This window comes from Rhizobium gallicum bv. gallicum R602sp, assembly GCF_000816845.1.
In the GTDB taxonomy this organism is placed as follows: Bacteria; Pseudomonadota; Alphaproteobacteria; order Rhizobiales; family Rhizobiaceae; genus Rhizobium; species Rhizobium gallicum.
Genome location: NZ_CP006878.1, coordinates 114,248 through 171,918 on the forward strand (window position 1 = coordinate 114,248; position 57,671 = coordinate 171,918).

45 protein-coding genes and 2 pseudogenes (1 of these 47 cut by a window edge) are annotated in these 57,671 nt (G+C 57.5%); 20 read left to right on the forward strand and 27 right to left on the reverse strand.

The window, feature by feature from the left end; all coding sequences use genetic code 11:
- Together RGR602_RS20625 and RGR602_RS20630 are read left to right on the forward strand one after the other, a co-directional pair.
- On the forward strand, nucleotides 1–165 hold the end of the coding sequence (locus RGR602_RS20625) for an NAD-dependent succinate-semialdehyde dehydrogenase (protein ID WP_040114005.1). Its footprint begins 1,323 nt before the window's first position; the window shows 165 of its 1,488 coding nt (coding positions 1,324–1,488); its start codon lies off the left edge, out of view; it ends in the stop codon at nucleotides 163–165.
- Between the two features lie 66 nt (nucleotides 166–231).
- Nucleotides 232–432 carry a hypothetical protein gene (locus RGR602_RS20630; protein ID WP_040114006.1) on the forward strand — a complete coding sequence of 67 codons (201 nt, stop codon included), beginning with the start codon at nucleotides 232–234 and terminating at the stop codon, nucleotides 430–432.
- Nucleotides 433–930: 498 nt separating this feature from the next.
- On the opposite strand, the gene RGR602_RS20635 is transcribed toward RGR602_RS20630, so the two are convergent.
- A complete protein-coding gene (locus RGR602_RS20635) occupies nucleotides 931–2,037 on the reverse strand; it encodes an NAD(P)-dependent alcohol dehydrogenase (RefSeq protein ID WP_040114007.1) in 1,107 nt (368 codons plus the stop codon).
- A gap of 665 nt (nucleotides 2,038–2,702) precedes the next feature.
- Between RGR602_RS20635 and RGR602_RS20640 the strand changes: the two genes are divergently transcribed.
- The 10 genes from RGR602_RS20640 (at nucleotide 2,703) to RGR602_RS20685 (ending at nucleotide 15,537) form a co-directional block, all read left to right on the forward strand.
- A complete protein-coding gene (locus RGR602_RS20640; protein ID WP_040114008.1) occupies nucleotides 2,703–3,791 on the forward strand; it encodes a substrate-binding domain-containing protein in 1,089 nt (362 codons plus the stop codon).
- A 56-nt stretch (nucleotides 3,792–3,847) separates the two neighbouring features.
- The gene (locus tag RGR602_RS20645; RefSeq protein WP_203226209.1) at nucleotides 3,848–5,374 is read left to right on the forward strand and encodes a sugar ABC transporter ATP-binding protein; all 1,527 of its coding nucleotides are present in this window, start codon (nucleotides 3,848–3,850) and stop codon (nucleotides 5,372–5,374) included.
- Between the two features lie 9 nt (nucleotides 5,375–5,383).
- On the forward strand, nucleotides 5,384–6,325 hold the full coding sequence (locus tag RGR602_RS20650; RefSeq protein ID WP_040114010.1) for an ABC transporter permease: 942 nt from the start codon (nucleotides 5,384–5,386) through the stop codon (nucleotides 6,323–6,325).
- 5 nt (nucleotides 6,326–6,330) lie between these two features.
- Nucleotides 6,331–7,329: an ABC transporter permease gene (locus RGR602_RS20655; protein ID WP_040114011.1), complete on the forward strand. Its 999-nt coding sequence runs from the start codon at nucleotides 6,331–6,333 to the stop codon at nucleotides 7,327–7,329.
- A gap of 62 nt (nucleotides 7,330–7,391) precedes the next feature.
- Nucleotides 7,392–8,492 carry an NAD(P)-dependent alcohol dehydrogenase gene (locus RGR602_RS20660; protein WP_040114012.1) on the forward strand — a complete coding sequence of 367 codons (1,101 nt, stop codon included), beginning with the start codon at nucleotides 7,392–7,394 and terminating at the stop codon, nucleotides 8,490–8,492.
- Nucleotides 8,493–8,503: 11 nt separating this feature from the next.
- Complete coding sequence (locus tag RGR602_RS20665) at nucleotides 8,504–8,815, forward strand: putative quinol monooxygenase (RefSeq protein ID WP_013984706.1); 312 nt, start codon at nucleotides 8,504–8,506, stop codon at nucleotides 8,813–8,815.
- 77 nt (nucleotides 8,816–8,892) lie between these two features.
- A complete protein-coding gene (locus tag RGR602_RS20670; RefSeq protein ID WP_040114013.1) occupies nucleotides 8,893–10,155 on the forward strand; it encodes an NAD(P)/FAD-dependent oxidoreductase in 1,263 nt (420 codons plus the stop codon).
- 534 nt (nucleotides 10,156–10,689) lie between these two features.
- On the forward strand, nucleotides 10,690–11,451 hold the full coding sequence (locus tag RGR602_RS20675) for an SDR family oxidoreductase (RefSeq protein WP_040114014.1): 762 nt from the start codon (nucleotides 10,690–10,692) through the stop codon (nucleotides 11,449–11,451).
- Nucleotides 11,452–11,634: 183 nt separating this feature from the next.
- Nucleotides 11,635–14,148, forward strand: a complete 2,514-nt coding sequence (locus RGR602_RS20680) for a methyl-accepting chemotaxis protein (protein ID WP_040114015.1) — start codon at nucleotides 11,635–11,637, stop codon at nucleotides 14,146–14,148.
- A 270-nt stretch (nucleotides 14,149–14,418) separates the two neighbouring features.
- Nucleotides 14,419–15,537: an ABC transporter substrate-binding protein gene (locus RGR602_RS20685; protein WP_052451674.1), complete on the forward strand. Its 1,119-nt coding sequence runs from the start codon at nucleotides 14,419–14,421 to the stop codon at nucleotides 15,535–15,537.
- Nucleotides 15,538–15,983: 446 nt separating this feature from the next.
- On the opposite strand, the pseudogene RGR602_RS20690 reads toward RGR602_RS20685, so the two are convergent.
- From RGR602_RS20690 to RGR602_RS20760, 16 genes and pseudogenes are all read right to left on the reverse strand, one after another.
- A pseudogene (locus RGR602_RS20690) lies at nucleotides 15,984–16,330 on the reverse strand (DDE-type integrase/transposase/recombinase); the annotation flags it as partial.
- A gap of 33 nt (nucleotides 16,331–16,363) precedes the next feature.
- Entirely contained in the window at nucleotides 16,364–19,078 is a 2,715-nt protein-coding gene (locus RGR602_RS20695; protein ID WP_040114017.1) for a sensor domain-containing protein, read from the reverse strand.
- A 177-nt stretch (nucleotides 19,079–19,255) separates the two neighbouring features.
- On the reverse strand, nucleotides 19,256–21,523 hold the full coding sequence (locus RGR602_RS20700) for a methyl-accepting chemotaxis protein (protein WP_040114018.1): 2,268 nt from the start codon (nucleotides 21,521–21,523) through the stop codon (nucleotides 19,256–19,258).
- A 271-nt stretch (nucleotides 21,524–21,794) separates the two neighbouring features.
- Nucleotides 21,795–22,895, reverse strand: coding sequence for a helix-turn-helix transcriptional regulator (locus RGR602_RS20705; protein ID WP_223844039.1), 1,101 nt, complete (start codon nucleotides 22,893–22,895; stop codon nucleotides 21,795–21,797).
- 257 nt (nucleotides 22,896–23,152) lie between these two features.
- Nucleotides 23,153–23,315, reverse strand: a pseudogene (locus RGR602_RS38540) (IS6 family transposase); the annotation flags it as partial.
- 6 nt (nucleotides 23,316–23,321) lie between these two features.
- Complete coding sequence (gene ribB, locus RGR602_RS20710) at nucleotides 23,322–24,125, reverse strand: 3,4-dihydroxy-2-butanone-4-phosphate synthase (protein ID WP_074070628.1); 804 nt, start codon at nucleotides 24,123–24,125, stop codon at nucleotides 23,322–23,324.
- A gap of 15 nt (nucleotides 24,126–24,140) precedes the next feature.
- Nucleotides 24,141–24,650 (reverse strand): NADPH-dependent FMN reductase, encoded by a 510-nt coding sequence (locus RGR602_RS20715; RefSeq protein ID WP_040114019.1) that lies wholly within the window; start codon nucleotides 24,648–24,650, stop codon nucleotides 24,141–24,143.
- Between the two features lie 16 nt (nucleotides 24,651–24,666).
- Nucleotides 24,667–25,680: an ABC transporter permease gene (locus RGR602_RS20720; protein WP_040114020.1), complete on the reverse strand. Its 1,014-nt coding sequence runs from the start codon at nucleotides 25,678–25,680 to the stop codon at nucleotides 24,667–24,669.
- 12 nt (nucleotides 25,681–25,692) lie between these two features.
- Entirely contained in the window at nucleotides 25,693–26,658 is a 966-nt protein-coding gene (locus RGR602_RS20725) for an ABC transporter permease (RefSeq protein WP_040114021.1), read from the reverse strand.
- On the reverse strand, nucleotides 26,658–28,217 hold the full coding sequence (locus tag RGR602_RS20730) for a sugar ABC transporter ATP-binding protein (protein WP_040114022.1): 1,560 nt from the start codon (nucleotides 28,215–28,217) through the stop codon (nucleotides 26,658–26,660). The genes RGR602_RS20725 and RGR602_RS20730 overlap by 1 nt, the downstream gene beginning before the upstream one ends.
- Before the next feature lie 495 nt (nucleotides 28,218–28,712).
- Nucleotides 28,713–29,111, reverse strand: coding sequence for a GFA family protein (locus RGR602_RS20735; RefSeq protein WP_040114023.1), 399 nt, complete (start codon nucleotides 29,109–29,111; stop codon nucleotides 28,713–28,715).
- Nucleotides 29,112–29,113: 2 nt separating this feature from the next.
- Nucleotides 29,114–30,337 (reverse strand): LL-diaminopimelate aminotransferase, encoded by a 1,224-nt coding sequence (locus RGR602_RS20740; protein ID WP_052451667.1) that lies wholly within the window; start codon nucleotides 30,335–30,337, stop codon nucleotides 29,114–29,116.
- A 67-nt stretch (nucleotides 30,338–30,404) separates the two neighbouring features.
- On the reverse strand, nucleotides 30,405–31,574 hold the full coding sequence (locus RGR602_RS20745) for an ABC transporter substrate-binding protein (protein ID WP_040114024.1): 1,170 nt from the start codon (nucleotides 31,572–31,574) through the stop codon (nucleotides 30,405–30,407).
- Between the two features lie 128 nt (nucleotides 31,575–31,702).
- A complete protein-coding gene (locus RGR602_RS20750) occupies nucleotides 31,703–32,827 on the reverse strand; it encodes an LLM class flavin-dependent oxidoreductase (protein WP_040114025.1) in 1,125 nt (374 codons plus the stop codon).
- Nucleotides 32,828–32,883: 56 nt separating this feature from the next.
- Nucleotides 32,884–33,303 (reverse strand): carboxymuconolactone decarboxylase family protein, encoded by a 420-nt coding sequence (locus tag RGR602_RS20755; RefSeq protein ID WP_007636445.1) that lies wholly within the window; start codon nucleotides 33,301–33,303, stop codon nucleotides 32,884–32,886.
- Nucleotides 33,304–33,376: 73 nt separating this feature from the next.
- Nucleotides 33,377–33,886 carry a flavin reductase family protein gene (locus RGR602_RS20760; protein WP_040114026.1) on the reverse strand — a complete coding sequence of 170 codons (510 nt, stop codon included), beginning with the start codon at nucleotides 33,884–33,886 and terminating at the stop codon, nucleotides 33,377–33,379.
- A 129-nt stretch (nucleotides 33,887–34,015) separates the two neighbouring features.
- On the opposite strand from RGR602_RS20760, the gene RGR602_RS20765 reads away from it, so the two are divergent.
- Nucleotides 34,016–34,783, forward strand: a complete 768-nt coding sequence (locus tag RGR602_RS20765; RefSeq protein WP_040114027.1) for an SDR family oxidoreductase — start codon at nucleotides 34,016–34,018, stop codon at nucleotides 34,781–34,783.
- Between the two features lie 374 nt (nucleotides 34,784–35,157).
- Here RGR602_RS20765 and RGR602_RS20770 read toward each other — a convergent pair whose 3' ends face one another.
- The 6 genes from RGR602_RS20770 to RGR602_RS39130 all read right to left on the reverse strand — a co-directional run bounded on the left by RGR602_RS20770 (nucleotide 35,158) and on the right by RGR602_RS39130 (nucleotide 42,769).
- Nucleotides 35,158–36,390, reverse strand: coding sequence for an alpha/beta fold hydrolase (locus RGR602_RS20770; RefSeq protein ID WP_040114028.1), 1,233 nt, complete (start codon nucleotides 36,388–36,390; stop codon nucleotides 35,158–35,160).
- Between the two features lie 108 nt (nucleotides 36,391–36,498).
- Complete coding sequence (locus RGR602_RS20775) at nucleotides 36,499–37,188, reverse strand: GntR family transcriptional regulator (RefSeq protein ID WP_007636440.1); 690 nt, start codon at nucleotides 37,186–37,188, stop codon at nucleotides 36,499–36,501.
- Between the two features lie 151 nt (nucleotides 37,189–37,339).
- Nucleotides 37,340–38,116 carry an N-acyl homoserine lactonase family protein gene (locus tag RGR602_RS20780; protein WP_040114029.1) on the reverse strand — a complete coding sequence of 259 codons (777 nt, stop codon included), beginning with the start codon at nucleotides 38,114–38,116 and terminating at the stop codon, nucleotides 37,340–37,342.
- Nucleotides 38,117–38,137: 21 nt separating this feature from the next.
- Nucleotides 38,138–39,262, reverse strand: coding sequence for a zinc-dependent alcohol dehydrogenase family protein (locus tag RGR602_RS20785; protein ID WP_040114030.1), 1,125 nt, complete (start codon nucleotides 39,260–39,262; stop codon nucleotides 38,138–38,140).
- 12 nt (nucleotides 39,263–39,274) lie between these two features.
- On the reverse strand, nucleotides 39,275–40,168 hold the full coding sequence (locus tag RGR602_RS20790) for an MBL fold metallo-hydrolase (RefSeq protein ID WP_040114031.1): 894 nt from the start codon (nucleotides 40,166–40,168) through the stop codon (nucleotides 39,275–39,277).
- 84 nt (nucleotides 40,169–40,252) lie between these two features.
- Complete coding sequence (locus tag RGR602_RS39130) at nucleotides 40,253–42,769, reverse strand: methyl-accepting chemotaxis protein (protein ID WP_040114032.1); 2,517 nt, start codon at nucleotides 42,767–42,769, stop codon at nucleotides 40,253–40,255.
- Between the two features lie 467 nt (nucleotides 42,770–43,236).
- On the opposite strand from RGR602_RS39130, the gene RGR602_RS20800 reads away from it, so the two are divergent.
- Both RGR602_RS20800 and RGR602_RS20810 read left to right on the forward strand, forming a co-directional pair.
- Nucleotides 43,237–45,681, forward strand: coding sequence for a beta-glucosidase (locus RGR602_RS20800; RefSeq protein ID WP_040114033.1), 2,445 nt, complete (start codon nucleotides 43,237–43,239; stop codon nucleotides 45,679–45,681).
- 597 nt (nucleotides 45,682–46,278) lie between these two features.
- Complete coding sequence (locus tag RGR602_RS20810) at nucleotides 46,279–46,536, forward strand: hypothetical protein (protein WP_040114035.1); 258 nt, start codon at nucleotides 46,279–46,281, stop codon at nucleotides 46,534–46,536.
- Nucleotides 46,537–46,715: 179 nt separating this feature from the next.
- On the opposite strand, the gene RGR602_RS20815 is transcribed toward RGR602_RS20810, so the two are convergent.
- The 3 genes from RGR602_RS20815 to RGR602_RS20830 form a co-directional block, all read right to left on the reverse strand.
- Nucleotides 46,716–47,714, reverse strand: coding sequence for an MBL fold metallo-hydrolase (locus RGR602_RS20815; RefSeq protein WP_040114036.1), 999 nt, complete (start codon nucleotides 47,712–47,714; stop codon nucleotides 46,716–46,718).
- A gap of 630 nt (nucleotides 47,715–48,344) precedes the next feature.
- Nucleotides 48,345–50,210, reverse strand: a complete 1,866-nt coding sequence (locus RGR602_RS20825) for a TRAP transporter large permease (RefSeq protein ID WP_040114038.1) — start codon at nucleotides 50,208–50,210, stop codon at nucleotides 48,345–48,347.
- A 9-nt stretch (nucleotides 50,211–50,219) separates the two neighbouring features.
- Nucleotides 50,220–51,236 carry a TRAP transporter substrate-binding protein gene (locus RGR602_RS20830; RefSeq protein ID WP_082046616.1) on the reverse strand — a complete coding sequence of 339 codons (1,017 nt, stop codon included), beginning with the start codon at nucleotides 51,234–51,236 and terminating at the stop codon, nucleotides 50,220–50,222.
- 517 nt (nucleotides 51,237–51,753) lie between these two features.
- On the opposite strand from RGR602_RS20830, the gene RGR602_RS20835 reads away from it, so the two are divergent.
- On the forward strand, nucleotides 51,754–52,602 hold the full coding sequence (locus tag RGR602_RS20835) for an NAD(P)-dependent oxidoreductase (protein WP_267285099.1): 849 nt from the start codon (nucleotides 51,754–51,756) through the stop codon (nucleotides 52,600–52,602).
- Entirely contained in the window at nucleotides 52,599–53,447 is an 849-nt protein-coding gene (locus tag RGR602_RS20840; protein ID WP_040114040.1) for an alpha/beta fold hydrolase, read from the forward strand. The genes RGR602_RS20835 and RGR602_RS20840 overlap by 4 nt, the downstream gene beginning before the upstream one ends.
- Nucleotides 53,448–53,494: 47 nt before the next feature.
- Here the strand turns inward: RGR602_RS20840 and RGR602_RS20845 are convergent, their stop codons facing one another.
- Nucleotides 53,495–54,448, reverse strand: a complete 954-nt coding sequence (locus tag RGR602_RS20845) for a LysR substrate-binding domain-containing protein (protein ID WP_040114041.1) — start codon at nucleotides 54,446–54,448, stop codon at nucleotides 53,495–53,497.
- A 229-nt stretch (nucleotides 54,449–54,677) separates the two neighbouring features.
- On the opposite strand from RGR602_RS20845, the gene RGR602_RS20850 reads away from it, so the two are divergent.
- The 3 genes from RGR602_RS20850 to dhaL are packed head-to-tail and all read left to right on the forward strand — an operon-like array spanning nucleotide 54,678 to nucleotide 57,195.
- Nucleotides 54,678–55,529, forward strand: a complete 852-nt coding sequence (locus RGR602_RS20850; protein ID WP_040114042.1) for a sugar phosphate isomerase/epimerase family protein — start codon at nucleotides 54,678–54,680, stop codon at nucleotides 55,527–55,529.
- Nucleotides 55,530–55,550: 21 nt separating this feature from the next.
- Nucleotides 55,551–56,543: a dihydroxyacetone kinase subunit DhaK gene (locus RGR602_RS20855; RefSeq protein ID WP_040114043.1), complete on the forward strand. Its 993-nt coding sequence runs from the start codon at nucleotides 55,551–55,553 to the stop codon at nucleotides 56,541–56,543.
- A 10-nt stretch (nucleotides 56,544–56,553) separates the two neighbouring features.
- Nucleotides 56,554–57,195: a dihydroxyacetone kinase subunit DhaL gene (dhaL, locus tag RGR602_RS20860; protein ID WP_040114044.1), complete on the forward strand. Its 642-nt coding sequence runs from the start codon at nucleotides 56,554–56,556 to the stop codon at nucleotides 57,193–57,195.
- The last annotated feature ends 476 nt before the right edge of the window (nucleotides 57,196–57,671 follow it).

Sequence of the window (57,671 nt, forward strand, 5' to 3'; positions counted from 1 at the left end):
GCCCTGGAGTACGGGATGGTCGGCGTCAACACGGGCCTGATCTCCACGGAGGTCGCACCGTTCGGCGGCGTCAAGCAGTCGGGGTTCGGCCGCGAGGGCTCGAAATACGGCATGGATGACTTCCTTTCCATGAAATACGTCTGCATGGGCGGCATACAGTCATAGTCCAACGGCTGGTGGCGGGTCTTAAGGCTCGCCACCAGCAAGGTTTGAGCTCGTCACGGAGGCCCGATGACACATTCTGCAGAAGGCGGGGAAACTCTCGGTCAAGACCGCGCCGACAGCCTCCAAAACGAGGCGGCCGACCGCGAGCAGGACCCGGCCGATCACGCTGCTCAGGCGAACGTCGAGGGCAGAACGGCAATGGAACGCCGGAACGTGCGGAGAGAGGCAGGGGCTAGACTCGCCTTTGTCGTGGGTCTGTCTGCTTAAGGCTTCCGTTGGCCCAACGCCTGATGACCCATCTCGACAGTTTCGTTGGTATTTTTCGACGGGACGGAGAAAGCGCGCCACCGGCCACTCGCTGGCAAGATCATCGCCGATTGTCTGGCATTTTGCTGGTGGCACGTCGACGCAAGGCGCACGTGTCGGGACGCTCGGCCTGCCGGCCCGAGTGCTCTTATGGCCCAAGGGCAGCATCAGTTGAACCTCACTTCACATTTGCAGATTCTGCAATGACGTGCGGTCGTCAACTGCCGCAAGGCCTTGATGAGGGGGTCACGGATCGCCGAGAAATTGCGCCGTCGCAGACTAATATTTTGACCTGGAAGAGCCCACTATCGTTACCGCGACCTGGTCGCGTTGCAATGATGAAACGGGGTTGCGCCTCACACCTGCGTTCCAGAGTGTCCGGGCGAGACCGTGACGACCACGGCCCCGCCGGACGTTGCCTTGGGAGGCTGACTTCTGGACAATGTTCGTGACGAGAGCTTAGTGCTTCATGCGCAGGATTGGCTTGATGACCTTGCCGCTCTCGGAATCGGCCATTGCCTCGTTGATCTGGTTGAGATCGTAGAACTGGACGAGCTTGTCGAACGGGAACCGTCCCTGCTGCCAGTATTCGATGAGCTCGGGTATGAATTTGGAGGGAATGCTCTGGCCTTCGACCACACCGACGAGCGTACGGCCGAACAGAAAGTTGCCGATATCGACGATCCCTTCCGTTCCGAGCGCGGACGATCCGACCAGTCCACAGGTTCCTGGGGTGCCGAGGCAATCGACCGCCTGGCGAAACACCTTCGGCGAGCTCGTGCATTCGAGACTGAAGTCTGCGCCTTCGGGAATGATTTCCCTGATCGCCTTGACGCTATCCCTATTGCGGGCGTTTATGATGTGGGTTGCACCCAGTTCAATCGCCAGTTCGAGACGTTCATCGTTAAGGTCGATCACGATAATGGTCGAGCATCCGGCGATCTTCGCCGCCATGACGGCTGCCATGCCGACCGCACCCGCGCCGAACACTGCAATGGAAGATCCCGGTTGGGGCTTGAGGCAGTTGAGAACCGCTCCGGCGCCAGTTTGCAGCCCGCAGCCCAGCGGTCCCATGAGTTCGAGGGGAACATCTTTGGAAACCTTGACCGCATTGCGCTCGCTGGCGATGGCATAGGTGGCGAAAGAAGACTGCTCGAAGAAGCACCCGCTGATCTGGGTACCGTGTGAATCATGTAGCGGGCAACTGCCATCCGGCCGGGTGCCACGGAAATTTCTGCCGAAAAAGTCTTCACAATAATAAGGCATGCCTCCCCGGCACTTCTCGCATTTCCCGCAATATGCGTAGCTTAGAGCCACGTGGTCGCCGGGCGAAAGCCCTTTTACATCGGCCCCGACCACTTCCACGACGCCGGAGCCTTCATGGCCGAGAACCACGGGCTGCGGTACGTCATATCCTTGGTCGCGAACAACCATGTCGGTGTGGCAGACACCGCTCGCCACGATCCGGACGAGGATTTCGTCGGGGCGAGGTTGATCGATACCGATGCACTCCAGAACAAGAGGCTTTGCCTTTTCGCGCGAAATTGCAGCGTATGCTTCTTTCATAAAATGACTCCTTCAGTGCGCGCTCGGCCGGTAGGTGACACTTGTAGGCGTTCGCAGACAATCAGTCAATTATCTTCAGTGAACCAAAATGCTCGCTGAGGCCATGCCAGAGCGCTACACGGACATGTAAAGAACCAAATCAATGTAATATCAATTGCTTCCTCAGGGCATGCGGCCGATCTAGATCTTGGTCCGAATTGTTGGCTGTCTTAAAACTGGAATTCGCTTGACAGATTGACTGAGTCTGACGTGGCGTTCATCGAACGCTCCGGCTGACGGTGGTGCCCGCATTTCCTGCCTCGCGGCCTCGTTTTCCGGGCGATGGTAGCGATTATGGCTCCAAACTTCCTTTTATGAACCTCGCCGGCGAGGCGCGGTCTCCTCTGTTTCCTGTTGGCGCGCTCGTGGGGTGAGGTAACGGGCGGCTGCTTTGTCTTATTGCTATATCGAACCAAGCAGCAATAAAAGAACAAATAAATCAGTATGATAACACAGAAGACACGTCGAAAAGCTGAAATTCAATATAGTTTATTGACAGATTGTCTGCTTATTCATAATGATGCGATCTGCCGTTTGGGGGAGAATTCGGCGATGTCTGGAGGATAGCGGCGCTCCAGGTCGCAGACAAAATGGCCACGTTGGGTGGCAAGAGGAGGAGAATTTCGATGAAAAGACGTACATTCCTACAGACGGGCAGTGCCTTGATTGCAGCTGGCGCGTTCGGAATACCGGGCATCCTGCGGGCAGAGGATACGATCACCCTGCTACCCGACACTTGGCCGTCCGAAGGGGAAAACCCCGTCGTCGACGCTGGTAAGTTTGCCAAGTCAGGTCCCTGGAAGATTGGTCACAGCCACTATGGCCTGGCCGGTTCGACGCACACCTATCAAACCGCATTCGAGGCCGAATACGAGATCAGCAGGAACAAGGCCCGTGTCGGCGACTATCAATTCCGAAGCGCCGACCTCAACGCCTCAAAACAGGTCGCCGACATCGAGGATCTGATCGCACAAAAGGTAGATGCAATCATCATTGCGCCGCTTACGACAGGCTCGGCCGTGGAAGGCATCAGGAAGGCGAAGGCTGCCGGCATTCCGACGGTCGTCTATCTCGGTCGCGTCGACACCGACGAATTCACGGTGCAGGTCCAAGGCGACGACTTCTACTTCGGCCGGGTGATGGCGCAGTTCCTGGTCGATAAGCTCGGCAACAAGGGAAAAGTGTGGGTGCTGCGCGGCGTCGCCGGACATCCGATCGATGCTGATCGTTACGCCGGGGCGATGGAAGTCTTCAGCAAGTCCGGTCTCCAAATCACCTCAACCCAGCACGGCAGCTGGTCCTACGAGGACTCAAAGAAGATAGCCGAAAGCCTCTATCTGTCTGATCCGGATGTCGCCGGGGTCTGGACTGACGGCGCGAACATGTCGCTCGGGGTCTTGGACGCGCTGCAGGAAGCCGGGGCTTCCACCATTCCACCGATCACGGGAGAAGCGCTCAACGGTTGGATGCGTCGTTGGAATGACGAAAAGCTCTCTTCGATTGGGCCCATTTGCCCTCCGGCTCTTTCGACGGCAGCCCTGCGTGCGGCCTTCGCGCTTCTCGAAGGCAAGCCGATCCAGCGCAACTGGACCAACCGGCCCAAGCCGATCGTCGACGACAATCTTGCACAGTTTTACCGCTCCGATCTCACGGACGCTTACTGGGCTCCGACAGAAATGCCGAATGAGAAGCTCCTCGAGTACTTCAAGGCCTGACGCATGGAGGGCGCGGACAAAGCGCGCCCTCTTCACCCTCGCAGATGGAAGTGTTCATGAGTATGCTTGTCGAGATGGTCGGCATCAACAAGTCCTTTGGTGCGGCCAAAGTCCTGTCGAATGTTCAATTTTCGCTTGAACGCGGCTCCGTCCACGCATTGATGGGCGAGAACGGGGCGGGAAAATCCACGCTGATGCGAATTCTGGCCGGCGTCTATCAACAGACCGCTGGACGCATCCGTCTGCGAGGAGAAGAGGTGACCTTCCGTTCCCCCAAGGAAGCGCGTCTCGCCGGGGTGTCGACAGTGTTTCAGGAGTTCACCCTGATCCCCAATCTCACGGTCGCCGAAAACATGTTTCTCGGACACGAACCGCGGCGTGCCGATGGGTCGATAGACACCGCCGAGGTCGTCGAGCGATCCCGCAAGCTGCTTGCCGACGTTTTCCCTCAACTGGACGCCGCGGCGATTGTGGAAACGCTGACGGTTGCCCAGCAGCAGGCAGTGGAAATCGCCAAAGGTCTGACATCCAATGCCGATGTCTTCATTTTCGATGAACCGACCGCGGCACTAAACTCGACGGACGTCGCTCATCTCTTCAAGGTCATCCGCGATCTGAAGGCGCAAGGGAAGGCTGTCGTCTACATCTCGCATCGGATGAACGAGGTGTTCGAACTGTGCGACACCATCACCGTCATGAAGGACGGGGCTTGGGTAAAGACAGCCAGGGCAGAAGACTTCAATCTCCAAACGCTTGTGGCAACCATGGTTGGACGCGAGCTTCAGAATTTCTTTCCGCCGAGGGCGCAGACCATTGGGTCGCCGATGCTCGACGTCGCAGGGCTTCGTCTCAATGACCATGGCCCGCCAGTCGGTTTTTCCGTACGCACGGGCGAGATCATCGGACTGGCCGGGCTGGAAGGCCAGGGGCAGCGCGAAATCATGCGTGCGGTCGTCGGGGTCGAAACCGCCGCAGCTGTGACCGTCCGGCGTCGCCGCGACGATCGCATGATCGGTGTGAACGTATCCAACGGCTTTTCGAGTGCGATCTCAGCCGGCATTGGTTTCATTCCTGAAGACCGCAAGCAGGAAGGCCTATTTCTTCGGCTTCCGATCTACGACAACATCGCACTTGGCAAGCAGTTGAACCGGAACATGGCGAGCGTTGCATGGCGTTCGGTCTTAAGGGTTCACAATGTCATAAAGTCGCTCCGTGTTGCGGCCGCCGACCCAGCCTCGCCCGTCGGCAAACTTTCGGGCGGAAACCAGCAAAAGGTCCTTCTTGGCCGCTGGCTGCTTTCGGGGGTCGATATCCTTGTCATCGAGGAGCCGACACGTGGCGTCGATGTCGGCGCGAAAGCGGAAATCTACAAGCTGCTTCGCGATTTTGCCGATCGTGGCGGTGCAGTGATCGTCTCGTCACGCGAGCACGCCGAACTAATCGGGCTCTGTGACAACATCCTGGTCGTTCACGACAAAAAGATCGTCGGACAGATGCCCGCGCTTGATGCCACAGAGGAAACCATTTTGGGAACCGCACTCGGTTCGAACTCCGCGCACGATCCGCGCGCCGCTGTTCATTGAGGAGGATACATGAATACCGTCGCAAACTTCCTGAAGACACCTTACAGGGCGGGCGCGATCGGGCTGTCCATCGGCACGCTACTCGTCCTGGTGGTCGCTTCGGTCATACTGCTTCCAGAATTTCTGGCGCCGGAGAATCTGTCGAACTTACTGGCCCAATCTACTGTTCTCGTCATTTCTGCGCTGGGCCAGACCTTTGTGATCCTGACGGGCGGCCTGGACGTTTCCGTTGGTTCGATCATCAGCGTGACGACCACGATCATGACACTCGACATGCCCGAGGTTGTCCGTGTCATGCTTTGCATTGCGGTTGCGATCGCATTCGGATTGTCGAATGGCTACGGCGTAGCCAGGCTCAACGTCCACCCGATCATCATGACCCTGGCAACCATGGGTATCGGCCAGGGATTGGCGCTTATCATTCTTCCTATCCCCGGCGGGAAGGTGCCCGAATGGCTTTCGGCGTCAGTCGCGGGTTCCGTTGGGCCCGTGCCAAACTCGCTGCTCTGGCTGATCGCCGCCACGTTTGTTGCAGCCTGGTTGCTTTATCGCAGGCCGTTTGGCCTTTACCTGTTCGCTTCGGGTGGTAACGACTTCAATGCCCGCATGAATGGCGTCCCGGTCGAGCGCACAGTCATCAAGGCCTACATCCTGTCGGCGCTATTTGCTTGCGCTGCCGGGATGTTCCTCGCAGGTCGCCTTGCCTCGGGCGATCCCAAGGGGGGCGCCACATTCGGAATTGAATCCGTTACCGCAGCAGCGCTCGGGGGTGTTCACCTGGCTGGCGGTATCGGCAGCATCCTCGGCACTGTGGCCGGCGCGGCTATCCTCGGCATCGTCAACAACGTGATGAACCTCGCCAACGTCTCGGCATTCCTCCAGTCGGTCGTGAAGGGCCTTCTGCTGCTAGCACTCGTCGTCTCACAGCGTCGCAAAACGATCGGACTTTGAAAGAGATGGACCTCTCGATGACCACAACGGATGCGAAAATTGAGACGCCATCGCGCACTCTCACCGCCAGGCGCATACTTTCCTGGGTGCTCGGTTTGCCCCCGGCATATTACGTGCTCGCAATCCTGATCGCTGTGGCCCCCGCTGTAAGCGCGACGCTGATCAATCCGAACTATTGGTTCGTGATCCTGAAACAGTCAGCGCCGCTTGGGATCGCGGTGCTGGCGCAATCTCTTGTCATGCGGGTACGTTCTATTGATCTCTCGGTCAGTGGCGTGTTTGCTTTTTCGATCTATCTCGCCAGCTCCGGGCTCCTCAACAGTTACCCGCCCTTCGTCACGGTCCTGATGCCGATCGTCATCGGCCTTGCCGTCGGTCTGATCAACGGCGCCCTCGTGGCCTATGTCCGCGCCTCCGCGGTCATCGCGACGCTGAGCGTATCGGCGATCCTCATTGGGATCGTCCAATTCATGAGTTCGGGCCGTGCACCGGGTTCGACACCAAGCTGGCTTCGCGTCCTGACGAGCGGGAACATCTACGGCCTGTCGTACTCCGTGATCGTCTGGATCGGGATTTCCGTTCTCGTCGCATTAGCGTTCCGCTTCTTGATCCTCGGGCGCTACTTCCGCGCTGTCGGCGACAATCCGAGGGCGGCGGAGATAACAGGCATACCTCTGGCCCGCACGATTTTTGTCTCCCATACGCTTGCGGGCACGCTGACAGGCATCGCCGCCCTGGTTCAGGTGTCGGCTCTGGCCGTTGGCACGATCAAGCCCGGCTTCGACACCTTCATGAACGCTCTCGCCGCGACGATTCTCGGTGGGGTGACGTTCGGCGTCGACCGCGGTGGCGTCGCGGGGCCTTTCGTGGCGGTCGTCGCCTTCAGTTTCCTCTTCGCGATGTTGACGGTGTTCGGCATCCAGGAGCCCGGCAAGCTGATCGTCCAGGGCGGGATCATCGCGCTTGCTGCGATCATTTACGGAGCACGCGTCGGTCGCGTCTAGCCGCAAGGATCTGCCAAACATGTCATTCCCGGTGTCAACGCGGGAGAATGCAGGAGATAAGCATGGTGAAGATAACGGCGGCAGTGGCCGTAAAACCGAAAGCTCCGCTTGAGTTTCGTGAACTTGAGCTGGCGGATCCAGAAGGCAATGAAATTCTCGTGCGGACGGTCGCCACGGGCATCTGCCATACCGACCTGTTGCTCCGTGATGGGATATTTGGGCCTCCCGCCCCGGTCATACCGGGACATGAAGGTGTTGGTATCGTCGAGGCCATCGGGGCGGACGTCCAAGGTTTAAGGGTGGGCGACCACGTTGCGCTCAGCCAGAGTTCATGTGGCTTCTGCGGCGATTGCCGGCGCTCTCACCCGATGAACTGCCAGAACTACACCCAGTACAATCTGACGGGGCTTCGTCCGAACGGCAAGAAGGCCTTGCTGTGTGATGAAGTCGGCATCGGCAGCAACTTTGTCGGCCAGTCATCCTTCGCGACCCACATCCTGGCGACTGAAAACAACGCCGCGCAGCTTCCCAAGGATTTCGACCTGACGAATGCGGCCCCGCTCGGTTGCGGCATGGCAACGGGAGCAGGTACCGTCATCAACGCCATGAAGCCGGAGATCGGTCAAACCATTGCCGTGTTCGGCGCGGGAGCGGTCGGCATGGCTGCGGTGATGGCCGCCAAGGTCCGGCGGTGCAGCAAGATCATCATCATCGACCTGAACGAGCAGCGTTTGGCCATGGCTAAGACGTTGGGCGCGACCCACGCTATCAACGGCAGGGACCCAGACGTCGTGGAGCAGATCCACGCCTTGACGGGCGGCGGTGCCGATTTTGGGATCGACGCCGTGGGTATCATTCCCGTCATCCTGAACACGATCAAATGCACGCGGGCAGGGGGTCATGTCGTCCTCCTCGGGCTCGACGCGCTCGGCAAGGATATTCCAATCCCGCTGGACCTCATGGTCTTCAACCGGAAAATTCAGGGTGCCATCCTCGGGGATCAGATCCCGCAGCTCTTCATCCCCCAACTGGTCGAACTAAACCAGGCCGGCCTGTTCCCGTTCCAGAAGCTGATCACAAAGTATCCGTTCGAGAAAATCAACGAGGCCATCGCCGATGCCGAAGCTGGCCGCGTGATCAAGCCCGTCATCGTCTTCAATTAGGAGCCTCCCACATGCCATCGAGCAAGTCCGACGAACAGCATCTCATCGTTGAGTTTAAAACATCGACGCGTAACCGGGACCGTGTCAACACACTGCTCCAGGAGTTTGTCGGCCCTGCCCGCGAGGAAGAGGGCTGCCTTTACTACAATCTCTACCAGCGCTCCGACGAGCCGAATACGTTCTTCATTCTCGATGGTTGGGCAAACGAGGAGGCAGCCGCGCGTCACGGAGAATCTGCGAACGTCAAGCGTGTTCTCGAACCGTTGCTTCCGTTGCTGGTAAGCCCCCCTTCCATCATTGTGAGCAGTCGCATCAGCGACTGAGCTTGCGATCGTGCAACACCGAAGGACGCGCTTCGATCCGAGGCGGGTTTTTTTCCAAAGGCTCGCGGGAGGACGAAATGGAGCATCGAGTTGTCATCGTGGGAGGCGGTTTCGCCGGCATCCAATTGGCCAAGGATCTCAAATGTCCAAACCTTTCGATCACGATCGTCGACAGACGCAATCATCACCTGTTCCAGCCGCTGCTCTATCAGGTCGCAACGACCGTCCTGGCGACCTCCGAGATTGCCTGGCCCATTCGCGCAGTCTTCCGTGGAAGGAAAGATGTCACAACGCTTCTTGGCGAGGTCGTGGGCGTCGATGTCGAGAAGCGGCTCGTCTCGCTCAAGGGCGGTCATGCCATTCCCTACGACACCCTTGTTCTCGCAACAGGGGCCCGTCACGCGTATTTCGGCCGGGATGAATGGGAGCCTTTCGCGCCCGGACTGAAGGCGTTGGAAGACGCCACCACCATCCGCCGTCGCCTTCTCCTGGCGTTCGAAAAGGCGGAGCTGGAAACCGATCCCCATGCACGGGCGGCAATGCTGACCTTCTCGATAATCGGTGCGGGGCCGACAGGCGTCGAAATGGCCGGGATCATCGCCGAACTGGCTCAAAGGACGCTTGTCGAGGAATTCAGAAACATCGATACGACTTCGGCGCGCATTCTTCTTGTAGAGGCAGGGCCGCGTGTTCTGCCTGTTTTCCACGAGGCGTTATCGCAATACGCCGAGCGATCCCTTGCGTCGATGGGCGTCGAGGTTCGCATGGGACGGCCGGTAACCGACTGCACCGAGGAAGGTATATCGATCGGGGACGAGTTCGTCCCGAGCCGTACGGTCATATGGGCGGCGGGCGTGCAGGCATCCAAGGCCGCCGTGTGGGTCGGGGCGGAGACAGATCGAGCAGGGCGGGCTATCGTGCAGCCCGACCTCACGGTCTCAGAACACCCGGAGATCTTCGTTGTCGGCGATACCGCGAGCGTTAAGACCGGCGAGGGAATGCCGGTTCCTGGTATCGCTCCTGCCGCAAAGCAGCAGGGAAAATACGTCGCCCAGGTGATCAAGGCCCGCCTTAAGCAGCGCTCAGCGCCGCCTCCCTTCAAGTACAGGCATCTTGGTAATCTTGCCACCATAGGGCCAAGCTCCGCGGTGATCGATTTCGGCAGGCTTCGGCTCAAGGGCTCCATCGCCTGGTGGATCTGGGGCCTTGCCCACATCTACTTTTTGATCGGAACACGGAGCCGCATGGCGGTCGCGCTGAGCTGGCTTTGGGCATTTACCTCCGGACACCACTCTGCCCGCCTTATTACCCAGAAGGAGACGCTGAAGGACGAGGTCTAGCAGGGATTTATCAGTGACGTGGCGGAAGCACGCCACGCATTCGTGGGCATTGCGCGGAAAGACCTTGTCACCTGCAGCTATTGAAGGAACGAAACATGAGCGAGTTTTTGAAAGACAGTATTATCGTTCCACGGACCTCGACCGTGGAACGCGAGAATGGCGAGTGCGCTCGACGATGCTGCGCGTGCAAGCGTTGAGGGCCAAACGAATGCCATACGCGTCAGAGAGCCGCGTGTGAAAGCGTAGGACTTTCCGGAAAGATGCCGTTCCCCAGAGACATCCATGGGTTGTTCCATGGAAGGTCCAACTGTGGCACAGCCAGACTAAACCGACGCGCGCGCCAAAGACCTCGTGAAGCCCGACGTCGAAAAAGCCGATGGATTGTCCGTCGATCATCTTTCCATGTCCTCGTGGCTGCTTGGGGTCGGAGAGGCGGGAGACAACGTGATTTGGAGATAAGTGTGTGGTGGTTTCCCTGTTGAGATACGAACGAGTTGCTGGATCTCACGGTTTCACACATGGACCGTTTTCCGCGTGAAACGAGGATCTAAGACTCACAACGCTTGCCGGACGCCGCCGACGGAAGGGTTTATCGAAGGAGGACAGACCGATGCCGGCTCTCATGCAGGCAAAGTATGCGTGTTGGTGGGCGCGTCAAACCCGGTCGGTTTCTGTCTTGCGCAGTCTTTCCTCGAAACTGGCTACCGTGTCGCCGTAGGTGACCTCGACCCTTCAGACTTCAGTTCATTAACCGCAGTCTCGGGTACGAATTTGTTTCCGGTTAAGGTCAATTTGAATAGGGACGTGTATGTCAATTCAATGGTCGATCAGGTCTACCTACGCTGGAGCCGGGTCGATATTCTGGTGAACATAGCCTTCCGTCGCCGTGAATGCGCCGAACCGCTTTCCGCTACGGATCTTGGGCTTGATGCCGTCTCCAACCTGATAAGGGTGACAAGTGCTTTCGGCTCCCGCCTCCAGGGAGAGGAACTCGCTGTTGTGAATATCGCCTGGTTTGACGAGAAGTCGCTGCTAGAGGCCGACCGCGAAGCTGTGCTCCACGCGGCCTTACGAACTACGACGAGTGCGATGGCGAAGAAGTATTTCGACTCGGGGCTTCGGATAAACGCTGTTCATACCAGAAATGCGCGTTCTACATCTTACGTTCAAAGTGAGACGCTTAGGACACTTGTTCAAGCTGTCCAATTCCTCGCAAATCCAGAACTGTCTGGAAAGCTCACGGGGAACGTCCTGCACATCGACCTGAAACCTCACGATAGTCTTTTCCGAGGATAATTCGCGAAGACATTAACTTGTCGTTAAGGTTGAAAGTTTGAGCGTCAATTCGACGTGGAAATCCTAACAAGATGTAAAGCACTTTGCATCTCCGCCTTCGAACATTCTTCCTCTTCGTTTAGGTCGAATAACTAAAACTCCAGAAATGGGTGGCAGTGCCCGGTTTAGTCATTTGGAGGTCCTATGTTCGTCGATCGCTTGCTATCCGCTTTCAGCATCCGAGCGAAAGTCTTATTAGTACTGGTGCCGCTGGTCATGATACTGGCGGCCGTCGGTGTCGTGAGCCTGCAGGCGACCGGATTGCTGCAATCTCGCCTTCGGCTATCGAGCGAAGTTCTTGAGACTTTGAGCGGATTTCGGGACGTCTCTGAGAGCATGAACCGGTTTTTGGCGCAGAGTTCTACGGAGAACCGTGATGAGGCCCTGGCAAGTCTAAGGGGGCAGGGCGCCACGATGCTGTCGCTTCAGGAAGTCGCCACTGACGTTGGTAGTGACACTCGTGCTCTTGAAAGCAGTGAGTCCGCGATGTCCGCGATTTCTGACAGCATGGACCGCATGTGGTCCCTGCACAACGATGAGCTGTCCATTCGTCGTGACGTTGCCGCAAGCTTGACCGAGATCAAGCAGGTCGCGGCCGACCTGAAGCTGGCCGCGGTTAAAGTCCGTGCGCAGGTCCGCAACCAGGAAAACTCTGGCAAAACGATGCTCAGAGAGGCTACCCGCTCAATCGACACGGCGGCAATTATGCAGCGGTTGTCGGAAAATTTGGTGAATCTGCCGGCCAGCGCGATGCAAACCCCCGAGGCACAGCAACAGGCGCTCATGATCAAAAAGGCGATGAAAACCGTCAAGCGCGTCGTTGCGGGCGATGATGGACAAGCAGTCGCAAACTTGGAACAGGCAATCTCCCGGGTCGTCGCTAATACCGGGCTGGATAGCGCGTTCCTTCACAGCCTTGGGATCGACCTTAGTGCGTTTGCCCCGCGACTGCGAGATGACGCCATACAGCATATGATCGAGGGAACCCACGCAGTTCGAGCCTTGGATAAGCCATTGGCGGAATCGGAGACGCTCGTTGCGGCAGTGGCATCGGTAGGCCAGGATGCCGATTCGATAGAGATTGAGATAAACAACCTGTTGCGGGCGGCCAGCACTGAAAACCAGGAGCGACTCGTTGAGCAACTTACGAAACTGACTCGTGACACCGTAGCGGTTGGAGGCGTAGCCGGTTCATTGCCAGACTTCCCCAAAATGGAGGAGGTCCTCTACTTACAGGGGGATGCCATCGAACAGAATACCGAGAAGTTGGTCAAGATCGCGGAAGGGCGGCAGGCGCAATACGCAGAGGCGGATAAAACCGTCCAGTCGATATGGAAAAATCTCGTGTCGTTCGCGTCGACTCAGGAACATGACGCTCACCGGGAAAGTGATTTCGCCCGACTATTGTCCGCAGCTGCTACCGTCTCCGGTGTTTTGGTCGCCCTCTTGGCCGGAGCCGGCCTGATGGTGACATTGCGCGCTCCAATCGAACGGATCGCAAGGCGCATGCAGGGGCTAGCAACCGGTGATCTTCAATCAGACATCGTTGGCTGCCAGCGGAAAGACGAAATTGGCGATATGGCTCGCGCGCTTGAAGTTTTTCGCGGAAATGCGGTCTCGAAGCTCGAGGTTGAAGCGCGCGCGCAAGACGACCGTAAAACGGCTGATCAGGAGCGGACGGATCGTGAGTTTGAACGTGCTCAGCTTGAGAAAGAAGTGTCCAACGCTGTACAAACACTCGGGGAGGCACTCTCTAGATTGGCGCGAGGAGACATCTCGCAGACCATCGACCGCCACTTCCATCCCAATCTCGAGCAACTGCGGCGTGACTTCAACCACTCACTGTGCGTCCTCAGGGATACCGTGTCCCATATCGACGAAAACACCCAACAAATCAAATGGGGAACCGACGAACTTTTCAAAGCCTCTGATGATTTGTCGCGCCGGACTGAACGACAAGCTGCTTCTCTCGAAGAAACCGCAGCAGCCGTTGAGCAGGTGACTGCGACGGTGAGGAACTCCTCGGAGAATGCCTGCGAGACACAAGCGTTTGTTTCTGCAGTCAAGGAACATGCAGAGGGCGCGGCCATCATTGTAACTGATGCTATAAGCGCCATGGCACGAATTCAGGATGCATCTTACAAGATCGGTCAGATCATAGGATTGATCGACACGATTGCATTCCAGACGAACTTGCTTGCGCTGAATGCCGGCGTTGAAGCAGCTCGTGCCGGCGATGCTGGAAAAGGCTTCGCGGTCGTTGCACAAGAAGTACGCGAGCTTGCCCAAAGATCGTCAGCCGCAGCGCTCGAGATCCGGCAGTTGATTTCAGAATCTTCGTCAGAGGTGGCCGTCGGTTCGGATTACGTCGGCAGGACCGGGGAGGCTCTGCACAGTATAGCGGCATCAATCGTGCAGATTTCTGATCGCATCGACCAGATTGTGAGTTCCAGCCGCGAACAAGCGACTTCGCTTGCTGAGATCAATAACAACGTCAATGTTCTTGATCAGGGGACGCAACAGAATGCAACCATGGCTGAGCAGACAAACGCTGCAACGAAGACGCTTTCTGATCAGACTATCGAACTCAGCGAACGGCTTGCTGGGTTCAAGTTGACAGATGATAGGCCGGCTCATCGGGTAAGTCTCGCTGCATAAGGCAGCCGTAGTTAGATTCGAAGCATTCCGATGGCGCGCCATGCGGCCATCCAATCGAATGAAGGTCACATAACCGAGCGCACGATTTTGCTTCGATGCGCCGGTCTCTCTCCTGGTAGCTCTTTGTCGCTCTCCGTCGCGCAGGATTCAGCACGGCCGGGTCAACCTAAAGACAAAGAAACTATCTTTCAGTGCTCAGACTTTGAAAGGTGTCTATCCGTGTGCGTACGTGAGTTGATTATTGGATTTTTTCTCGCCGCAACGCTGGCCATGCCGCTGACGGTGAAGGCTGGTGGGCTTAGTGAACTGCCACGGGAAGAGCGGAAGACCTACGAGTTATTGGACCCGCGGTTGCCCACGGGAGAATCTGTATTTCGGAATTTCAGAGCAAAGCGAGCGCCACCGTGGAAAATTGGTTACGCCTCGAGCTACGCTGATAACACATGGCGTGCGAACGTCCTTGATGAGTTTACAAATGAGCTTCTGCCGACTTTTAAGAAAGCTGGGCTGGTATCCGAGCTCGTCGTTACACAGTCCAATCTCGATGATAACGCCCAGATCAGCCAAATGCGGCAGATGGTAGATGATGGTGTCGACGCCATAATCATATGCTGCTCCAACCTTACAGCGCTCAACCCGACAATAGAGTACGCCTATTCGAAAGGCGTGCCTGTTATCTCATACTCCGGTTATGTGACGTCGCCGTTCGCAATCAATGCGACAGAGAATAACATGCAAGGCGGTTTTGAGGCGTCAAAGTGGTTGGCTGAAGAGATCGAAGGCAGCGGCAATGTGTTGCTTGTGTCCGGAATCACTGGCTTCGCCTCCTCAGACAGCTTCCAGGTCGGCGCCACAAAAGCCTTGGAGTACTATCCCGAGATCAACGTCGTCGGACAGGTTGACGGGAAATGGACAGACAGCGTCGCACAATCAGAATTGCAGAAATTTCTCGCCGCTAACCCTGGCCGAATTGACGGTATTATTGTTCAGTCGGGAGCTGAGTCTGGTGTGATCAACGCCGTCCGCCAGTCCGGGCGCGAGATAGTGCCGATCGTGCTTGGCGGAGAGGCTTCGGCATCATGCTTCTGGCGTAAGAATCCTGAATTTGTAAGCAGGAGCTTTCACTTCTGGCCGCCGCGCTCCGAGGCTCGTTTCGTATGGGACGTGATGATGCGCACTCTGGAGGGCCAAGGTCCGAAGATACAGTCCATTCTGCGACCGGCAATTCCTTACACGATCGATGATGTAAAAGCGGATTTGCCAGCCGATTGCGATCCCAATAGTGAAGACTGGCTCGAACCGAAGGATGCAGCTTGGTGGACTGCTGACGCTGCCGCTAAATATTTCGACAATCCAGCAGATCCGCTTTCTTGGAGGCCAACAAACTGATCTTGCACGCTGTATAGGCTGCGAAACGCTACCCCGCCCGGCCTGGGGCGGGGTTGACGACATGGGGGATGCCGCTGGTCGCGTCAGCAGGAATTCTAGAAACGATCCGGTTCCGAAGGAACGACGATGTGCCCGGCCTGGGCACTCTCGCCCCGGATGCTGGGCATATTCTACTGGGCTATTACTGATCCTGTTCCATAATGTTGATTACCTGATTTTCGCTAAGCCTCTAGAATCATTGTATAAAGGTCACTTTCTTGCGCCCCCAATGGCGTGAAAATGACGGTCCGCCCTCGTCCCTCACATCGGAACATCAAATTCCGTGACGTTTATGCTTCGGCCTCGAGCGCATGCTTCACGCGCACAATCAGCAGCGCCACGGCAACAATCACGATTGGAATGGAAACAAGCATCAGCAGCAGGCTGATGTGCGGCCCGCATGGCCGCCTGGTATAGCGGTGGCTTTGTATGAGCACATCCAGAACAAATCCGTCCTGATCTAGGGTTCGCCAGAGCCAGTGCTTCTTGTCACGGATCGAAACAACGGCCTCATCCAGATGCCACTTGTGGCCGAGCCGACCGGAACTGCGGCGGCGAATGTCGTTGGCGAAGGTACGACCAAATTTACCTGCCCGCAGGCGGATCGTCTGGTGCGAGACAATGATTCCACGAGCGGCCGGCATGTCCTCGACCATCCCTAGGCTCAAAAGGGAAACGGAGATAAAGCCACACCGCGTGGGCAATAATTCAGCAGGAAAGCGGTGGCGGCGATAAAATAGTCACGGTCTGTCATGCTCAATCATCGCACAGCGAATCCCAAGGTCCGTTAACGTTTAGATGCCTCGGGGCGTGCGTTTGCGACGAGAAGTTCGGACTTCGGGACGGGCTTACTATAGTAGAATCCTTGTGCCACAGCGCAGCCGCTTTCAACCAAGAATTTTTCTTGATCGACCGTCTCCACGCCCTCAGCGACCACATTTTGCCCTAGGCAGCGCGCGATCGAGAGAATTGCCTTCACCAGTTCTCTACTTCGCTTGTCTGATCGATTGATGAATGACCGATCAATCTTGAGGGTATCAATGGGAAAGTTAGCCAAATAGCTCAGAGATGAGTAGCCGGTGCCGAAATCATCGATCGCTATGGAAATTCCGCTCGCATGCAACTGAGAGAGTGTCGTCGAAACGCCCTCGCAGTTGTGGAGCAGGAGACTCTCAGTTATTTCGACCTCGATCCACTCCGCACGACAACCGGTTTCCTGCAATACGTCCGCCACCGTTTGCGACAAATGCGGGCATTGAAACTGCTTAGGAGACAAATTTATCGCGATCTTGTGCGGGGGCAGTCCATCTGCATTCATGATGGCAGCCGTGCGACACGCCTCATGCAGCACCCATCGTCCAAGATCGATGATCAGTCCGGTTTCCTCGGCGACACCTATAAATTCTCCCGGAGGGATCATTCCCATCTTCGGATGATGCCATCGAAGCAGTGCTTCTGAACCGATCACCTTTCCGCTGTTTAATAGGACCTTTGGCTGATAATGGAGTTCAAGTTGCCCATGTTTCATAGCTAGGCGTAGGTCTGATTCTAGCGCCAGGCGCTTTTCAGCCCCAATCGTGAGATCCCTTGAGTAGAATCGGAAGTTGCTACGCCCCGAGCGCTTCGCCAAATACATCGCAGAATCTGCATATTTCACCAAATCGTCGGGAGCATCGCCGTCATTTGGAAATACCGATATCCCGATGCTGCAGGATACAAAGATCTCCCTGTCGGTAAGCATGAAGCGTTCGCCAAATGCGGCGAGCATTCTGCTGGCAATTTGAGCCAAATCGTCATTGTCCTGAACATTCGGCAGCAAGACTGCAAATTCATCGCCACCGAGTCTCGCCACTGTGTCGCTGGCACGGACGCCTTCTTTCATGCGTGTCGCCACCTGCCTCAGCAAATCGTCACCGACGGGATGTCCCATAGTGTCATTGATCGCTTTGAAATGGTCCATGTCGATCAACATCACCCCGGCTCGCTGGCCCGCCGAAGCCGCGTCCCTGATCATCTCGCGTAACTGTTCATTGAAAAGTGTCCGGTTAGGGAGGCCGGTCAAAGAATCATAGAATGCCATCTGACGGATTTTCTTACGAGACGTGTCCAGTTCGGTGATATCGCGGGCGACGCCGAGAATCCCCATCAGCTTTCCCCCCGTGAATACCGGAACCTTACGAGTTTCCAAAAGCGTTGATCGACGGTCCTCGTGAGCGGTGAACCGTTCCTCATTGATGAGAATGCGGCCGGCTTGCATGGCCTCCTCATCCTTGTCACAAAAAAACTGGGCGAGTTCGGGCGTAAACAGATCATAGTCCGTTTTCCCAACGATTTCCGCTTCTGCCTTGCCGACCAATCCTTCGAAGGCATGATTGCACAACAGATATTTGCCTGTTACGTCTTTCAGCCATACCATATCCGGAATGGTCTGCAGGACACTTAGGAGGCGAGCCCGAGCTTCAATAGTTGTGCCTTCGGCGTGCTTTCGTTCGGTAATATCGCGAGATAACACCAGAAAAGTATTGGTTGAGTGATCGCTGCTTGGTCGCTTTGCCACCGATAGTTCAAACCAACGAGATTCGCCGTTTGGTAGGGCGATACGGACACAACGACCGTAGGAGGCGCCGGCTTCATCGGCTTCTTCAAGTGCCAGCATAGCGATGTCGCCCTGATCTGGAGGGAGCACATCGCGGACAAGCTTGCCGAGCAGCACTTCTTTTGGCTGCGCCAGGAGCTCCTGATTCCTTGCCCAGACCTGCAGGTAGCGACCGTCGGCATCTACCTCGAACAGAACGTCAGGAATGGCTGCGATAACTCCCTCTGCGAATTCAAGAGCCTCTTTGAGATCATGCTCCGCACGTTTTCGTTCTGTGATGTCCAACATCGCGCCAACCAAGCCGATCCTGTTACCGGCGATATCAGTGATCGCTGTTTTGCTGAGTAAAAGATCAACTACGCCACCATTTTCCGCAGTGGCCTTTGCTTCATATTGCTGAACACCGCCATTTGCAAAAAGCGCCTCGTCCAACGCGGCATACGTCTCGGCTATGGGTGCGGGTACCAAATCGAAAACGGTTTTTCCGATAATCTCTGCTCTTGAGCGACCGGAGAAGCTTTCAAACGCCCTGTTGCAACCAAGATGTACGCCATCCCTGTTCTTGAAGAAGACGGGTAACGGGATCGCGTCGAGTACGACGGCACTGGACATCTCTTCGGCGTTGAGTGGCATGTCGAAGTTTGTCGCAGGATGCCGGGGATTCGCCCGAAAAGACTTGTCAAACGGTTGCTTCAGTCTCGCGACATCTGCGTCGTGACCGTGCGATGGCCGGACATTGGAGGCCTCCGAAAATGGCGGTGCCGTGCCCGTGGCAAGTGGAGGGCTGGCATTGACCGCGTTGCGGAAGGCGCCACGCCCCTGATTGATTTGAGCATCAGTCGCCATCTGCGCTTCCACAGGCTGTTCGGGGCGGGATGTGCGTTCCGATTGACGTATGTGTTTCATGTGCCTGTCCTGCTCTGTCACGTGGCTGAGCAATCATGCGTCAAGCCAGCTTTTTGTAAGGACCGCACAAGTCATTTGGCGGAGGGTACTATGCCGCTACCCCACCGGGATATAGCTCTCATTCAGAATCATCAAAGATGTGTATTTGACTGTGGTCGGCGACGCCGCCCAAATGATTTAGATCGCGTGCCAATCATCGTTCGAAGGTGCGAGCGCCAGGTTACCGCGGCGCATCGGATAGTTTCCGCGGTCAACCATTGTCTGACCGGCCGGGAAACTCTTACCAAGTTCGCCTGTGACCTTCTGTGGCTTGAAATCCCCGCTCTCGTCTTTGAAGTGGAAATGTCTCAAAAGCGCAGCTAGGCTTTGGCTCTCTTGGGCGAGGTGTGATCCTGCAGAATTCATCTCCGCGACCATGCTCGCATTTTCTTGAGTGGCATGGTCCATATGATTAACCGCGCCGTTGATCTCGCGCAGGCCCGACGATTGTTCTTGGGAGGCCGTTGCGATTGCGTCCATATGAAGATTTACATCCTGCACAAGCTCTTCAATCGTTCTCAGGCCCGATCCGGTTTCGCTCACGAGCCTTACGCCCTCGTCGACGGCCAGAGCTGCATTGTCGATCAGTTCCTTGATTTCTTTCGCCGCTGTCGCTGAGCGCTGCGCAAGCTCCCTGACCTCCTGGGCAACAACCGCAAAGCCTTTTCCCGCGTCGCCAGCACGCGCTGCTTCGACACCGGCGTTCAGCGCCAGGAGGTTCGTTTGAAAGGCGATCGCGTCGATGACGCTGATGATCTGCGAAATCTGTTTGGAGGAGTTTTCGATGCGATGCATGGCTCCGATAGCATTGCGTACAACCCGACCGGACATTTCCGCATGATCTCGCATCTGTTGGACGGCTCCGCGCGCCTCGGCCGTCCTCTTTGTGGTCGATGCGACGTTGACGGTTATTTCCTCCAACGCGGCTGCAGTTTCCTCGAGCGAAGCCGCCTGCTGCTCGGTGCGTCTTGAAAGATTTTCAGATGCGGCCGAGACGCCCGAGCTGCCATTCGTGACCGTTTCGACTGAATGGCCGACGGTAACAAGCGCGTGCCGGAGCTGACGAATGGAAGCGTTGAAATCCCCGCGCAACCTTTCAAACTGTGGCGCTAAGGGCTCCTCAATCTCATAAATCAAGTCTCCATCCGCCATCCGCTTCAACCCGGTTGCCAATGCCGTCGTCGCTCGAACGAGGCGCTCTTCTGCTTCTTTTTCAGCCCTTATCTGAATATCCAGCTTCTCTTTCTCAGAACGAATGCGCTCAGCTTCCGCGGATGTCTCCATTTGATTTTTTTGTATGGCCGCGCCGCGGAAAAACTCAAGGCAACGCGCCATGTCCCCGATCTCGTCGCGTCGAATCGTCAAGGGCACCGGCGCCGACATATCGCCTTCTGCTAGTGCCTTCATTCGGCTGGTCAGAGTCCGAATGGAGCTTGAAATTCTCCGAAAGACCGAAATGCACAGAATGAGTACCGTAGACATGATCAGAAGCGTAGCGCCGGAGTAAGCGATAAAGGCATTGCGAAGATCGGCGTACCGCTGAAATGCCATCTCGTCCAGTTTGTCGCCGGTGCGCATTATGAGCTCGGTCAAAAAAGCAGCCCGCTGTTGGGTGATTTCATTCCATCGATCCAACGTCTCAGAGGGGAAGGAAACGCCCGGCTGGTTCGCATACATCTGATCGCGAACGCCCGCGATGAACTTGCCTGCGGCGCTGGCCTCGAAGTCGTCATAAGATTTGACGAGATCGGCAGGGAGAAATTCGTGCATCGCAGGCACGTAAAGCTGCTTTAGATTTTTTGACTGTAAGAGGGACGAAAATAAATCGACGGACATCGCTGAATTTTTGATGTAGGCTCGGCCGGGCCTGATCTCCAGCAAACTAGCTTCCGTGATCTGCATCAGCGCGTGAAAACCCGTAATTTGGCGTGACAAATCCAAATCGTTGACAGTCGCCCCAGTGCGACGGACGAGCTCCAAACCAGCAACGGCAGCTGGGCGCAAGGCAACGGCCCCCTCCGCCTCGCCAGCCGTTCCGTCATCGACGCGCCGGCGGAAGCTATCGATATTCTCCCGCTTTTCACGAATGATCTGCACTGCCCGTTCTATGGCCGGATCGTCAAATGCCTTTTTCCAAGAGTCGTACGCGGAAAAGACCGCTGTAAAAGCCCTGTCCGATGCGGCTCGCTTTGCCCGACGGACGTCGGCGCCTGCAAACGCTTCCGCCGCTATAGCCTGGGCGAGGAATCCGCCTTCCCGCCCAAGTTGATGCGTTGTCTGTGCGCTTCGGAACATAGAGTAATCGTGGTAATATCCCAGTGATGTTGATACTCCGATGAGTACGAACGCCGCCAACGGGATAATTGCCAAAATAATTAAAAGTATAGATAGCGGCAGTCTCGACATATGTTCCTCGTGGACTATAAATTACACCGGATTCCGTTAGCGACGCGGTCAAGAACATCGTGAAATCGACCGCTACGTGTGAGTTGAGCGCGGCAGACTTACCATATGATTAACCCCTGTACTGGTTTGAAACTGCGTTGCGCAGATCGGAACATCGTTGCGTTCAGGGGATCATCCGCAAGACAGATCTTGGGCCGAGCCAGTCGGTTTGCTGGAGAGTTCTGTTGTTATCAAGCCTCGAAGACGGTCGAGCGCGCTGGCTGATCGTAGATCAGTCGGCGCAATCCGCCTCGGATATACGCAATGTTTCAGAGGGATATACTCCATAGCGCTTGCGATAGTCAGCAGAAAATCTGCCTCTATGAATGAAGCCCCATTTCAGAGCGACCTGCTTGACCGAGAGGCCAGGCTCGCCTGTCATCAGTTCCTGATGCACTGATTCCAACCGTAGGTGCTGCAGAAATGCCAGAGGGGTCGTATTTCGAAAGTTGCGAAAACCGCTCTGAAGAGTGCGTCGGCTTACGCCACAAGCCGTTGCGATTTCCTCAAGAGATAGCGGCCGAGCAATATTGGCACGCATATAGTCGACCGCCCGCTTAACGGCCTTGGGTAAGGGTGGTTCAACAACGCGGCATAACTCAGGTGAGTAGCGATGCTGCGCAGCTTCGATCAACAGCTCCATCGTCGTTTCGGTGAGGTGATTAAGTGCTATCGGCGATTGAAGGAGGGTTCCGTCTCGCAATCCAGCATACAGCACTGGTACCAGTTGCACCAAAAGGGAGCCGAACCCGACCGACAGGTCGATTTCTGGCGAAAAATCGAGGCTGCCTCTTATTGGCGTATTGAGCCGACGTGCTAAACGGCGCGTCAGTTCATCATGGGAGATCCTAAGACCCAAATGTTTCCTGGGCCCAATGAATTGGGTTGTACTCGCCGACATACTGTTCACGAAAACGCCGCGCTTTCCCTCTGACGGGATTTGTCTGCCGTCCACGGTAACGACGGATCGCCCATGTAGTGGAAGCATGATTATGTTTGCCTCCGCCGGTCCCTGGTGCTGGACCGTTAGGTCGCCCTCGTAGTGCGCGGCAATAACTGCAATCGGGCCATTGGTAATCGCATGGATATCGTAGGCGATCGTCTTGTCGCCCTGTACATGTGTTGGAGATTGCGGGGAAAGCCTTGAAAGGGCTTCCGCGAGTTCCTCGCTGCAAGTGCCTTTGAGCGAGAAATGATCAATCTTAGAGGGGACACTCTCAACTCTCCACATCATCACTTCCTTCCCGAAACGGTATCCAAGCATGAGGTCGGCCTTTCGCCATCGACGAGCGAACAGGGCAATTGAGGGGTCGCAGCCGGTGCTCGCCGTCACTTCGACGGGAATCTTAGACTTAAGGGCAAAGAGGCGAGCCCATGACGCCGGTCTATTTTGTCAGTGATGCGCGAGCAATTTGGGCCCATAGGTTCATCGCTGCTACTCCCAGTTCGCGACGATGGCTCGTGGTGAGGTCATGGGGTGGGGTGTGGAACAGGGTGGAGCCGAAGCACTACATCCGGCATGAACTCTCGTTTTACAGCGTGGTAGGATCGAAGCTTGTCGTTGGCGAAGGTACGACCAAATTACTCTGCCCACAGGCGGATCGTCTGGTGCGAGACAATGATCCCAGGACCGGCCAGCATGTCCTCGATCACCCGCAGGCGCAAAAGCAAAACGGAAAGAAAGCCACACCGCGTGCGCAATAATTTCAGCAGGAAAGCGGCGGGGGCGATAAAGCGGGTCACGGTTTGTCATGCCCAATCATCGCACAGCGAACCCAAGGTCCGTTCCCCCCGTTGGCACCTGCGAAACGCGCTTTTCTTGTGCTGTATCGGAGACTGCGAACGTAGTAGTTCCGCTCTCCCGCTGGGGGCATGTAGAACGTCTGCTTGCCAGATACGAAACATTCGACAACGCCGCCGCCGCGGCTGCATCCTCTACACGAGGGCCGCGTTCATCGATCTCGCGGCAATAATCGATCAGGGCTTCGATGGTCACCATGAGAAGGTTGTGGCGCGCGGCGAATTCGCTGAGTTCGGGAAGACGCGCCATAGTGCCGTCGTCGTTGGCGATTTCGCAGATGACACCCGCTGGCTCGAGCCCGGCCAGCCGCGCGAAATCCACCGCGGCTTCCGTATGGCCGGGGCGTCCGAGAACACCCGACGGGTTTGCCCGCAGGGGGAATATGTGGCCTGGCCGGGACAGGTCCTCCGGCGTCGTTGATGCGTCGGCGAGCGCCCTGATGGTCTTGGCGCGGTCTTCTGCGGAAATCCCGGTCGATACGCCGTCTATCAGGTCGACTGACACCGTGAACGCTGTCTGCATAGAATCCGAGTTGCGCTCCACCATGAGCGGGATATCCAGTTCGTCCAACCGGTCCCCGGTCATCGGAACGCAGATCAGGCCGCGCGCATAACGCATCATGAAGGCAACATGATCGTTTCTCACCTTGTCCGCGGCAACGAGGATGTCGCCTTCGTTTTCCCGGTCTTCGTCGTCCACGACGATGATCATCTCTCCGGCGGCGATTGCTTTAACCGCGCTCTCGATGGAAGCAAACTTCATGTTCTTCTCCTTGAACTAAACATGGCCCAGAGTGCGTGCGAGTTGGCGGTCGACCCGCTCCCGAAGTTCCGCAGACGGTGCCGAATCGGGGAAGTCGCCGTCCATCGCGTAGATGAAGTCACCGCGAACCTCGGCTTTGAAGAAGCCCATCAATGAGCGCAGGTGAGCCTCGACATGCTCGCCATGGGCCTCGGCCTTACCCGTTGCGAATATCAAAACGGGTTTCCCCTGCAGGGCTGTCATTTCGAAGAGGTCGAAAAGATGCTTGAGAAGGCCGGTCATCGAGGACTTGAAGACCGGCGTACCCACGATGAGGACGTCTGAAGACTGGATTGCGTCAAGAACGTTCGCGAGTCCAACAGGAGCCTCCGAACGCCACAGGGTGGTTCCCAACACCGGGAGAACATCGACCAGGTCAAACAGATACCGTGTGTGACCGGGCGGGACGCTCGAGAGTGCGTATTCCCCGAGCGCCCGCGTCTTCGAGGGGCGCGAGACATTGCCGGTTATCGCGACAATCTTCATTTTGGCGACCCTCCGATCAGATCTGGTTGCGGATATGCGGGGTGCGAGCGTAGACCGCCACCATCGGCACGATCAGCAGACCCACGATCGCCTGTTGCGCGGCAAAACTCAGGCCCAGCCCGACCAGCAGGGACGTCATTACAGTCAATACGAGTACCCCGAGAACGGTTGCCCCGTATCCGCCTGCGCCTCCAAGCAACGAGGTGCCGCCGATCACAACGGCCGCAACGGTGGTGAAGAGATAGGGGTCTCCGACGCCAACGAAGCCGCCGCCGGAAAACCCGAGCAGCAATACCCCCGTTAGCGCCGACATGGCCCCACTGATACCGTGAATGCTGGTCCAGACCTTGGTTTCGGAAATTCCAAGCCGTGCCGCTGCAGTCCTGCTGCCCCCAACCGCGTAGATGGAGCGGCCAAACCAGGTGTTGTACAGAGCCCAGATGGTCGCAAGCGTTATGAGCAGCCAAACCAGCACCACCGGCGGCAGGGATAGCCCGAAGGTCTTCCCGTTGAACGCGGCGAAATTCCGGAGCCAGTTCGGTACGGGGGCGAAAACCGTGCCGCCGTAGTCGGAACCGATGGAGGTGTAGAGCTGTACCGCACCGACAAATGCGAAGCCGACCCCCAGGGACATGATGAGAGCCTGGCCCTGCAGCCTGAAGCTCAAAAAGCCGTTCGCGACCCCGATTGCTGCTCCCAGGAGAACGACCACTATCACGGCCAGCCAGGCAGGCATGCCGGTGACCAACAGGCTTGGGAAGAGAATGTTCGCTCCCCCGATGACATAGGGAATGGAGAGATCAAGCGCGCCGACCATGGCACATAGCGTCTGTCCCAACGATGCAAGCCCCAGGAAAGCGGCAAGCAGCAATATCGAACGCGCGTTACGGGGCGAAATGAACCCCGGAACAAGGATCGTACCCAGCACGAGAAGTGCGGCAAGCAGACCAAAGCCAATCACGATGCTGCGCTGCAGCTTTACCGATCGTCCTGTTTGGCTCATCGTCTGTTCCGTTGCGAGTGAAGTCATTACAAGTCCTCCCTAGAAAGCCGGGCGCCGGGCCGTCATGAATACGTTGACGAGGAGCGATGCCACGAGGATCAGGCCGAAAGCCATTTGCGTCACGAACCCTGTCACGCTTCCGAAACTGAAGGCGGAAAGCAGGTACGAGATGAGGAACATGTTCAGCGCACCAAGCGTCGACCCCAAAGCCCCCCCTCTCCCGCCAGCCAAATTTGCGCCACCGAGCACCAAGGCGGTAACCGCCTGGAGCGTGTAGCTGCTTCCCTGGGTAGGATCGCCCGAAGAGATCAATGCCGTATAGCTGAGCGCGGCAAGGCCGACGAAGACGCCGCCGAGGAGATGGGCGCAGATGCGTACGGTGTCGACTTTCACTCCGCTCGTGTAGGCCATCCGTTCGTCGGCGCCTGTCATGCGGAGGTGGGAGTAAAAGGTGGTCCGGCGCATAACGGCCCAAAGAGCGAACGCCGCCAGGACGATGATCAGCACCGGAGATAAGATCGTGGTTCCTGCTCCCCACGTCATCATCCAGTCCGGCGCAACGCCGCCCGGCCTTGACATGACCATGAGGTTCAAACCTGAAAGGACGAGGAAGCTGGAAAGGGTGACGATGATGGGGGCGACCCGGACGTAGATGATGATGAGCGCCTGCAGCAACTGGTACAGTGCGCCGACTGCCACCACCCAGCAAATCACCGCGAGCGGAGACGTGTAACCACTTGCCGAGAGCCAGCCTATCAGGGTGACGTTCACGAAACCCATCAGTGGGCCAACGGAAAGGTCGACCGAACCGCGGCCTGCCATCACGATCGGTGTCAGGGCCAGCGTCGTGAGGATCAAAGGTGCTGCGACGATGATTGCTCCGCCCACTCCGGTTGCGGTGAACAGCCGCGGCGAGAGCACGGCTGCGGCGACGAGCAACACTCCGAAAAGAACGAGCGGTACGGTCAGCGACCTGTCGAGCGGAGGAACAAAACGTTGCGACATCAGTGTGCCTTTCTCTCTTTGGAGAATTCCGTAGTTTCGGCAACCGAGCGGCCGAACATTGCAGCGAGAATGGTTTCTTCGTTGATGTCGGTGCCGTCGAGGGAGCGATGGATGCTCCCTTTGTGAAAGACATCGACGCGATCGGCGAAACCGAGAAACTCCTCGATCTCGCTCGAAAGGTAGATTACCGAGCCTCCACCTTCGGCAAACAGCCGAAGCTCGCGATACAGGTCGCGCTTGGTGTTGAGGTCCACGCCCCGAGCAGGGTCGTTAAGAACGATCACTCTGGGATCATTGGCGAAGGCACGACCGATCAGGACCTTCTGCTGGTTACCACCGGAAAGGGATGTAATCCGGTTGTCCGGGTGCCCGATCTTGACGCGGAGCCGCTCGACCTCCCGGGCAAACGTCTGCTTCAGCTTTTTCCGCCTGATGACACCGAGCGGCCCCAGGTTCTTTTGGTAGATACCGATGGCGAGGTTCTCGAAAATGCTTTGCTGTGGGAAAATTCCTTCCCGCTTCCGGTCGCCGGATACATACACAATGCCCTTGTTCGCGGCGTCGTCGAGCGTGTTGACTTCGACGAGACCGGTGCTTTCCCTGTTTAGGATCCGGACCGCTCCTCCGAACGGTGACATGATCCTTGCGACCAGTCGCACGAAGGCGTCCTGGCCCTGGCCGTCCAGTCCCGCAACGCCCACAATGGATCCCTGCGGAAGGACGAAGTCGAAGGGTTGCGATGCCTCCTGGGGGCGCGCACCATGCACGGATAGAACCTCCTTGCGATCACCTGACAGGCCCAGTGCAGACTTTGAAGCAGCGGCGGAAATCTGGCGGTCTTGAGGGGTCATCATGCGCAGGAGGTTGGCCTCGGTGATCTCGGATTTCTCAAGGACACCGACAGTGAAACCGTCTCTCAGTATTGTCGCCCGATCGGCGATACGAACGAGCTCGGCGATGCGGTGCGTGACGATGATAACCGCGCATCCCTCGGACCGCAGCCGATCGATCTCTTCGTGGAGGCGGACGGTCGCGTCGAGATCGAGTGCAGCCGAGGACTCGTCCAGGATCAGGACCTTGGGTTTCCTCAAAACGGCTCGGGCAATCACGATCCATTGCTTGATGCTGAGCGGAAGATCGCCGACGTTCTGCCTGAGATCGACATGCTTTCCGACCAGACGGTGCAGAAGGCTTTGCGCAACGCTTTCACGTTCCTTGGAGGACTTCCGAAACGAGAACATGTCCTCGCTTCCCACGAAAAGGTTGTCCAGGACACTCGCCTCATCGGCGACAAGGACTTCCTGGAAGATTGTAGCGAGACCAACCCCTTTGGCATCGACTGGCGAGGTGATGGGCTTACCAAGGATCAGGACAGATCCTGCATCGGCAGCGATAACTCCGGACATGATCTTCGCCATGGTGCTCTTGCCGCTGCCATTCTCGCCAACGATCGCGTGCACCTCTCCTGCCCTGGCGACAAAATCGCATGTCTTCAAAGCCTTCGTTTCGCCAAACGATTTGGCCACGGCCGTCATGCTTACGGCGACGTCATTCGTCATGCCCATCCTCCCTTTAGGCAGCAGCAAACCGCGCCAGGGCATCCGATGCCCGGGCCTCTTGCTGGATTGTGACTGCCGTTTTGAACGCTCCGAGAACTCACTCTGTGAACTATAGAATGACAGATTGTCTGCTAATCTGTCAATAGAGCCGCCATGCCCTTATCGGGATGTCGAGTTGGTTTCGATGAAATGGGTTGGTTGCTCGACGCCCTGAAGTTGTAAACGCACGTCACATGCCTGAGGTCGGTCAGAGGTTCTACGATCTGGCGGCCTTCGCCATCAAGCCAGGACCAAAGCGCTATTGAGTGTCCGGTCATGGAATGATCATCGCACCCACTCCGATGAAGGCGACCGTTTCGATTGGGGCATACGGAACACTCCAACCTCCACGCGTCGAACGCGGAAAGTGCCACTCGATCATCCAGCCCTTCCACGCTGGGGGGCAGATCGAACTCATTCTCGATCAGCCCCTAGGCGCGCGCAACCGTGAACGGATCACGGGAACTCTTCGAAGTTTTCCTTCGCGGGGTCGTGAGCAAGCCACGGTCTGGCGTGGGACAGCCAGACGTTGGACATAGGAACCGAACCAGGATCAGTGTCAAAGGTGCCTGCCCGCAGCACCTTCATCTCCGGGTTGGCAGGCCGTTCGGCATAAACGTGCGAACCACAGCGTGAGCAGAACCACCTCAGTTTCCCCGGGCTCGACTCAAAGCTGTGAAGGACGTCCTCGCCGCAAAGCAGCTTGAAGTTCTCACTCTTCACCTTGGCGGCAGTGTTATGATCGGCCGCATGGGACTTTCTGCACGTCTGGCAAAAGCAGTTCCACATCGGGCCGTCCAGTTCCGACACTTCGTACTGGACCGCTTTACATTGGCAAGATCCGAGGATAGGCATCTTCAAAATCCTTTCATCGCTCTATCGTGTTGTGGCAGTCGTGCGCTCGGAGAAAGCCACCGCTTCAGGTTCCGTGCAGCCTGCCGGATTCTGTCTTCGTTCTCCACGAAAGCCAGCCGTACGTATTCGTCACCCATCTCGCCAAAACCGATACCGGGCGAAATCGCGACCTGTGCCTTCTCGAGCACGAGTTTCGAAAACTCCAGCGAGCCAAGGTGTCGAAAATCCGGCGGTATCTTGGCCCATGCGAACATCGTCGCCGCAGGAGCTGGAACGTCGAACCCGGCATCGGCAAATGTCTTGACCAGTGTATCTCTGCGCGTCTTGTAGATGTCTCGGGCCCGCGCGGCGTCCTCCCCGTCCGAGTTTAGGGCATAGGCGGCGGCGACCTGGATCGGCGTAAATGCTCCGTAGTCCAGGTACGATTTCACGCGCGTCAACGCTCGGATGAGCCGTTCGTTGCCCACCGCAAACCCAACGCGCCAACCGGGCATAGAGAATGTCTTCGACATCGAGGAGAATTCGACGGCCACGTCGATCGCGCCGGGGACTTCGAGAACAGACGGCGGCGGACCGTCGAAATAGATTTCAGCGTAGGCGATATCCGACAGAACGATGAGATCGTGCTTCTTCGCGAAGGCGATGACGTCCTTATAGAAGTCGAGCGTCGCGACGCGAGCAGTGGGGTTCGACGGGTAGCTTATGATGAGCGCAAGGGGCTTCGGTACCGAATGCCGCACTGCCATTTCGAGAGGCTGGAAGAAGGTCTCATCCGGCTCGACCGGTACCGACCTTATCACGCCCCCTGCCATGAGAAATCCAAACGTATGGATCGGATAGGAAGGGTTCGGACAGAGAATGACATCCCCGGGGGCGGTTATGGCCTGTGCCATGTTCGCAAACCCCTCTTTGGACCCGAGCGTCGCAACAACCTGGGTATCCGGATCAAGCTTCACATTAAACCGGCGGGCGTAATACGCAGCCTGGGCGCGGCGAAGCCCGATAATGCCCTTGGAAGCCGAATAGCGGTGCGTGCGCGGGTGCTGCACCGCTTCGCATAGCTTGTCCACAACCCATTTTGGCGTGGGAAGATCGGGATTGCCCATTCCAAGATCGATGATGTCGGCTCCGGCCGCGCGCGCGCTGGTCTTGAGGCGGTTCACCTGGTCGAAGACGTATGGGGGCAAACGCTGTATCTTGTGGAATTCCAACTTCTGGTTCCTCATCGTAGGTCCTCCGCGCCGACGGATGATGCCGGCGCGGAGGTCGCGGGACAACTTGGGAGGTCGTCGATTACTTCTTCGGCCGCCAGGCCAGCGGATCTTCCGGGCGCTCGAAGTACTGTGCTGCTACGTCCGCGGGCCACCATGCATCGCCCTTAGGCTCGATCCACGCCGTGGAGTTCGGATCGCAATCTTCCGGAATTGCTTCCTTCACATCGTCGATCGTGTAGGGAAGAGCCGGTCGCAGGATCGACTGGATCTTCGGCCCCTGGCCTTGGAGCGTCCGCATCATCACGTCCCACACCAGGCGAGCGTCGGCCCGCGGCGGCCAGAAGTGGAAGCTCTTGCTGATGAAGTCGGGATTGTTGCGCCAGTAGCACGCCGCCGACGCCTCGCCGCCGAGAACGATTGGCATCATGTCGCGGCCGGACTGCTGGACCGCGTTGACCACACCGTTTTCCGACGCCGACTGGACGAGGATACCTGCGATTTCGGTGGGGTTCGTCGCGAGGAATTTCTGGACTTCGACCTGGGCGACCTGATCGGTCCACTTGCCAGCGACATCGCCCACGACGGTGATGTCCTTGTACTCGTCGAACGCCTTCTTGGCACCGACATTGAAGCTGTCCGACGATGCGAAGCCCGGAATGCCCGAGACCGTCAGCACGTTGCCCTTGCCGCCGATTTCCTCCGCCAGCCATTTCGCGGCCGTGTAGCCGCCCTGGGTGTTGTTTTCGGTCGCGTTGATCGCGTAGGGCGATGTCACGTAACCCGAGAAGGAGAACACTGGGACGCCCTTGGAGTGCGCGTATTCGATGGTCTGGTTGATGGCAGTCACGTTCGAGCAGCAGATGATGATGGCATCGACGCCGTCGTCGACCATCTGGCGCATCTGCTGGATTTGCGTCGCGTCCTTCAGGTCGGACTGCGTGACGACAAGCTCAGATACCAGTCCAGCCTCCTTGTATTTCGGAAGCAGAACCTCGTTCATTTCAGTGAGGATCTGGGCACGCCACGTGTTGCCGGCATAAGTGGACGCGTAGCCGATTTTCCACGGCGGCGGCCGCTTGGCAACAAAATCCTTGAGCGGCGTACCGCCGAGGGGAATTGCCGGGTCCAAGAGCTCGTAGAGCTTCTTCTGGTCCGGTGGTAGCGAGTCTAAGCCGTCCGCGAATGCGGCGGTGGTCATCAGGCCTAGCCCGATGATCACGCTCAATGCGGTGTAAACCTTCTTCAGCATGTGTAGGGTCTCCTCCCCTTCGTACATCCGCTACAGCAGTTGACGCCGTTGGCGTCGAGCCACGGAATTGGTGAAACGTGTTTCGATCTCGGATTGGTGGCGGGCGGCTTGCGCCGCCCGCGGAACGGTCAGTTTCGGAGGCCAGCCTGTTTCAGCAGGGGCATCACGCGGTCGTTGAAGAACGGCAGCTCTTCGTTGTAGTCGACCATCGTGAGAAGCGCGCCGTCGACGCCGGTATTGCTCAATGCGACGAGCTTGTCGGCGACTTGTTCCGGCGTTCCGACGATCGGGTAGCCGCCCCAGCCAGCGATAAAGCGCTCCTTGAACTTCTGGTACATCTCCGCCGAGTGGTTCTGTGACTGAACCTGAAGAACCTCGCAGATGTTTTCGCAGGCTTCCCAGTCGCCTTTCTGGTTCACGTAGTAGTCATAGTAGTCCTGGGCTTCCTTTTCGGTCTCGCGAACGACGACCGGGCACGCGGTGAAGGTTCCGAGTTCGCGCTTGTATTCCTCGCGAGCTAGCTCCTTCACCTTCTTCACCCAGGCTGTGCCCGATTCCATGTCCTGCATGAAGCCGAAGTTGAAGTCGCAGAACTTCGCGGTGAAGTGCAGGCCCTTGCCCGAGGAGCCGGCGCAAATGAGGACCGGGCGGCCCGCCTCCTTGTTGTAGGGCTTCGGCTCGCTGAACGCGTCTTTCACCTTGAGGAACTGGCCGTCATAGGTGACACCGTTCTTCTTCCACAAGGTGTCAACGATTTCCATCCATTCGGTGGCATATTCGTAACGGGTGTCGTGCTCCATCATAGGAACGCCGAACATCTCCATTTCCGGGGTAAACCAACCCGTCACCAGGTTCAGGCCGTATCTGCCCTTCGAAATATTGTCGATCGTCGTCGCCATCTTCGTCGCGACGATCGGGTTCAGGGTCGGGATATGCGTCGTCGAGAAAAACTGCAGCTTCGTGGTCACGGCAGCCAGGGCCGCGGCCCACGTGAACGTGTCCATGTTCACGCCGTTGAAGTTCGTCGGCCCGCCGAAACCGCGCCACCGGGCGATCGGCACCATGCATTCCCACCCAGCCGCTTCGAGCTTTTTGGCAATTTCGACATTGTGTTCGAAAGTCGGTTCGAACGTCGATTCCGCGGTGGTGATGGCGCAAGCGCTCGAACAATTTGTTCCAAATACGCCAAGTTTTAGCTTGTTGCCGTTAAACATAGGGTTTCCGGCGGCGCGGAAATCATCGCTGGTCGTCATATTGAAGTCTCCTCCACAGAGTTGGTCTGTTCCCGGCCCGAAAGCCGGGGTACCATTCAGATGCCCATGTCCTCGAAGACTTCCTGCGCGACGCGGAAACTGTCGATCGCCGCCGGCACGCCGCAATAGATTGCGACCTGAAGGAAGACTTCGCGAAGCTCGTCCTTGCTGAGGCCGTTATTGATCGCGCCGCGAACGTGCAATTTCAACTCGTGGGGGCGGTTAAGGGCGGAAATCATGCCCAGATTGAGAAGGCTGCGTGACCGGCGGTCGAGGCCGGGCCTGTTCCAGATCTCGTTCCAGCAATACTCGGTGACAAGCTCCTGCATCGGCCAGTTGAACTCCGTCGCCTTGTTTACCGAAGCGTCGACATATGCACCGCCAAGAACCTCCCGACGGGTCTGCAGACCCTTCTCGAACCGTTCACTGACGGGACGCCCATTCACTTGCGATTTCACATCGGTGGCAATAGTCACGGATCAAACTCCTCATTATCGGCCGAAAGGCATTTGGTGGATGTCAAAGGCCGAAAAAGCTCGGCCAAACGTTTCAGGCGGCAGCATCGATCAGCGCTGCCGATCGAACCAATTTCCCGTCCTCGTAGAGAAGCGGGGCAATATTCTCGATAAACCGGGCCTCGATGACTTCGCCGAGAACGACGTCATGGGTGCCGACGGTAACGGCGGAGTTGAGGCTGCAAACGAATGCTGCCTGGGCGTCGGCAAGGATGGGTACTCCCCCAGCCGCGATCCACTCACCATGCGCAAACCTCTCCTCTCCCTTCAGCTTTCCACTGAACAGCGGAACCAAAGGCGCATGGCTAAGATGCAGCATGTTGACCGCGAATTTTCCCGTAAGCTTGAGTGGGCCGCTGATCGAAGCAGATTGGTTGATGCAAACCAGGAGGGTCGGCGGGTCAGCCGTCACCGACTGGACGGCGGTTGCAGCCATGCCGTAACGGGCACCTTCCCATTCCGTTGTGATCAGGCAAATTGTCGATGTGAACCGGCGCAAAGCGGTCTTGAACGCCGCTTGCGCTGCTATTTCAGCACCAGCCATGGTTACCTCCCCAAGTCATTTGATAGCCAAGATAAGCAGATTAGCAGACAATCTGTCAACACGTTTTATTCGTCATTGACAGATTGTCTGCGAAAATGTTTTCTCGATACAGCGAAAGAGGAGACGATTATGGATCTGGAATCGAAAGTATGTGTGGTGACCGGGGCTGGCAGCGGGATCGGGCGCGCAACAGCTGAACTGTTTGCGCGCCAGGGCGCTAAGGTTGGCGTCGTCGACGTCAACATCGATGCCGCACGAGACGTCGCGCGAGAAATGGGGACAGGTGCGATCGCGTTAAAGGCCGATGTGTCTTTGTCCGCCGAAGTCGAGGCGATGGTTAGGTCAGTTAAGGAAAAATGGGGGCGTATCGACGTTCTCGTCAACAACGCGGGGTTCGGAATGACCGGAAACGTCACGACCATCGCCGAATCCGACTGGGACCGGATCATGGCGGTGAACGTGAAGGGGATATTCCTATGCTCGAAATACGTGGTTCCCATTATGGCGGAACAGGGCAGCGGATCCATTATTAACACGACCTCATACACGGCCGTGTCAGCCATCGCTAACCGCACGGCCTACGTGGCGTCGAAAGGCGCGATCTCGGCACTCACGAGAGCCATGGCACTGGACCACGCAAAAGACGGGATCCGCGTCAACGCTGTCGCCCCCGGAACGATCGACTCGCCCTATTTCACCAAGATTTTCGCCGAAGCGGCAGACCCGCAAGCCCTGCGGGAAGACTTCAACGCCCGTGCAGCCCTGCACCGGATGGGCGACCCGGAAGAGATCGCCGAGGCGATGCTTTTTCTAGCTTCGGACCGCTCGCGGTTTGCGACCGGAAGCACTCTCACCGTCGACGGAGGATCGTCGATCGGGAACCACTTGGTGCGCTAAAGCACATGGGTGCTGATGGGTGCCTCCTTCTTGACCAAGGGGAGGCACCTTTACTGTGGCAACTACATGTCGGAAACACAGAGGCCCGCGGCGGGAAGATAGAGATCACGCGCAAGGCTGCGTGATCAGGACCCTGCGATGAGACGCCGCTACGGCATTTTTTAAACGCATCGCCGCGCCTGATCCTTCACTCAGATATCGCAGGAATTTTTCCAATTTCTTACCGGAATTTCTCGGGAGCGTGAGGATGCCGCCCGCGATGCCGGCTGTGTCATCGCCGGGACGCCAATTGCGAAGCCTCGGTAGGCGCCCGCCCACTTTCAAATTTGATCGCCCGGCGTGTTGCACCGAGCGACCAGAGTCACTGCGACCGCTTAGCGCGCGGCTTGCCGTACGAACTCGAGCCCTTTTACAAGATAGCTCCGAAAGAAATTCGGGTGTTCGCACATGGGGAAATGACCCAGCCCATCCATGACGAGGTGGAGGCATCCCGGAATAAGTTCGGCGAGCCTGGCCCCATCCGCCGGAGTGGCTGAGTAGTCATAGTCGCCCGAGAGCAGCGCCACCGGGGCGCGCGACGGGTCAATCCGGGGAGCTGTCACTGCTCCGTCGAACTCGTCGCTGTAGAAGGAAAGATCGCCTGGGTAAACTCCGGGTGCTCCCTGCGAATAGATCCAGCTTGACCTCCTGCGCTCCCCTGCGGGGCTGAGTGGGCTCATGATCCCTCTGACATACGCCGAGTTATGAAGTGAGCCGTGTACGTTTACGTTGTGCTGGTATGGGTTCCGGCGTCCCTTGGAGCGGAAAGGTGGCTCGATCGCCACGATCCCGAGGACATGCTCCGGCCGTTCCGCGGCGAGAACCAGCGACATTGCCGCGCCCATGGACCCACCCGCGACAATCGCCTTTTCGCGAACCACCTGTTCGAGTATGGCCGTGCACCATTTCAGGTACAGCGATGCCGTGAGCTTGTAGGGTGCGCCGTCCCATGTCAGCGGCGGCATGGACCGACCGTGGAATGGTAGGTCAACCGCGATCAGCCTGTAGTTTTTCGCAAGCTCGGTGTCCGCCAGCTGAGGCAAGAATTGGCGGCTATCCGCTCCGGCGGTGTGGAGAAACAGGACCGGCACCCCCTCGCCTGCTTCTTCGTAATATATTTCATGGGGGACGTCATCGATATCGACGACGGCATACTGCCCCCGGATTTGACGCAGGTCGCGTTGCGCATGCTCCGCTTTCATCTCGGGGGACGTTACGACGAGCTCAATCACCCGTTCCAGAGCCGGGCGTGCTTTCGCGAGGGCGAGCGGTGAGCCGGCGATCTCGAAGAGAGGGTTTGCAAGCTGTAACGCCGTGAAGGAGTGAAAGGTGGCGGGCGGCGGCGTCATCAGAAGCTGCTCCCAGGCGTCCGCAGTGGCCCTCACTGTCACCTGGGGGTCATCGCTTTCCCCCGAGATCGCCGCGCCGCCTTCAGCGAAATTGAGGGCGATCACCTGATCGCCGACGTAAAAGGCGATGTCCATTGTCAGGTCCGGAGTGAGCCGGGGCAATTCCCGATCCCCAAGAGCCTCCGCTATGCGGGACCGCAATTTATTAAAAGTGCCCAAAGCAACCTCCCTGTTCGAACGAGCGCCAGGCCGCACGCATCGGCAGCGCCATGACTTCGAATAAGCAGATTATCAGACAATCTGTCAATACCGGCTGTTGCCGCTTTTTCAATCGCCGTCGTTTTCGGAGGTTTTACGAAGGTAGTCCAGTGCGACTTTAGCCGCCATATCGATGTGGTACTTGCAGGCTGCGGCGGCTTTCGCTCCGTTTCGGTCAGTAATGGCCGCAGCGATCTCCTTTATCTCTTCCACACTGTGGTTCAAGCGCCCCGGCTGCGTCATCGACGTCATGCGCAGGAGAGTCACCCGATTGTGGAGCGATGTCAGCATTTGCTTGACGAAGACGTTTCCACTCCCTTGCATCAGGCAATCGTAAAACGCGGTTTTCGCCTTGATGAGCCTGCTCCCACCGCCGCTTGCCGCCGCTTCCGCAAACTCAGCAACCGCCTCATTGAGTGTATGGATATCCTGGGCGGTTCCGTTTTCAGCGAATTCCTTTCCGGCATAGCTCTCTAGCAAAGCCCTGACGCTGTAGAGCTGAGCGGCTTCTTCGTAAGTGATAGTGCTGACGACGGGACCGCGGTGCGGATAGCTGGTAATGAGGCCCTCGGCCTCGAGTTGTCGAAGCGCCTCGCGGATTGATGTCCGTCCTACACCGATCGACTCGCAGAGTTCTCGCTCAACGAGGCGCTGACCCGGCTTGAAACGACCGCTTGATATCGCCTGCCGCAGTTTATCTTCTACCTGAGTGCGCAATGTGGCACTCTGTCGTGCAATCTGTAAATCCATATCACCCATTGGATCCAAAAGTCCGTTTTACCAAGGCCGAACGCGGCCGCGCACGTCATGGTACTATATGGTGGGTTATCCTAATGAGACAACCCGATTGTCTGACAAAAGCGAAGAACGCCCTAGCTTTGTCTCTTACCGGACATTCCACGCGTCCCCATTACCGCAGAACCTTCGCAAAAGCGAGATCGGGTGACAGCGATCGAAAACCCGTCAGGACTGCGGGATCGTGGCCTGGAACAAGTACTCCGGACGGTCCTGATAGCTCACGGAGAGTTCGGTATCCCTCCAGTACGTCGGCGTAATCGGCGAAAAGCGGAAAGACGTCGTCATGCTCCAGATAGCGTTGAAAATGGAGTGCGTCCGATGCGATGACGACGATTTCATCGCCATCGTCCAGCCTCACGACCTGGAGGCCTTTGGAATGGCCGCCGACGAGATGGATGGTGAGCCCCTCCATAATCTCGCCGTTCCCGTCGTGGAAGCGCATGCTGCCGGAAAACGTCAGACGGACCGCATCGACGACGGCGTCCACTGCAAAGGGACGCCGAAGACGATCATGGCACATGCATCGTCCTGTACCGTAGGCCATCTCCCGATCCTGCAAGTGGAACAGGGCTTCGGGGAAGTCCGCAAGGTTTCCCGCGTGATCATAGTGGAGATGCGTGATGACGACGTCGGTAATGGACGATGCGGAAATCCCGAGCTGGCGAAGCGCCTCGACCGGATGGATCAACATGGTCCTCCCGCGCCTTTCAGCCTCCTGCGGGCTAAACCCGGTGTCAACCAGGACCAGACGTTCACCATGGCGGATCAACCAAACGAAATACTCGATCCTGCCCGGGGCGTCGTGGGGATCTCCTGCTTCCAGGCCGAGTTCGCCAACGGGGCGAACCGCAGTGCCGTAATGTATCGCCAGGACTTTCCAGTCGCTCAAATTCTCGCTCCTTCCGCAGGCTCAGGGAACCAGCAGATGCCGGATCACCTCGCCACGGTCCAGCCGGTCGAAGGCCTCGTTGATTTCCTCAAGCGGGCCGGTGCTGGACAGCAGTCTCTCCACGGGCAACCGACCTTTGAGGAACAGGTCGATATAACGGGGAATATCGCGCGAAGGCACGCAGGACCCCATGTAGCTGCCTTTGATGATGCGTTCTTCCCCGACAAGAGGAAGCGGCGAGATCTCGAATTTGGTGTTCACGTTCGCCAGACCCGCTGTGGCTGTCGTGCCGCCGCGCCGCGTAATGCCATAAGCGGTTTCGAACGCTTTGCTCGACCCTGCCATCTCGATGGCGTAGTCCACTCCCCCGCGTGTCGCTTCCTTGACCTCGCCGACCACATCCGGCGAGGTTGCCAGGAAGGTACGCGTCGCGCCCAGCGACTTAGCCAGCTCAAGCTTTTCCGGCATCAAATCGATGGCAACGATCTCGCTTGCCCCGCTGGCCACCGCTCCGAGGACCGCCGACAAGCCCACGCCCCCAAGGCCGATGACGGCGGCCGACTGTCCCGGCTTCACGCCACACGTGTTTACGACCGCACCGACGCCTGTCATGACGGCGCATCCGAACAGGGCCGCCATCGTGACGTCCACGTCTTTGGTGATCTTGACGACCGAGTGCGCCGACACGACCGCGTATTCCGAAAACGCCGATACGCCGCTGTGATGGTTGATATCGTAGCCGCGAAGACGGATATGCTTGCTACCGTTCAACAATGTCCCGGCGGCGTTTGCGCGATAGCCAGGCTCACAGAGGCTAGCGCGTCCTCCCGCGCAGTAATCGCAGTGTCCGCAGATCGGCAGGAACGACATCACAACGTGATCGCCAACCTTCACTGTATCGACACCGGGTCCGATTTCTTCGACGATGCCGGATGCTTCATGCCCCAACGCGACAGGCAGCGGGCGGGGCCGGTCGCCATTTATCGCCGACAGGTCGGAGTGGCACACACCAGCGGCCTTGATTTTAACCAGGACCTCAAGATTGCCCGGAGGCGTCAGATCGACGGTCTCGACACTGAGAGGTCGCGAACTTGCATACGGCTTGGGAAGCCCTGACTCTCGGAGAATGACGGATTTCATCTGCATTGTCGGGTATTCCTATCTCGAGAGCATCTGCATGGCGGCGGGTACGTAGCGGAAGCCTTCCCGCTCCCGGGCGACGTTGCCGAGTCCGGGCCACGCAAAGTGATAGGACATCACTGGTATGCGGTCTGTCGCGAGCATATCCAGCACCCGGGTGCGCGAGCGCGCCGAGAGCTTGGGATCGGTGTCGTACTTGAACTCCATCCACGGGCGTTCCATCAGCAGGATATGATGATGGGTGAGATCGCCGAGGAAGCAGAGCCGGTCGTTGTCCGATTGCATGAGGAAGCAGAAGTGGCCCAAGGTGTGGCCTGGAGCGTGCACCGCCTGCACGCCCGGCAGAAACTCCTGACCGTCCACGAAATGCGTTATCCGATCACGGTGTGGAAGAAGGTTCCTCCGGGCATTTTCCACCTGGGCCTTGAAACCGTCATCAAGCTTGCCTCCGTCGGTCCAGTCATCGAAGTCGCTTTCGCTTATGAAGATCTCCGCGTTCGGAAAATTAAGCTTTCCGTCCTGATCGCAAAGGCCGCCGGTGTGGTCGATGTGTGCGTGGGACAACACCACGGCATCGACTTCTAACGGGTCGATCCCTGCCTCCTGCATGCTCTTCAGCAGGCGGCCGGTCGTCGGCCCGAATATCTTCGACGTCCCCATCCCGGTGTCAAACAGGATGGTCTTTCCGTTGATTTTGACCAGGGGGATGTTCTGCTCGAGGGTCACCGACGAACTTGACAGGAAGTTCCTGTCGAGCATTTCCGTCACCGTGGCCGCGTCGACCCCGAGGAAATTCTCCCGCGGGTCGCCCAGTTCCAACGGTCCGTCCGAAAGTACCGCTATTTCGCCGCTTCCGAACTTGAACGGATAGAAATAGGGCAACTTAGTCTGATGCGCTTGGTCATTGAGCACGCCGCTTATCCTCCCAGATTGGCTGCACTATTTGACAGATTGTATGAAAATCTGTCAACACAATATTGGTAATCGTCTACGACGTCAGGAAACGACCGAAAGCACGTGACCCCTCGGCCTGCCGATGTTGAACTGTTCGACCTGCTGCATCAGCCGCTGGGTCTCTTTTGTGAGTTCCTGAGTGGCGGCGTGGGCTTGCTCGGCGATGGCAGCGTTTCGCTGTGTGCTGTCATCGATCTCGCCAACGGCCTGGTTCACTTCAATAAGGGAAGCCGCCTGGTCCCTGGCCGCCGCAGCGATAAGCTCTACCCTTTCGGAAATTCCGGCAACATTCGACGATATGGCAATCAGCACCTTGCCCGCCTCGTTCACCAATCGCGATCCGGAGGCGACTTCCTCGGTCGATCTCGCGATGAGTTCCTTGATTTCCTGGGCGGCGAGAGCCGACCGCTGGGCAAGCTCCCTGACTTCCTGGGCGACGACCGCGAAGCCCTGCCCCGCTTCTCCAGCTCTCGCGGCCTCGACGCCAGCATTGAGTGCCAGGAGATTGGTCTGGAACGCTATTTCGTCGATAACGCCGATGATCTGCGAAATGCGGCCGGAAGCCGCTTCTATACGGCCCATAGCGTCGACCGCGTTCGTGACCACTGAAGCAGACGCATCCGCGGCCTGCTTGGTTTCCTTTACAAGCCGGGCTGCGGCTTGCGCCTGCTCTGTCGACGAACGCACCGTCGCGGTGAGTTGATGAACCGCAGCCGCGGTCTCCTCCAACGACGCGGCTTGACGCTCGCTGCGGCGGGAGAGATCATCGGCGCCACTGCTGAGATTGTCTGCATTTTGCCGAATGAGCACGATGTTGCCGCGAAGTTCCGACATCGTCGCCTGCAAACGCAGCAACGAATTGTTGAAGTCCTTTCGCAACTGTTCCAGCCGCCCGGAGAACGGTTGATCGATCGTGCTCGAAACATCACCGTTGGATAACCTCTCCAGCCCAGCGGCGAGACTGTCGACGGCGTCGCCGATCTGTTTGTCGATCTCAGCTTTCTCCGCCTCGTTGTGCCGACGTTCAGCTTCGGAAGCCGATCGTTGACGATCAGCGTCGTTCTCGATCTCGATTTTCCTCGCGGCATTCTCCCTGAAGACACAGAGTGCCCGGGCCATTTCTCCGAGCTCATCAGCGCGCTCAGAACCGCCAATCTCGATGTCAAGGTCCCCTTCGGACAAACGCCGCATGTCGTCGGTCAACCGGACGACAGGTTTCTTGAAAGTCGCAATCATCCCGAAGCCAGCGAGAAGCGCGACGAGGACGCCTGCAAATGTCGTGATGAGGCCAATGGCATTCGCGTAAGCCGTCTCTTCAATGGCCTTTGCGCGCTGGGCGTCGGCAAACGTCGTGAGGTGGCCCCATATGGTGTTCAACTGGTCTGTCGTTTGCCTATATTGCGCACGCCTGACTTCCGAGATCTCGACGAGCTTCGCACTGTCCTGCGTCATACCCTCTACCGCCGGAGGGACCGTATTCTGGACTGCCTTAAAAAGGTCGAGGTCGGAAGCGGCACTCCAAATGTCCAATATCTCCTTCTTCGTTCTGTCGAAGTTCTGGACGAGCTGCGCGCGGTTTTGTTCGGTAGGGTCGGCTATGAAGCGCGCAAGGTTTATCCTGATGAGATAGCTGGAGTCCGAAAGTCTTCGGCTGCCGTCCAAGGCGCTGCTGATCTTCGCCAAACGTTGGTCGAGACCTGCGAACTCGACGATTGCTTTCTTTGTTTGCTGGTTCGCCACCGCGTTAATCGCGACGGAGATTTCCTTGAACGCGGACATTGCCGTGTCGAGGCCCACGGCGTTGTTCGATGCGGCGCCCTGCGACAGAAGTTGTGTTACGCTTTTCACCGCGCCATCGACCGAGCTTGACAGTTTTGTGTCGTCCGACGGCAAGGAAGCCCTCAGATTTCGGGCGCTCCGACGCAACTCGCCCACTTTGCCGCGCAAATATTTGACTTTCAGCTCGGTCGTTCCGGCGGATTGGTAGCCCGCGGCAAGATCAAGGAAGAAGGTTGCATAGCCTGTCACCCTGTCGGCATCGCGCAACATCGATTTGGCGGCGCCCTCGGACTGCTCGCCGGACTTCCTCAACTCGTCAGCTAGCCTGAGCATTTCATCCTGCGACCAAACCAGCGATTCAGAATGATTGGCGATCGAGGTTATCAGTTGCTCTTCGCTTTCATGGATGCTCCAGAGAGAGCCAAAATTGTCCACCACGTCCCGCATGATCGCGTTTGCCGACAGGAGGCCTTCGCTTTCCGCCGTAGCTCCGGCATTCGTCACTAAAGCCTGCAGATGCGATTGCTGGGCGAGCAGGTCAGCCTTCACGCGATCGCGCCTTTCCTCCGACGCCTCGTCGAGAAACTCTCTCATCGAGGCGGAGACGTCACGGAAACCTGAGAGCACCTGCATCACCTGGCTCGAGGTTTCCAGGCGGCTTTGTAGGAGACCTGCGGCGTAGTGCCCCAAAAACCCCACCGCGCAAATGCTGATTATGAAAGGCAGTACGAAAATGATTACTTTGGTCTGTAGCCGGAAACGGGACAACAGCCTGTCCATTGTGGTCGATCCTTGTCCATAGGCGGTGAAGAAACTTCATCAATCGGGATCCGCCTCCGATGGAAGCATCGAATCATCAATGACGACACGAAAGCTGCGCGACCGAGGATTGTCTGTCAACAGATTGTCTGATAAACATTGCTAAGGTTCAAACTGTCTCACGAACTTGCGGAGGAATAACTCCGTAACAGAACCGGCGCTGCCGCAGCACAACTTTCACTGCTGACATCGATCAAATCGCGATGTCCTTGTTTTCAGTGGAAAGCGGTGACTGCATCTCGGCTATGTGAAGGCTGCGAACATGTCGTCGTCCTCGCGACGGCGGGACGCGACGCCTTGGTGAACAAACGGGCCGTCCTTCTCATGGATGGACGGCTCCATGGCGCCGAGATCACCAGCTTCCCCAATATGCATCTCGAGATGCCGATCTGGGAAAGGTAAGTATTGAGATTGAGGAAGCAGAGAAGATGATTGATACGAAAGCATTGCTCGATAATATGACCTTGGCCGAGCAGGTTTCGCTACTTTCCGGCGATACGTTCTGGTCTTTACCGCCCATCGACCGCTTAGGGATAGGGAGATTGCGCTTGACCGACGGCCCCAACGGCGCCCGCGGGGCGGGGTCTTTTGTCGGAGGTGTGACTGCAGCGGCTTTCCCGGTGGGCATCGCCATCGGAGCGAGTTGGAACCCGGACCTAGCCAAGGAAATCGGCAGTGCCCTAGGTGACGAGGTTCTTTCAAAAGGTGCCCACGTCTCGTTAGCCCCCACCGTTAACATCCAGCGCAGCGTCACAAACGGCCGCAACTTTGAGTGCTTCTCTGAGGATCCGATACTGACGGCGGAACTTGCCGTCGGCTATATCGAAGGTCTGCAGTCCAAGAAAGTCGGTGCCACGATAAAACATTTCGTCGGCAACGAGTCCGAGATTGAACGTACAACCATCTCTTCAGATATCGATGAACGCACTCTGCGCGAAGTCTACCTGATACCCTTTGAGGCGGCGGTGAAGCGGGCAAAGGTCTGGGCCGTGATGTCTTCGTATAACAAACTAAACGGTACTTACACGGCGGAAAGCCATTGGCTGTTGAACGAAGTTCTGCGCGGTGACTGGGGTTTTAACGGCGTGGTGATGTCGGACTGGTTCGGCTCGCGTTCGACCGCACCCACTGTGAATGCCGGGCTGGATCTGGAGATGCCGGGCCCTACCCGCGATCGCGGCTCCAAGCTACTGGCCGCGGTCGAAGCGGGCGAGACAAGTGCCGAGACGATCCGCGCCTGTGTGCACAATATCCTGACGTTGATGGAACGCACCGGTGCAATCAACGATCATCGCGAATTTAAGGAGTACGCCATTAATCGGCCGGAACATAGGGCGCTCATCAGGCGTGCGGGAGCGGAAAGCGCAGTTCTGCTGCAGAATGACGGCATCCTGCCATTGGCTCAGCAAGGTACTGTCGCCATCATCGGCCCCAATGCCAAGATCGCGCAGGTTATGGGAGGTGGCTCGGCACAGTTGAACCCTCACTATGTCGTCAGTCCGTGGCAGGGGCTGGTGGACGCGCTGGGTGAGGAAAACCTGTTCTACGCTCGGGGCTGCAGCAATTATCGGTTTCAGCCGCTGATCGAAAACCCGACAACCTTCGAATTTTTCCAAGGAAGGGAACTTGCTGGAGAGCCGGTGAAGGTTGTCGAGGAACCATCGAGCCTTGGTGTTTGGTTGCCCCCCGTGGCCGAGGGCACGGTCGATCCGCATCGCTTTTCGGCCCGGATGCGCACCACTTTCAGGGCGTCAGAAGCGGGCGTCTATCGCGTCGGGCTGACCTCGGCTGGGCTTGGCCGGGTCTATGTGGACGGCAAGCTTGTGGTGGACGCCTGGGCTTCCTGGACACGCGGTACCACATTCTTTGAAGAAGGCTGCGAAGAGGTCGTGGGTGACGTCACGCTCGAAGCCGGCCGTACATACGAGGTCGTTGCCGAGTACGCCCGGCACGATCACGTCAACCTCTATATCGCCGCAATTCGGGTAGGAATAGGCAGGTTCTCGGCCGAAGCGGAGATTGCCGAGGCAGCAGCCGTCGCCGCAAAGGCTGATCATGCGGTAGTCTTCGTGGGCAGAACGGGCGACTGGGATACCGAGGGCTCCGATCTCCGCGGCATTGCACTTCCTGGTCTGCAGAACCAGCTTGTTGAGGCGGTAATTGCGGCCAATCCGAACACGATTGTCGTACTACAAACCGGTGGACCGGTGGAAATGCCCTGGCTTTCCGGTGCTCGTGCAGTACTGCAATGCTGGTATCCCGGCCAGGAGGCTGGCAACGCGATCGCCGATGTGCTCCTCGGCAAGGCCGAGCCCTCCGGCCGACTGGCACAGACCTTCCCCGTGCGCTGGGCTGACAATCCCACACATACCGAGGATGACGCGGTCTATCCAGGCAAGGATGGCCATGTGCGATATGACGAAGGTGTGTTCGTTGGATATCGGCACTACGATCGCCTCCGCATTAAGCCGCTGTTCCCGTTCGGTCATGGTCTCGGTTATTCAAGGTTTGCGATGTCGGACCTGACGGTAGAGCTACCGGATGCTGCTGGCGCGGTGACAGTAACACTGGGATTAACCAACATTGGCGAGCGTCCGGGTTCGGCAGTGGTGCAAATCTATGTCGGGGATGTTGAAGCATCTGTACCCAGACCGGTAAAAGAACTGAAAGCCTTCTCGAAAATCGCCCTGGAACCTGGTGAGAAACGAAAAATAAGTTTCGTTCTCGACGCCCGAACATTTGCCTTCTTCGACACGACCGAGCGGCGCTGGCAGGTAGAGACGGGGGAATTTGCAGTTATGGCTGGGTTCTCGGCTACTGACGTCCGTTTGAGTGGGGCTGTCACGCAAAAGGGCGCTGTCTTGGCGCTCTGATTGTGCAGAGAATAAATGATTGCGTTGGTGGTTGAGTCACTGAGCGCAGTGGCGGTGAAGCTCGGTGAGTGAGTGAAAGAATGGCTCAAGACGGGCGATATTGTCATCGACAGGAAGGATACGACCTTCATAGGCGGCGAAGATGGAGTCGGAAGTGTTGGCGGACACGTTCGCGACAGCGTCGGTCCTACGCTTTTTTTGATGCCTTTCGCAGTCTCTCGAACTGAACTCACGCTTGTCGCGAGATCGGAATCGTAAAACGTATCGAGTCGAGCTGCCACATTCTCGTGCAGTTCGGCTCGACCGATCTCCTTCAGGACATTTGTATCGAGCAGAAATTTCAGCTTAGTCATCCCGCGCGCTAAGATCGGGAGCACCGATCGACCCGAGCGATATCGTATCCACCGGTGCGAAGATTGTGGGCAGCAAAGTGCGATCTCGATGGCCCAACTCTGATCACTCCTGGCAATGCGAAATCTTGTTTTCGGACGCAGAGCCACGGACAGACGCCGTCGCTCTGTGCGGAAACTTGAGCTTGCAGCCCTTTCCAGGTATTTGTCGGTCGAGAGCGCAAAATTACAGGCACGGGATGCGGCGATGCTGAAAACCGACACCCGCCAAGCAAATTGGCGCCGTGCTAATCCAGCGAAATATAATGCTCATCTTGCCGTGCAGCGAGCCGTGAAGGCAGGCGAGCTGGAAAAGCAAGCATGTGAGGTCTGCGGGATTGAAATGGTCGACGCCCATCATGATCAATACGACGACCCTTTGAAGGTGCGCTGGCTATGCCGACGGCATCACACAAGGCTTCACCACTACGGCGAGGATATGTTTCCGATCAGGAATGGCCTTTAGGTGCGGTCCGCCGATCGCTCATGATTTCAGTTGCCGTTCCCGCGCGACTTCCTGTCCAATAATGCGATGGAAGCGCAGGCCCTCTGCTTGTCGCCTGCAACTACGCCATGGGATGTTTCGTTCGACCGCCTTCCCGATGGAATTGGCGCGAAGGCATTGCCCTCGCGCCATTCTACCACTCAGTCCAACAGGCTCAGATGTAGTGGCTCAGGAAAATACTCGAAACCGTCTCCCGCTATGCCAACGTGCCCGTAGCCCGGCCATGGGAAGTGGTAGGACATAAAGGGAATTCTATTGGAGGCCAACATTTTCAAAATACGCACACGGGATTGAGCCGATAGTTTGGGATCGGTATCGAAGGCAAATTCCATCAAAGGCTTTTCGAACAGAAGCACCGGATGATGAGTGAGATCGCCACCATAGCACATTGTTTTGCCTGCTGATTCTATCATAAAGCAGCTATGGCCGAGTGTGTGTCCAGGAGCGCTAATGGCATGAATACCCGGAAGAAACTCTTGTTCGTCCTTGAAAAAAATTATGCGGTCCCGCACGGGTTTGAGGTTGTGGATCGCGGATTTAACAAGACCGTTGAGCTCGCCGCCAAGCTTTTTCTCGTCGGTCCAGAAATCGTAGTCGGTTTGGCTGATGTACACCTGGGCGTGTGGAAACGTTGGTTTCCCGTCGTCGCCCCAGATTCCGCCGACGTGGTCCCAATGAGCATGCGAACAGACGACAGCATCAATATCTTCCAGCGCAATATTCGCGGCGGCCAGGCAAGACTTGAGACGGCCGGTCGTGGGGCCAAATTGCTTGAGCGATCCCATCCCCGTGTCGAACAAAATCAGCTTGCCACCGATGTTCACGACAGGTGCGTTCTGAGCGAGAACGACCTCATCCGCGGGCAAGAAGCTGTGGGTCAGCATGGATCTTATCTCGGCGGCCGGGATGCCGAGAAAGCTTTGTGTCGGGTCGCCAAGCGGAAGTGGGCCGTCTGATACGACGGTTACCTGGGCGTCCCCAATGGCAAATCGATAAAAGTCTGGAGCTTGTGCGCCGGAAACGGGGCTCGCCTCAGCGTGAGCCGCTACATTGTTCGCACCCAAAACGGCTCCACTCAAAGCAGCTCCTCCTGCCAATAGTAAGTTGCGGCGGTCGATCTCGAAACGTTCATTTCCCATTTTCACTCCTCCCCATTTGTAAAAATGCGTTTGCAGTGCGAGCGCATATGCATCGCGCTTATCTTGCGACGGATTTCGGCTTTGACTGCATCGGAAAGGTATCAAGTGGCAGGTCTAGGACAATTGAATTGCACGTCCATTTCAATGAGCATCGCTCAACAAATGATCTCGCTCGGACCTGCGATTCATCAATCGAATCAATTGGTTTCGGGGTGCCGCGTTGCTTCGGCCATCAGATCCCGTTGGCTTTCAGTGAGTTCGGAAGAACTCTTGGCTCCCTGACTGCGGGACGCGGCTCGCATCCGAATATCGGCAAGATTATCGCGGATTTCCTTGGCTGCCTCATCGTCATGTGAGTGGCTCTGCGTCAGGTCGCCAACGGGTGCTCAGAAAGCGGTCGGAGGAGAGATGTTACCTCTGCTCTCGAAGGACGCACCGCTCCTTGAGGAAGATGCCACGGAAAACCGCGACGACGTCACGATCTTCCGGTGGTCACTATATTTCTTCCCGGACATGTTGCGGAGCCAGCAGCATGCTTCTGAAGCACGTTGCCAGCCCGGCATTCCACCTTATCCGACATGGTTACGACCGTAGAATGACCGACTTCTCTGCCGGCCGCCTGCGGTCACGTCACAGGAAGCCGATCGAGATCCAGGGCACCGCCGCGACGATCGCAAGCCCGAGAAGCAGGGCGATCATGTACCCCCACAGCGGCTTTATGCCTTCCACCGGGTTCACACGGCCGATTGCACAGGCGGCATAATAACCGACGCCGAACGGCGGGAGGAACAGGCCCACTCCCATGGCGAGAATGACCACGATCGAATAGTGCACGTCGTGGATCCCCAATCCCTTGGCGATCGGAAATACCAGGGGTGCGAACAGAACCACCGCGGGAATGCCTTCCAGCACGCTACCGAGCACAATGAACGCGACGATCGACACGATCATAAAGATCGGCGCTCCTCCGGGAAGACCCGCCATCGTCTGAACCAGGCCACGCGAAAAACCCGATTGAGTCAGGCACCAGGCCACAGCCGTTGCCGCCGCTATGATGAAAAGGATGGCTCCGGACAAGACCGCCGTTTCCACCAGCATCGGACCCACCCGCTTCCAGTCGAACCGGCGGTAAATGAGGAGGCCTGCCAGCAGCGAGTAGGCAATGCCGATTGTCGAGACTTCCGTGGCGGTAGCGACGCCTTCGGCAACCGCTGTACGGATGATAAAAGGCAGGGCCAAAGCCGGAAGCGCAATCAGGAATGTGCGGAAGATCTCCCTGGCTGGCGGCTTGCGAAAACCCGACATGTCCTCGTTGCGATAGCGCCACCAGACGACAACGCAAAGCATCAATCCGCAGACGAATGCCGGCAAAAGACCGCCTATGAACAGGGCCGAAATCGATACGCTCGTAACCGATCCGATGGTGATTAATACGAGGCTCGGCGGGATCGTCTCCGTCTGCGCACCCGTAGCCGCAAGCAGGGCCACGAGATCGCCGGGCTTTGATCCTCTCGCCTTCATCTCCGGGAACAGTGCCGGGGCGACAGCAGCCATGTCGGCGGTCTTCGAACCCGATATCCCAGATACCAGGTACATTGCCGCTACGAGGACGTAACACAGGCCGCCTCTGACATGTCCGAGCAAGGACGCCAGGAAGTTCAGCATCGCTTTTGCCATGCCCGTAACCTCCATCAGCATACCCAGCAGCACGAACAGCGGGACCGCCAGCAGGAGAAGATGCGACATTCCCTCATCAAGCCGACCCGCGATCACGCTTATCGGACGGCTCGTACCCAGAGCCACATAACTGATGGCAGCGAGAGCGAACACGAACGCGATTGGTACGCCGCTCAGCACACCTAGTGCAATGAAGACTACGAAGAAAAGCACGAGATTCCAGTTGCCCATCGCCATGATCAACGGTTTCGCCGCAATCGCCAACCCTATCAAGCATGCGGCTACAAGGACCCCGATCAAGAAATCGCTCAGCCTGATGCGCTGAAGGGCATTGGTCATGCCAAGGATAAGCATCAGGCCAAGTCCGATCGGAAGACCAAACGAACGCCATGCGACCGAAACTTCCATCGCGGGAGTGACGACCGGAACTTCATGAAGAGCGTAGGCCGTGGCCTTGGGCAGAAGAAGCACGCAGACCGAAAGGCAAAAGACAAGTGCACCCACCTCCAGTCTTGCCCTTACGACGGGTGGCATCGCGTCCGCGATAACACCCATCCTCATGTGCTGTCCGCGGTGAAAAGCGAGGACCGCGCCCACGATCGAAAGCCAGAGGAACAACATGGAGGCGAGCTCGTCCGACCAGATGAGTGGCTCGCCCCATGCATAGCGGGCGAAGACGCCCGCCGACAGCACGAGTACCTCGACGACAACAAGTGCTGCGCCGATCAATTCAATCAGGCGCACCAGACCCGTTTCAGCTTTCGCCAGGACTGGCCACGTGCAGATCACCGGGCGGCTGACATTTTCAGAAGTAGCCATGTCAACGCCTCAGATCAATTTGCCCGAGGTAGACTCCAGCAACGCCCATGCTTCCTCGCCAAAACGCCCCTTCCAATCGGAGTAGAACGACGAAGCTTGCAGCGTCGCGCGGAACTTGGAAACATCGACGTCGATAAATTCAAGACCCTTGCTCGCCAGCTCTGCCTGGAGTTCGGAATTCAGCTTTTCGACATCGGCGCGTTGCACGAGAGCCGAGCGATTGATCTCGGTGACGACAATGTCACGCAAGTCCTCAGGCAGCATCTCGAAGTTGTCCCGATTGGCGAGAATCCAGAAGCCGTCCCACATATGGTTGGTCCGGGAGAGATACTTTTGAACCTCGTACATCTTGGCAAAGTAAATGCCAGCGAGCGGGTTTTCGAGACCGTCGGCGACGTGGGTCTGGAGTGCGGAATAGGTTTCGCCCCATGGAATCGACGTCGGCGCGGCGCCGAGAGACTTGAAAAGCGATGTCCAGAGCGGCGCAGGAGGGACGCGGATCTTGAAGCCCTTGAGGTCCTCGGGCGACTTGATCGGTTTCCCGATCGAGGTCGTCTGCCGGAAGCCGTTGTCCCACATCTTCTCGAAGGCGATCAGGTTGACCTTCTCAAAAGCCGTCCGGATGCTCCGGCCGAGCTCGCCATCCACCGACTTCCAGACCTGCGCGTAGTCGGGATAGGCAAATCCTACGCCAGTGATGGCCGCCGGCGGGACGAGCGTGGCTGCGATGAGGCCTGTCTGCGCAAGAAGGTCCAAGCCACCCGATCGAAGCTGGCTGAGCATGTCCGCATCCGTGCCGAGCTGGCTCGCGGGAAACACCTGAATGCTGACCCGGCCGTCGGTTTGCTCGCTAATCTTATTGGAAGCCTCGGTCATGCGGGTGTTGAGCGGATGGTCAACGGGCATGATGTTGGCAAATTTAAACGAAAACTCAGGCGAGCTCGCGTGCATGATGCGCGGCGTCGCGAGCGTGGCGGTCATCGCCACGGAACTCATAATAAGCGTCCGTCGATTCATTGTGATCATTGGTTCCTCCTCTAACCGTGTTGATCTATGTCGATGTTTTTGGGAATTTTCTGTGCAGGCGCTCTCCTCGTAAGCGTCCCACAGCACTCGCAGGTCGCCTAACCTTTGAATGATGTCCCTTGAAAGGTGGAAGCTTCCCAGTATGCGGCTGGACTTAAAATAGGCGCTTGCGCCAAACGTCTGCAAATGAATTGCCACGGGGCATTGGTGAACTGGGCTCAGGGAAGTTCGGCGAGATGCGGGAGGATGACAAAGGTTTCCCGGTAGAGGCGTCAGGCAACATGAATCCAGGTCACATGTTCACCGCACAAACTCTTTTGATGCGGGCGAAGCGGCCATGGTAACCGCTTCGTATGCGAGTACGGCACCCGCCTATGGAATGTGCCGGCCTATGACGTGCCAGTATCGCGGAGGAGACCCGGAAGTGCACAAAGCTTTAGAAACAAAGCCGAGCCCGGCACGAGGGCCGGGAAAACCGACAATCGGTTTTATCGGTCTCGGCTCCATGGGATTGCCCATGGCGTCGCATCTCCTGAAAAGCGGCTTCAGGGTCAAGGGGTTTGACATCTCGGAGAATGCTCTAAGAAGCTTCGCTGACAGTGGCGGGACTGCCTATCCAGACGCTACGGAAGCCGCCAGCGAGACCGACGTCTTGATGTTGATGGTGGTCAACATCGACCAGGCGCACCAAGCCCTCTTCGAACGGGGCGCGCTGGCAAATTCAACCAGGGCCAGCGTCGTCGTCCTGATGTCAACATGCCCTCCCGGCGAGGTTGAACAGCTCGCCGAGGCCGTGACTGCTCGCGGTCACCGGTTTCTGGATGCGCCTGTTTCCGGCGGCGTCGCCGGAGCGCGCGGCGCGTCGCTTTCCATCATGGTGGCTGGCGACAGGCAAACCTATGAAATGAGCCGCGATCTTTTCGACGTGCTCGGCTCCAAGATCTATTATCTCGGGGAGCGGCCTGGCCAGGCATCGGTTGCCAAAGCGGTCAACCAGTTGCTGTGCGGCGTACACTTGGTGGCGGCGGCTGAGGCGCTGTCGCTCGCCGAAAGGGCTGGCCTCGACACCTCAACGGTACTCGAGATCGTGTCCGGCTCGGCGGCTGCCAGCTGGATGCTCAACGATCGTGGCCAGCGTATGCTTTTGGAGGACCCTGAGGTAACGAGCGCGGTAGACATCTTTGTGAAAGATCTCGGTATCGTGCTTGCCGCTGGCTCCTCTGCCAGGGCCGCCCTGCCGCTCGCCTCCGTTGCGCATCAGTTCTTCATTGCCGCGTCTGGGCAGGGGTCAGGCTCGGCAGATGACAGTCAGGTCATTCGTGCGTATCGGGGAATGACCGCCGGTCAGAAGGAGGCAAAGAAATGAGTGCCGAGATCAAAAGCAATTACGCGCGACTGTCCAGCATCACCATGCACTACCTGACCGCAGGATCCGGCGAGCCGCTTGTTCTCCTTCACGGGGTGCCGCAGAGTTCGCACGAATGGCGGCACGTGATCCCCTTCCTCGCCGACAAGTACGCGATCATCGCGCCGGACCTGCGGGGCCTCGGCGACACTTCCCGGCCCGTCGATGGCTATGACAAGAAAACCGTTGCCGCAGACGTGTGGGAGCTTCTTTCTGAACATCTGAAGATCGATCGCTTCAATCTTGTGGGACACGACTGGGGCGGCCCGGTGGCGTTTGCCCTGGCCGCGCAGCACCGGGAGGCTGTTAGCAAGCTCGCGATCCTGGACGTTACCATTCCTGGCGATGGAGCGGACATGTCGCAAGGCGGCCGGCGTTGGCACCACCCCTTCTTCAGGACGCCGGATTTGCCCGAAGCGATGTTCGGCGGTCGCGAGCATATCTATCTGGAATGGTTGTTTGACAATTATGGCAGCCGGGCAAACGTGCTATCTCAGGAAGACAAGAATGAGTACTTCCGTACCTACCTGAAACCCGGCGGCTTGCGCACACTTCTCGCCTATTATCGCGGCCTTCCAACCGACGTCCATGACAACGAGTTATTCCTCGAGAGGGATGGCAAGCTCGAAATGCCGGTCCTCGCCCTAGGCGGAGACAGTGGTTTTGGCCGCGGCATCGAGACGATGGAATCAATGCAGCGGGTGGCAAGTGACGTTCGAGGCGGAGTGATCCCGGGCTCCGGTCACTGGGTTGCGGAAGAAGCTCCCGAATTCATAGCGAGCGAACTCCGGAAATTCTTCGGCTAAACCACTGCCTGAAGTCGGTGATGCGCGTCTGATCCACCAGTCGCGCATCATCGACCTTGAGTGTGAATAACTCCCGTCCCGCCGACGTCGATTTCACTAGCAGAAGCCGCGTCGGCAGCCAGGGTCTCTTCGATCCATCGTCTGAACAGAGCGATCTTTGGCGTTCTCGCCCTGGACCGTAAGTACACGAGACTATGGCAATTGATCCTGGGGCCTTCCAGGCCAAAAGGCGCAACGAGCCTTCCGCTTTTAAGATCTTGCCGGACGAGTACGAGGCTTTCCAGGCAAACGCCGAGTCCATCTGCGGCCGCGTTGATAGACATGAAAGATCTATCGAAACGTAGTCCTCTGTCCATGTTGAGCGTAACGCCGTGGTCGTCCGCCCAATCCTGCCAGCGATAGAGGTTCACTTCGGAGTGTATGAGCGGAAATCTGGTGAGATCCTGCGGTGAGCGTAGTCCGTTTGCGCCCTCGACCAACGATGGGGCGCACAGGACCATGATCGGCTCAGGCGGGAAGGGCTCAACGGCGATGCCAACCTCTACGGGCTGGGTTCCATAGCGGATGTCTATATCGACGTTGCCGGTCCTCAGCTCGGCCGGGTCACCAGAAGCGTGCAGTCGAAGATCGATCTCCGGATAGCGGGCGCTAAACCGGGCCAGGCGGGGCATGAGCCACTGCGAAGCGAGACTGACAACCGAATGGATATTCAGAATGTCACTTTTGCCCTTCTTCGTGAAATTGCGCGTGGCGCTCTCGATCCTTCGAAACGAGGCGCTGATCTCTTCGGCGTAAGCCCTACCCGCGTCAGTCAGCATGATTGAACGCCCGGAGCGATGAAATAAAGCAATTCCGAGCTCCGAATCCAGCGCGGCCATTTGATGGCTCACGGCCGAGGGGCTGATGCTCAGTTCCTCGGCGGCTTTTCCAAAAGATCCAAGACGTGCGACAGCTTCCAACACCTGTAGCGATCGCAGCGAAGGAAACTCCAACGCGCTCATCACCCCTCCTCCCGTTTATGCGTGCCTCACCACCTTTCCCACTGGAGACATTCAGTACGCTGGAGGACGCCCTTCCTCTATATTCCATGAGGAAATTTAACGCAAATGATGCAGTTGTTGAGATGGATTCATGCATTGACCGATAGAATTCGCTTGTCCGGATGAAGCGTATTCAACATTTTGCCCATCGGGACGGCCCTTGCTCCGTTCTTCGCGAACGGAGGAATGCATGGCTGAACGGGTGATCTCCGTATCCGGAGCGCCGTACGATGGGCATAGCAGAGAGGCCGCACTGGAGAGTGCGGCTTCCCTCGGGTTCACGCATTTCGAGCCGGCCTTTATCAAAAGGTATACAGAACCCTTTGACGAGACCGCCTTCATACCTTCAGAGATGACCAGTTGGCGCAGCGCGCTTAAGTCTTCAGGGCTCTCATGCCACGCTATGTCGTCGCACATCGACCTCGGTTTCGAAGATTCGGTCGAAGTATTCACGGGCCGCATGGCATTCGCCGCGGCGATTGGAGCCAAGGTTATTGCGACCAACGCCGCCGCCCGACAAAGAGAGGCAACATTCCGTCGCAACGTCGAGATCATACTGAGAAGAGCAGAAGCCTTTAATATCGTCGTTGGCCTGGAAAACCCAGGAGACGGCAGCGATAGCCTGATCAACACCGCGCGGGACGGTATTTCTCTTGTTGAGGAATTCGGATCGCCCTTTCTAAAGCTAAATTACGACGCCGCAAACACGGCGTCACATCGACCGGACATGGACGATCTCGCAGGTGATGGAATCCTGGCGCTGCCGGAATCGGCGCACGCCCATATCAAGGATGTCCGTGAAACCGACGAAGGTTGGTTTTTCTGCGATATCGGCGACGGCAAGGTCGGGTGCGAGCGCCTCCTGGCTGCAATCGCAAAGCTCGACAGCCTCCCGGTCAGTATTGAACTTCCCTTGAGACTGCATCGCAATCGGCAGGCGCAGCCCGTTCGCCGCCAAGATCCCGTGCCGCTGTCAACGATCGAGGACTCGCTGGCTCGGTCGCTCAAGGTCGTCCGGCGAGCGCTCAACGACAATCAATGACCGTGTCTGGAGGAGGACGCAGTGCAACGTTTTGTAAACAACCGCGATGAGGTCGTGGAAGATACCATCAAGGGCTTTGTGAAGGCACACCGAGACATCGTGCGCCTCGCCGAAAACCAACGCGTGGTGACGGCGATTGACCGGCCCGCGCAAGGAAAAGTGGGTGTCGTAACTGGAGGTGGCTCCGGACACGAGCCTGCCTTCATTGGCTATATAGGCCGCAACATGCTCGACGCGGTCGCGGTCGGCGAGCTGTTTTCGTCGCCAACGGCCAAGAGCTTTCAGGATGCCATACGCGAAGCGAATGGTGGAAAAGGGGTCGTTGTCCTCTACGGAAATTATGCCGGAGACAACATGAACGTGAAGATGGCGATGAAGCTCGCCGCAAAGGACGGCATCGAGGTTGCCACGGTCGTTGCAACCGACGACGTATGCTCCGCCCCCGCGGAGGAGCAGGCGAAGCGCCGAGGCGTTGCCGGAGAGATCTTCATGTGGAAGGTCGGCGGAGCGAAAGCGTCGATGGGCGCCAGCCTATCCGAGGTTCGTGACGCAGCGCAGAAGGCCATCGACAATTGCCGCTCGGTCGGTGTCGGATTGGGGCCGTGCACTCTTCCAGCGGTCGGACATCCGAACTTCCAGATCGAGCCTGGCACCATTGAAGTCGGTATCGGCCATCACGGCGAGCCGGGCGTGCGAGTAGAAGCGCTCAAGAGCGCATCAGAGGTCGCCAAGGATATGTGCCAGATCGTGCTGGATGACCATGATCTCGGCTCGGGGACAGAAGTGGCCGTACTGGTATCTGGCCTTGGCGCGACACCGCTGAACGAACTTTACATTCTCTTCGACACAGTCGAGGAGGAAATCTCCGGCCGCGGCCTCAGGATCCACAAAGCGTATGTTGGTAACTACTTCACGTCTCTTGAGATGGTTGGAGCGACTTTGACGGTCATGGCGCTCGATGAAGAGCTAAAGTCGCTACTGGAGGTCGAGGTTCGCTGCGCGGCGACACTTTAAGGAGGGAACAATGCAAAAAATGAATAACGCGGCAGCCGGAGAAATCGTAGTCTCCATGGCAAGAGCGATCATCGATAACCGCGCCTACCTCAGCGAGATCGACGGCAAGATTGGCGACGGCGATCACGGAATAAATATGGCGAAAGGTTTCGGTTTAGTGGCCGACCGGATACGCGGCAAGGAGCTATCGCTCGCAAAAGCGCTTGAGACCCTCGGAACAGTCCTGATGACCGAGATCGGCGGATCTATGGGTCCGCTTTACGGTGTGATGTTCACCGAGTTTGCCCAGCAGATCGATCAGGTCGACCTGATCGACAACAAGACGTTCAGCCGAATGCTGCATGCTGGCTTGACGGGTATTCAAGAAATTGGTTCGGCCAAAGTCGGCGACAAGACATTGCTTGACACGTTGGTGCCTGCTGTTGAAGCTTTTGACAAAGCGACATCAGAAGGAAAATCCTTTGACGAGGCATTGGAACTCCTCGTTGCGGCAGCCGAAAGTGGCCGCGATTCGACGGTGAACTTGATCGCGCGGATCGGCCGAGCCAGCAGGCTGGGCGAACGATCGCTCGGCGTGCTGGATGCTGGTGCGACGTCTTGCGCGCTGATCCTCAAGGAGTTGTCTGAGGGAACCCGTGATAGGCTTCAATAGTGTCATCGCTTCTTGAGCGTGATCATAGTGAGAACCGAAGTGATGCCGAGCTTAAAGGGAAGCCAATCCAGAGTGCCGCTCGGTTATTGATGTGAAACGCGCCGCGATAGAAATCCGGCAACACTCCTCCGTGTGCCGCCCGAGGGTGGACACCCGCTTTCGCGGCCATCCGGGAATCCAATTTAGCGGACAGATTGGGTCGGCGGCGAACTATGCATTCGGTCTCCGGGCACCATCGCTCTCGCTTGCAGGGTCGGGTTCCGCAAACCGCGAAAGGCACGACTCATCGGAACTTAGGCGGTGCCACGACTGAAGCTGACGCGACATTCGGTCACGCGGCGACGCAGAGTCCTTCGCTCAGCCAACACCTGACCCACTAAATCGAAGACACGAGTAAGCGGCCTGCGGGGAGCGACGACCTGGCACGAAGCTCGAAAATCGTGCGTCAAACGGTGGCCCAAACGGAAGCAAGCCAA

What these genes read in the sequence shown, in the direction of transcription:
- RGR602_RS20830 (WP_082046616.1), bottom strand. Translation starts at nt 51,236, where the DNA reads ATGATCACAATGAATCGACGGACGCTTATTATGAGTTCCGTGGCGATG.
- RGR602_RS20810 (WP_040114035.1), top strand. Translation starts at nt 46,279, where the DNA reads ATGCTGAAAACCGACACCCGCCAAGCAAATTGGCGCCGTGCTAATCCA.
- RGR602_RS20825 (WP_040114038.1), bottom strand. Translation starts at nt 50,210, where the DNA reads ATGGCTACTTCTGAAAATGTCAGCCGCCCGGTGATCTGCACGTGGCCA.
- RGR602_RS20785 (WP_040114030.1), bottom strand. Translation starts at nt 39,262, where the DNA reads ATGCAGATGAAATCCGTCATTCTCCGAGAGTCAGGGCTTCCCAAGCCG.
- RGR602_RS20840 (WP_040114040.1), top strand. Translation starts at nt 52,599, where the DNA reads ATGAGTGCCGAGATCAAAAGCAATTACGCGCGACTGTCCAGCATCACC.
- RGR602_RS20765 (WP_040114027.1), top strand. Translation starts at nt 34,016, where the DNA reads ATGGATCTGGAATCGAAAGTATGTGTGGTGACCGGGGCTGGCAGCGGG.
- RGR602_RS20725 (WP_040114021.1), bottom strand. Translation starts at nt 26,658, where the DNA reads ATGTCGCAACGTTTTGTTCCTCCGCTCGACAGGTCGCTGACCGTACCG.
- RGR602_RS20700 (WP_040114018.1), bottom strand. Translation starts at nt 21,523, where the DNA reads ATGTCGAGACTGCCGCTATCTATACTTTTAATTATTTTGGCAATTATC.
- RGR602_RS20815 (WP_040114036.1), bottom strand. Translation starts at nt 47,714, where the DNA reads ATGGGAAATGAACGTTTCGAGATCGACCGCCGCAACTTACTATTGGCA.
- RGR602_RS20715 (WP_040114019.1), bottom strand. Translation starts at nt 24,650, where the DNA reads ATGAAGATTGTCGCGATAACCGGCAATGTCTCGCGCCCCTCGAAGACG.
- RGR602_RS20670 (WP_040114013.1), top strand. Translation starts at nt 8,893, where the DNA reads ATGGAGCATCGAGTTGTCATCGTGGGAGGCGGTTTCGCCGGCATCCAA.
- RGR602_RS20735 (WP_040114023.1), bottom strand. Translation starts at nt 29,111, where the DNA reads ATGCCTATCCTCGGATCTTGCCAATGTAAAGCGGTCCAGTACGAAGTG.
- RGR602_RS20775 (WP_007636440.1), bottom strand. Translation starts at nt 37,188, where the DNA reads ATGGGTGATATGGATTTACAGATTGCACGACAGAGTGCCACATTGCGC.
- RGR602_RS20655 (WP_040114011.1), top strand. Translation starts at nt 6,331, where the DNA reads ATGGACCTCTCGATGACCACAACGGATGCGAAAATTGAGACGCCATCG.
- RGR602_RS20685 (WP_052451674.1), top strand. Translation starts at nt 14,419, where the DNA reads ATGCCGCTGACGGTGAAGGCTGGTGGGCTTAGTGAACTGCCACGGGAA.
- RGR602_RS20760 (WP_040114026.1), bottom strand. Translation starts at nt 33,886, where the DNA reads ATGGCTGGTGCTGAAATAGCAGCGCAAGCGGCGTTCAAGACCGCTTTG.
- dhaL (WP_040114044.1), top strand. Translation starts at nt 56,554, where the DNA reads ATGCAAAAAATGAATAACGCGGCAGCCGGAGAAATCGTAGTCTCCATG.
- RGR602_RS20665 (WP_013984706.1), top strand. Translation starts at nt 8,504, where the DNA reads ATGCCATCGAGCAAGTCCGACGAACAGCATCTCATCGTTGAGTTTAAA.
- RGR602_RS20720 (WP_040114020.1), bottom strand. Translation starts at nt 25,680, where the DNA reads ATGACTTCACTCGCAACGGAACAGACGATGAGCCAAACAGGACGATCG.
- RGR602_RS20845 (WP_040114041.1), bottom strand. Translation starts at nt 54,448, where the DNA reads ATGAGCGCGTTGGAGTTTCCTTCGCTGCGATCGCTACAGGTGTTGGAA.
- RGR602_RS20800 (WP_040114033.1), top strand. Translation starts at nt 43,237, where the DNA reads ATGATTGATACGAAAGCATTGCTCGATAATATGACCTTGGCCGAGCAG.
- RGR602_RS20680 (WP_040114015.1), top strand. Translation starts at nt 11,635, where the DNA reads ATGTTCGTCGATCGCTTGCTATCCGCTTTCAGCATCCGAGCGAAAGTC.
- ribB (WP_074070628.1), bottom strand. Translation starts at nt 24,125, where the DNA reads ATGAAGTTTGCTTCCATCGAGAGCGCGGTTAAAGCAATCGCCGCCGGA.
- RGR602_RS20750 (WP_040114025.1), bottom strand. Translation starts at nt 32,827, where the DNA reads ATGACGACCAGCGATGATTTCCGCGCCGCCGGAAACCCTATGTTTAAC.
- RGR602_RS20630 (WP_040114006.1), top strand. Translation starts at nt 232, where the DNA reads ATGACACATTCTGCAGAAGGCGGGGAAACTCTCGGTCAAGACCGCGCC.
- RGR602_RS20650 (WP_040114010.1), top strand. Translation starts at nt 5,384, where the DNA reads ATGAATACCGTCGCAAACTTCCTGAAGACACCTTACAGGGCGGGCGCG.
- RGR602_RS20740 (WP_052451667.1), bottom strand. Translation starts at nt 30,337, where the DNA reads ATGAGGAACCAGAAGTTGGAATTCCACAAGATACAGCGTTTGCCCCCA.
- RGR602_RS20660 (WP_040114012.1), top strand. Translation starts at nt 7,392, where the DNA reads ATGGTGAAGATAACGGCGGCAGTGGCCGTAAAACCGAAAGCTCCGCTT.
- RGR602_RS39130 (WP_040114032.1), bottom strand. Translation starts at nt 42,769, where the DNA reads ATGGACAGGCTGTTGTCCCGTTTCCGGCTACAGACCAAAGTAATCATT.
- RGR602_RS20730 (WP_040114022.1), bottom strand. Translation starts at nt 28,217, where the DNA reads ATGACGAATGACGTCGCCGTAAGCATGACGGCCGTGGCCAAATCGTTT.
- RGR602_RS20745 (WP_040114024.1), bottom strand. Translation starts at nt 31,574, where the DNA reads ATGCTGAAGAAGGTTTACACCGCATTGAGCGTGATCATCGGGCTAGGC.
- RGR602_RS20850 (WP_040114042.1), top strand. Translation starts at nt 54,678, where the DNA reads ATGGCTGAACGGGTGATCTCCGTATCCGGAGCGCCGTACGATGGGCAT.
- RGR602_RS20695 (WP_040114017.1), bottom strand. Translation starts at nt 19,078, where the DNA reads ATGAAACACATACGTCAATCGGAACGCACATCCCGCCCCGAACAGCCT.
- RGR602_RS20835 (WP_267285099.1), top strand. Translation starts at nt 51,754, where the DNA reads ATGGCGTCGCATCTCCTGAAAAGCGGCTTCAGGGTCAAGGGGTTTGAC.
- RGR602_RS20635 (WP_040114007.1), bottom strand. Translation starts at nt 2,037, where the DNA reads ATGAAAGAAGCATACGCTGCAATTTCGCGCGAAAAGGCAAAGCCTCTT.
- RGR602_RS20645 (WP_203226209.1), top strand. Translation starts at nt 3,848, where the DNA reads ATGAGTATGCTTGTCGAGATGGTCGGCATCAACAAGTCCTTTGGTGCG.
- RGR602_RS20640 (WP_040114008.1), top strand. Translation starts at nt 2,703, where the DNA reads ATGAAAAGACGTACATTCCTACAGACGGGCAGTGCCTTGATTGCAGCT.